Source organism: Brevibacterium sp. ZH18, assembly GCF_022748595.1.
Lineage (GTDB): Bacteria > Actinomycetota > Actinomycetes > Actinomycetales > Brevibacteriaceae > Brevibacterium.
The window spans coordinates 57672-114326 of record NZ_JALDSX010000006.1; the positions used below are offsets into that span (position 1 = coordinate 57672).

Genomic DNA, 56655 nt, shown 5'->3' on the forward strand with positions numbered 1-56655 from the left:
ATGGTCGTGTTCAGTGAAACGGAGGAATCGTCGCTCGCGGTGACTTGCCAGTCAGTCTGTGCCACCAGGCCGTGCAGAGCAGTGTTCCGAGCAGGTTCGGTGATGGGCAGCTGATGTCGGTGCCCGTTGAACTCGAAGCGGCCATCGGCGATTCGGTTGGGCCACGGTGCCAACACGGCTCCGTCGAAGGCGTTCATGGAGACGACTACGGGGCGATCACCGACCGTGTATTCCATGAGTGCCGCCCCGGTGGGGGAGACGACCGCTGTGTCCTCGCCGAGGGTGAGTCGGATGTTGGCGGCCATGCTGCTCCTGCGGGATCGGTGTGCGGTGAATCCGCCTCAGCAGAATTCTACGCGCAACCTGTGACCAAAACCCATCTGATGTTAGCATTATGATCGAAAATGATCGTTTTTGGAGGTTTGATGAGTCGGTGTCGTTGCCCTCGATTCCACAGCCGCGCCGCCGCGATTGCGGACGCGTGATGAGCACACGGATCCAGCGGAGAGTGCTCGCCGACGGCAGGGAGATCCTGTTCTTCCAGGACGCGGATTCGCCCGTGCAGACGATCGCCGAGGATCCTCGACCCGCTGAGCAGCGTCCTGTCGGTGGGCAGCTGCGCTTCGACCTGCTCACCGGCGAGTGGGTGGCTGTGGCCACGCACCGTCAGTCGCGGACGCATCTGCCCGCTGCCGCCGAATGCCCGCTGTGCCCCTCGACGCCGGAGCGACCCACCGAGGTCCCCGCGGAGGACTACGAGGTCGTCGTCTTCGAGAATCGATTCCCATCGCTGGGACCGAAGCAGGGTTCGGTGCCCGCCGATCCAGGGCCTGCCTTCGCCGAGGCGGCCGCTGAGTCCGCACTGACGGCGCCGGCACATGGGCGTTGCGAAGTCGTCGTCTTCTCCTCCGAACACAATGGCTCCTTCGCTGATCTCGACACGCGTCGGGCACGTACGGTCATCGATGCCTGGGCGAACAGAACTGCGGAGTTGTCTGAACTTCCTGGCATCGAACAGGTCTTCGTGTTCGAGAATCGCGGTGAGGAGATCGGCGTGACGATGAATCACCCCCATGGCCAGATCTATGCTTACCCCTATGTCACTCCGCACACCATGGTCACCTCGGCTCGTGCGGTGGCGCACCGACGTGAGACGGGCAGGCCATTGATGGGCGACATCCTCTCCTTCGAACGCACCTCAGGCGAGCGGATGGTCCTCGAATCAGCACACTTCTCCGCCTTCGTGCCCTATGCCGCGCGGTGGCCGATCGAAGTCCACATCGTCCCACATCGGCAGGTGCTCGGCATCGATGAGCTTGACGAGGCCGAACGCGACGACCTGGCCCGCATCTACCCGGAAGTGCTGCGACGAATCGACGGGCTCTACCCGAGTCCCACTCCCTACATCGCCGCCTGGCACCAGGCACCGGTGAACTGTGCGGACCGATCGGCCGAATGGATGCACCTGGAGATCACCAGTCCCAGGCGCGCCGAAGACAAACTGAAGTTCCTCGCCGGATCAGAAGCGGCCATGGGGGCCTTCGTCGGTGACGTCTCCGCCGAGGAGACGGCTGCGCGTCTGCGCGCAGTGTCGACAGTGCACGAAGACGGTGCCCGATGAGCGCGGCTCCCGCGCCGACGGGTCAGAGCCTGAACCGTGAGTTCGAGGCGCTCTTCGGATACGTGCCGTTGGGTTGCTTCCGAGCTCCCGGACGCGTCAATCTCATCGGTGAACACACCGACTACAACAACGGGTTGGTCCTGCCTATCGCCATCGACAGGGCCGTCCACGTGGCCATCGGCCGCCGTCCCCAGGGATGCTCGAACGGACACGAGAACCATTTGGACGGACACGAGAACCACACGGGTGGACACGAGAGCTCCACGGGCGGAACCGCGGCACCACCTCGGTGCGAGGAGAGCATCAGGATCGTCTCCGATCACCGGGATGCCTCGGGTGAGCGCCTTGCCGGCCAGTTCACGGCTGAGGAACTTGTGCCCGGCACCCTCCGAGGATGGCTCAGTCATCCTGCCGGTGTCGTCGACGAGATCGCCAGGACAACAGGCACGGTACTCGGCGGCATCGACCTCTATGTCGAATCGACTGTGCCCGTGGGTGCCGGACTCTCGTCCTCCCACGCGCTCGAAGTCGCGGTTCTCATCGCCCTTGACGAGGTTTTCGGCCTCGGCCTCGACGACCGTGAGAAGGTGCTGCTCACCCAGCGCGCCGAGAACGACTTCGTCGGTGCTCCCACAGGGATCGTCGATCAGGCCGCCTCAATCATGACCGAGGCCGGACACGCGCTCTTCCTCGACTGCCGAGATCTCTCGACTCGACAGATCCCTTTCGATCTCGAGGCTGAGGCTCTTAAGCTGCTCGTCATCGACACCCGAGTGTCCCACTCTCACAGTGAGAGCGGGTATGGAGACCGGCGGCGCAGCTGTGAGGAGGCCGCCGGAGTGCTGGGTGCTGAGAGTCTGCGCGAGCTTGATGACGCCGTCGACCTCGGAGGCCTCACGCTGGTGCAGAGGAAGCGGGTGCGGCACGTCTTCAGCGAGAATGCCCGGGTCCGGGCCACCGTCGAGCTCCTGGAGCGACACGACGAGAAGAGCAACCGAATCCGCGAGATCGGAGGGCTCCTGCTTGCCTCCCACGATTCCCTCGCCGGTGACTACGAGGTCTCGTGCGAGGAACTCGACGTTGCCGTCGCAGCGGCGATGTCGGCAGGAGCGATCGGGGCTCGGATGATCGGCGGCGGTTTCGGAGGATCGGCTATCGCGCTCGTCGACGCTGCGAATCTCGACAAGGTCGGCGACTCGGTCCGCGCCGCATTCGCCGAACACGGATACCGCGCGCCCGATATCTTCGATGTCAGTGCCGGGGACGGTGCCGGCAGAATCGAGTGACGGCGGTACGCACCGCCGGGACGGTGCCGGCAGAATAGAGTGACGGTGGAACGCGCCGCCGTGTCTGACACAGGAGCCCTGGAAAGTAGATGCCCTAGTCGCGGGTCTCGCTGGTTCCGCCGGGTCCCTCGCCCATCTCATGACCCTCGCCCGTCTCATTGTCGATGATGTGGATCGGGCGCAGCCAGGCCCAGACGAGGAAGATGATCGCGGCGAGGACAAGACCGATTCCGGTCCAGAGGTTGGCATCGATTCCTCCAGTCTGCTCCGCCTCATCGGCGCTGTAGCCGACAAGACCGACGATCACGAGGATGATCCCGAAGATCCCCAGCAGCACTCCGATGACGTTGCGGATGTCGAATGCACCCGCAGTCTTGGTCAATTCGTTCGATTTGCTCATTGTTCTCACTTGCTCTCTTACCCGAAGGTCACGTTGAGGATGATGACGAGGATCAGGGCGAGACCGGCGATGGGCACCGGGCGCTTCCAGATCGGTGGCTTCGTTTCGTTCGGGTCTTCGAAGTCGGCCTTAGGCGTCTCCGAATAGACAAGTCCTCGTAGTTCGTGGTCGGGTTTCGGTGCGGTCCTGAAGGTGACGATCACCGAGAGAATGATGTCGACGATGAAGGCCGTGCTGGCGGCGAGGAACGCCGCGCCCTGCCCGGGCAGATCGAAGACCCCGATCTCGCTGAGGACGAAGACTGCGACGGCCGAAAGGGTGCCGCCAGCCAAGCCGGCCCAGCCCGCAGTCGGGCTCATGCGCTTCCAGAACATGCCGAGGATGAACGTGGCGAACAGCGGTGCATTGAAGAAGCCGAACAGCGTCTGCAGGTAGTCCGTGAGGTTGGAGAAGTTGCCGGCGATGAGGGCGGTGAAGATCGCAACTACACAGGCGCCGATAGTCGCGTAGCGTCCGACCTTGAGGTAGTAGCTGTCCTCGCGGTCCTTGACCACGTACTGCTGCCACAGGTCATAGCTGAAGACCGTGTTGAAGGCGGAGATGTTGGCGGCCATTCCGGCCATGAACGCGGCGAACAGGCCGGCGATTGCGATGCCGAGGAGTCCGTTGGGCAGTACCTCACGCATGAGCAGCAGGAGTGCATCGTTGTAGGTCACGCCCGTCTGCGCCTGGGCGGCAGCTTCGCCCGCGGAGTTCGAGATTTGTTTGAACTGCGTCATCTGAGTCACAAGGACCGCAGAGATCATGCCGGGGATGATCACGATGAATGGGATGAGCATTTTCGGGAAGGCGCCGAGGATCGGAGTCAGGCGTGCAGCGTTGATGCTCTTGGACGCCATGGCCCGTTGGACCTCGACGAAGTTCGTCGTCCAATAGCCGAAGGAGAGCACGAAGCCGAGTCCGAAGACGATTCCGACCACTGAGAGGACAGGGTTGGAGAACCCGGAGAGCTGTTCGCCTGGCCAGCTGCTCAGCTGCTCAGCTGCTCGGCGCCGAGCATTCCGTCGTTGCTCACTTTCTCCACCAGCCCGTCCCAGCCGCCTACGCGGTTGAGGCCGATGATCGTCAGCGGAAGCAGGGCTGCGACGATGACGAAGAACTGAAGCACCTCGTTGTAGATCGCGGCAGTGAGCCCGCCGAGCGTGATGTAGGACAGGACGATAGCCGCAGCAGCGACCAGGGCGACCCAGAGCGGCCAGCCGAGGAGGCGATTGACGATCGTACCGAGGAGGAAGAGGTTGACGCCGGCGATGAGGATCTGCGCCACGGCGAATGACAGCGCATTGACGAGGTGGGCACCAGTGCCGAAGCGCCGTCGCATGAACTCCGGAACCGACCGGACCTTCGAGCCGTAGTAGAAGGGCATCATGACGACGCCGAGGAAGAGCATTGCCGGAACGGCGCCGATCCAGAAATAGTGCATCGTCGGCATACCGTATTGGGCGCCAGTGGCCGACATGCCCATGATCTCCACGGCACCGAGGTTCGCCGAGACGAAGGCCAGGGCCGTCACCCAGGCCGGAAGGCTGCGGCCGGAGAGGAGGAACTCGATGCTCGAGGAGATGCCGCGCTTGGCGAACCAGCCGATTCCGAGGACGAAAATGAAGTAGATCGCGATGAGCAGATAGTCGATCCACTGCGCGTCCAGACGGATGTCTTCCACGGTTCCTCCAACGTCTTCGGTGAACGGCTCCTTGTGATGAAAGCCACCTCAAACGGACACTCTAGAGGACGATTCGGCTGATCGCCGGTGAACGAACCTGAAAAGTTTTGATCGTTTATGATCGATCCTCGAGGGATCTCTGTGATCGTGCGGGCACAGGGCGCGACACGCCGACGGCACGTGGATTTGTGTGACACTCGATCGTCATTGGATCGTAAGCAGAATTCGTTCAGGGCCGAGCGGAGGACCGTGCGGAGGGCCGAACGTAGGGCCGTGCGGAGGGCCGAACGTAGGGCCCGACGTTCAGGCTGAGATGACCTCGACGTCGACCCCGGCCGTGCGCAGTGCCGTCAGCTCGGACTCGTCGCTGGCCGAATCGGTGATGAGGTGATGGATCTCGTCGGTGGGCACCGTGAGCACGGAGGAGCGCAGTCCGACCTTCGTGTGGTCGACGAGCGCCATGACCCGCTCAGCGCCGGCGGCCATCGCTCGGTCTGTGTCGGCCACAGGGAAAGCGGGAGTGGAGAGGCCGAAGTCCGCAGCCAGTCCATTGCCTGAGAGGAAGACGGTGTCCGCTCTCAGTCCGAGGAGCTGGGAGACGGTGCTGCCGCCGACGAACGCGCGGATCGAATGCCGCAGGATCCCTCCGACGACGATGACTTCGATGTCGGGGGAGGAGACCATCGCCTCGGCGACGAGGAGGGAGTTGGTGACGACCCTCAGCCCCGATCGCCCCGCGAGCTCCTTGGCCAGAAGCTCCGTCGTGGTGCCCGGGCCGAGGGCGACGACATCGCCGTTGCGCACGTGCTTGGCGGCCGCGCGCGCAATCGCTGATTTCTCCGGCAGCGCCTGTTCGAGCTTCTCGGCATAGCTTGACTCGCGGGCGCTCGAATATGCCACGGCACCGCCGTGGGTGCGGGTCAGCCGCCCCTCGTCGGCAAGCTGGTCGAGGTCGCGGCGAATCGTGACTGCGGACGTGTCCAGCAGCTCTGAGAGCGCGGAGATGGAGACTGCGCCGTCGCGTTCGATCGTCTCGACGATCACATTGCGTCTCTGTGCAGCGATCATGGAGTCATCCTACGCAGGTGAACGGAGAAGTCGGACGAGAAAAGGCGATGTGCACGCCTCAGCCCCGGATGAGCGCCTCGGTCAGAGTGCGGGCGGCGTCGATGACCGACTTCGCATGCAGCCGACCCGGCTGGCGGGTGAGACGGTCAACAGGGCCGGAAATCGACACAGCGGCCACGACGCGATTGCTCGGCCCGCGGACGGGGGCCGACACCGAGGCGACACCGCGTTCACGTTCGGCGATCGACTGGGCCCAGCCTCGGCGGCGGACTCCGGAGAGCATGGTCGCGGAGAAACGGGCACCGCGCAGTCCGGTGTGCAGACGGTCGGGCTCCTCCCAAGCCAAGAGGACCTGGGCGGCGGATCCGGCGCGCATGCTCAAGGTGGCACCGATCGGCACCGAGTCGCGCAGACCGACGGGGCGTTCGGCGGCGGCCACGCACAGGCGCAGGTCGCCCTGGCGGCGGAAGAGCTGAGCGGACTCACCGGTCTGGTCGCGCAGTTGACCAAGAACCGGTCCTGCGGCGGCGAGCAGGCGGTCCTCACCGGCTGCCGATGACAGCTCGGCGAGGCGGGGCCCGAGGACGAAGCGACCCTGCAGATCGCGGCCGACGATACGATGGAATTCGAGCGCGACGGCCAGGCGGTGCGCAGTGGGGCGAGCTAGTCCGGTCAGTGAGACCAGTTCGGCGAGTGAGGCTGGTCCGGCCTCGAGCGCGGAGAGAACCATTGCGGCCTTGTCGATGACCCCGACGCCGCTACCATTGCTTGTCATAGACTCTATTGTGCGTGTCTCAGTGGGCGAGATGCAAGTTCGAAATGCGATACGGGCGAGTAAATTTCCAATACGCGCTCGTTCAGTGCGCACTTCGATTGTCACAGACGCCCGAACACCGGTCGTCGAGCAGTACAGCAAGGACAGGAAACCCCTGTACCGGCGGGAGGAATCATGCCACGCACTTTGGCCGAGAAGGTCTGGGCCGATCACGTCGTATCCCTGGGTGAAGACGGTGCCCCCGACCTCATCTACATCGACCTCCACCTCGTCCACGAGGTCACGAGTCCGCAGGCATTCGACGGACTCCGACTTGCCGGGCGCCCTGTGCGCCGCCCCGACCTGACGATCGCCACGGAGGACCACAACACTCCGACCTGGGACATCGACAAGCCGATCGCCGAACCCACCTCGCGCACGCAGATTGAAACTCTGCGCAAGAACACCGAGGAATTCGGGATCCGGCTGCACAGCCTCGGCGACGCTGATCAGGGCATCGTCCACGTCGTCGGTCCGCAGCTGGGCCTGACTCAGCCGGGCACCACCGTGGTCTGCGGCGACTCGCACACTTCGACCCACGGCGCCTTCGGGGCACTCGCACTGGGCATCGGCACCTCAGAGGTCGAGCACGTGCTCGCCACTCAGACGCTGAGCCTCAAAGCGTTCAAGACGATGTCGATCACCGTCGACGGTGACCTGCCGGAGGGCTCGAGCGCGAAGGACATCATCCTCGCCATCATCGCGAAGATCGGCACCGGCGGCGGACAGGGCTACGTCCTCGAATACCGCGGCTCGGCTATCCGTCAGCTGTCGATGGAAGCCCGCATGACCATCTGCAACATGTCGATCGAAGCCGGTGCCCGCGCCGGCATGGTCGCCCCCGACGAGACGACCTTCGAGTATGTCAAGGGTCGCCCGCACGCGCCCGAAGGCGAAGACTGGGACGCCGCCGTCGAATACTGGAAGACCCTCTACACCGACGAGGACGCCACCTTCGACCGTGAGGTCGTGCTCAAGGCGGAAGACATCGAGCCGTTCGTCACCTGGGGGACCAACCCGGGCCAGGGACTGCCGCTGTCGGCCTCCGTGCCCTCGCCCGACGACTTCGCCGACGAGAACGACAAGGCTTCGGCCGCCAACGCCCTGGCCTACATGGGTCTGACACCGGGCACACCGCTGCGCGAGATCGAAGTGGATACCGTCTTCCTCGGTTCCTGCACGAACTCCCGCATCGAGGATCTGCGGGCCGCCGCCGAGGTGGTCCAAGGTCGGAAGAAAGCAGAGAACGTCCGCTTCATGGTCGTTCCCGGCTCCGCGAAGGTCCGCCTGCAGGCCGAGGCCGAGGGCCTCGACGCCATCTTCAAGGACTTCGGCGGAGAGTGGCGCTTCGCCGGCTGCTCGATGTGCCTGGGCATGAACCCGGACCAGCTGGCCGACGGCGAACGCTGCGCCTCGACCTCGAACCGCAACTTCGAGGGACGGCAGGGCAAGGGCGGTCGCACCCACCTGGTGTCCCCGCTCGTGGCCGCGGCCACGGCGGTGCGCGGAACCCTGTCCTCGCCCGGCGACGTCAAGGATCTCCCGCGTGACGCGGCGCCGGCTCCCTGGCCGGAAGAACGGGCCACGTTGCCACTGACACCCACCCCCACCTCGGCGAACGCGTAAGGAGACGGCCTGATGGAAGCTTTCAGCACACATACCGGAATCGGCGTTCCGCTGCGCCGGTCGAATATCGACACCGACCAGATCATCCCCGCGAAGTTCCTCAAGCGGGTCACCCGCACAGGGTTCGAAGATGCACTGTTCTACCGGTGGCGGACGAACGACGAGTTCGTCCTCAACGACCCGGACTTCGCCCAGGGGTCGGTCCTCGTGGCCGGACCCGACTTCGGCACAGGCTCCTCGCGCGAGCACGCGGTTTGGGCGCTCAAGGACTACGGCTTCCGCGTCGTCCTCTCCTCCCGCTTCGGAGACATCTTCCGCGGCAACTCGGGCAAGGAGGGTCTGCTGGCCGCTCAGCTCGAGCAGGACGACATCGAGCTCATCTGGAAGATCCTCGAGAACCATCCGGGCACCCCGATCACCGTCGACCTCAACGAGAAGACCGTGACCTGCGACTCGATCACCGTCTCGTTCCAGATCGACGACTACACGCGGTGGCGCCTGCTCGAAGGGTTCGATGACATCAGCCTGACCCTGGCCAAGGAAGCCGACATCGCCGAGTTCGAGACCAAGCGTCCCGGATTCAAGCCGACAACTCTGCCCGCAAAGGTCTGAACCGGTCCCGAGCCGAGCACGCTCCGGGACTGAGTGAAGTCTGAGTCCGGAGAGTGTCTGCGTTAGTCTTGGACGAGTCCGGACTAGTCTCGGACATGTCCGGATCGGACAACTTCGATCGGATCGTCAGTGTGACGCAGGGAGGAACATGCTCGAAGTTCGCGGCGGAAACCCATTAGGTGGAACCGTCCAGGTCAGAGGGGCCAAGAACCTGGTTCCGAAGGCCATGGTCGCCTCATTGCTGGGAGAGACCCCATCAGTGCTGCGCGGCGTCCCCGCGATCAGGGACGTCGAGATCGTCACCGGGCTCCTCGAGCTCCACGGCGTTCGAGTCACCGCTGCTGCAGACGGTGAGCTCAGCGACGGCGAACTCCGCCTTGACCCTTCCGACATGGCACAGGGGTCGATCGTCGACATCGACGCCCACGCCGGTTCCTCGCGCATCCCGATCCTCTTCTGCGGACCGCTCCTGCACAGTCTGGGGCAGGCATTCATCCCAGACCTCGGCGGCTGCCACATCGGCGACCGTCCCATCAATTTCCACCTCGACGTGCTCCGACAGTTCGGCGCCGAGGTCGACAAGACGTCCGGGGGCATCATGCTCCAGGCATCGAAGCGCCTCCAGGGCACGAAGGTCGAACTGCCCTTCCCCTCGGTCGGTGCCACCGAGCAGGTGCTGCTGACTGCGGTCAAGGCCGAAGGCGTCACCGAGCTGCGCAACGCCGCCATCGAGCCCGAGATCATGGACCTCATCGCTCTGCTGCAGAAGATGGGCGCGATCATCACGGTCGACACCGACCGCGTGGTGCGCATCGAAGGCGTCGAATCCCTGCGCGGGTTCATCCACCGGGCCCTGCCTGACCGCAACGAGACTGCGTCATGGGCCTCTGCCGCACTGGCCACCGGCGGCGACATCTTCGTCGAAGGTGCGTCCCAGCCGGAGCTCATCACCTTCCTCAACGTCTTCCGTCGCATCGGCGGCGAGTTCGAAGTCGAAGAGACCGGGATCCGCTTCCGTCATCCCGGCGGCAGGCTCACGTCCTTCGCCCTCGAGACCGATGTCCACCCGGGCTTCATGACCGACTGGCAGCAGCCGCTCGTCGTGGCGATGACCCAGGCTGAAGGTCTGTCGATCATCCACGAGACTGTGTATGAGAACCGGTTCGGCTTCACCCATGCGTTGGGGGAGATGGGCGCGCAGATCCAGCTCTACCGTGAATGCCTCGGCGGAACCCCCTGCCGCTTCGGCCGCCGGAACTACCAGCACTCAGCTGTGGTCTCCGGGCCCACCGAGCTCACAGGCACACGCATTGATGTGCCCGATCTGCGCGGCGGCTTCAGCCACCTCATCGCGGCACTGGCCGCTCGCGGAACTAGTCAGGTCCACGGCATCGAGCTCATCAACCGCGGCTACGAGAACTTCCTCGACAAGCTCATCGGCCTCGGCGCCGAGGTTGCCGCATGAGCAACGAGGACACACTGGTCTCGTTCGAACCCTCCGACGTCCGATCGCAGCGCCGCTGGGCCTATGCCGTCTCCACGGCCGCGGCAGGCCTCTACCGACTGACGTCGAAGATCAGGACCGAGAACATCGAGAAGGTTCCGCAGACTGGCGCCATCATCGCCGCCTACCACGCGAGCCACCTCGACCCGATCCTCGTCGGACTCGCTCTGTCCCGCAATGGTCACCTGCCGCACTTCATGGCCAAGTCGTCTCTGTTCTCCGGTGCCCTGGGCGTCATCCTCAGAGCGATCGGTCAGATCCCGGTTCTGCGGTCTTCGTCGCAGGCAGGTGACTCCCTCGAATACGCGAAGGCGGCGCTGGCCAGCGGCGAATGCGTGGTCATCTACCCCGAGGGAACGCTGACGAAGGACAAAGAGCTGTGGCCGCAGCACTTCAAGACGGGTGCGGCCCGACTGGCCCTTGAGACCGAGGCTCCGATCATCCCCGTCGCCCACTGGGGGTTGCAGGAAATCTTCCCGCAAGGGTCGAAGCTCCCGAAGTTCAAGCCGCTGACGCACACCTCGGTGGTTCGCTTCGGTGATCCGATCGACTACCGGGACCTGTGGGCCCACCGCGACGAGAAGAGGTCGAAGACGATCCTCACCCACCGACTGACCGACACCATCGCCGCGATGGTCGCCGACCTCTCGGGTCGGGATCTGCCAGAGAAATTCCGGAATCAGGAGGTAGGCGAGTGAGTGTGAAGAAGACCGCAGTGCTGGGCGCGGGATCGTGGGGCACCACCTATGCCGCAGTCATCGCCGATGCCGGCTTCCCCGTCACCCTGTGGGCGCGGCGGGCCGAAGTCGCCGAAGAGATCACGAGCGCGCACACGAATGAGCGCTACCTCGGCGATCGGGTCCTTCCCGATCTGCTCACGGCCACCGATGATGACATCGCAGCCGTCACCGACGCCGAGATCATCGTCCTCGCCGTGCCCGCGCAGACCCTGCGGGACAACCTCGGCCGGTGGAAGTCGCACCTGCGTCCTGGCGTCATCCTCGTGAGCCTGATGAAGGGCATCGAGGTCGAGACCGGCAAGCGAATGTCCGAAGTCATCGCCGACGTCGCCGAGGTGAGTCCCTCCCAGATTGCGGTCGTGTCCGGACCGAACCTGGCCCGGGAGATCGCCGATCGCCAGCCCACCGCCACGGTCGTGGCTTCGGAGAACATCGATACCGCCGAGGCGGTCGCCGAGATCAGCGCGAACGGGTACTTCCGGCCCTACACGAACACCGACGTCGTCGGCGTGGAGATGGGCGGTGCGGTCAAGAACATCATTGCCCTGGCCGTGGGCATCGCGGACGGGCAGAAGCTCGGAGACAACTCGAAGGCCTCGATCATCACCCGCGGACTCGCCGAGACCTCCCGTCTGGCCTCGGTCATGGGCGCCCAGCCGCACACACTGTCGGGCCTCGCCGGCCTCGGCGACCTGGTCGCCACGTGTGCCTCCCCGCTGTCGCGCAATCGCACCTTCGGGCGCCACCTCGGCGAGGGCATGAGCCTTGACGACGTCATCGCGCACACTTCGCAGACCGCGGAAGGTGTGAAGTCCGCACCGGCCGTGCTGGCACTCGGGCGCAGGTACGACGTCGACCTGCCGATCACCGAGGCGGTCTGTGCCGTCCTCGTAGGCAAACTGCAGGTTGACGAACTCGCCGGTTTGCTGTTGTCTCGGAAGCGTAAGCACGAGGGTCCGCAGGCCTAACCGCCTCGGCGAGCTCTTAGGTGTCGGAGCCGACAATCGGTCTTCGCTGCCGACAAACGAATCGAACCACAGTGCACGACCACGACAAGGAGACGTCATGAGTGTCAACTCACCGTTCTACAACCTGTCCGACGTACCGACCTTCACTCTGACGAGCACGGACATCGACAACGGGGGTGAGCTGACCGGACCGCAGCTCTCCGGGGCGATGGGCGTCGACGGCGGCGAGGACAAGTCCCCGCAGCTGTCCTGGTCGGGCTTCCCCGAGGAGACCAAAGCCTTCGCAGTGACCTGCTTCGATCCGGACGCTCCGACAGGATCGGGCTTCTGGCACTGGGTGGTCACGGACCTCGACGCCTCGACGACGAGCCTGCCGGCCAATGCCGGTGATCCCGCGGCGGACCTGCTTCCGGCCGGTGCGCTGACTCTGCGCAACGATGCGGGCGAACCCCGCTTCGTCGGTGCCGCCCCACCACAGGGCCACGGCCCGCACCGCTACTTCTTCATCGTCACGGCCCTGGCCGAGCCGCTGGGTCTCGATGAGTCGGCCTCGCCGGCCTTCGCCGGTTTCAACATGTTCTTCAAGGGCATCGCCCGCGCCTGGCTGGAATGCACGTTCGAGCTCAAGTGAGCTAGAGTTTTCCAGTCCGTGCAAACGGTCACGCACACCCACGACCGCACGCAAACTCCCAAGGATATCTATGCCTGACACCGATCACCGGCCACTCGTCGCAGTCCTCTTCGGCGGACGCTCCAGCGAACACTCCGTCAGCTGCGTCACCGCAGCCGGGGTGATCAATGCCATCGATGACGATGCGTACCGGGTTCTGCCGATCGGCATCACGAAGACCGGCGTGTGGCGCATCGTCGACGACTGGTCGAGCATGCACTTCGATCCGGAGCACATGCCCGAAGTCGTCGACGATGGAACTGAAGTCATCCCACCGATTTCGGCTCAGGGTTCGCCCCTGCTTCACCGCGACGCCGAGGGACGCTATTCGGAACTCGGGTCCGTCGATGTCTTCTTCCCGCTGCTGCACGGTCGGTATGGTGAGGACGGCACGCTGCAGGGTCTGTTCGAACTCAGCGATACGGCGTTCGTGGGTTCCGGGGTCTTCGCCTCGGCGGCGAGCATGGACAAGCACTACACGAAGTCGCTCATGGCTCACGCGGGAATCCCGACGTGTCCGTGGGAGCTCGTGACCGAATCCATGTGGGAGACGGACCGGGCCGATGCCGAAGCGCGCATCGCGGGTCTCGGTCTGCCCGTCTTCGTCAAACCGGCGAGGGCCGGATCGTCCATGGGCGTGAGCAGGGTCGAATCCGCTGACGGACTGGATGCCGCGTTGCGCGGGGCCTTCGAGCACGACACGAAGGTCATCGTCGAGCCGCAGGTCGTCGGCCGTGAGATCGAGTGCGCCGTACTCGGGTCCGTCCACGACAGCGAAGTCCGCACCTCGTTCCCGGGCGAGATCGAGGTCTCCGGCGGGCATGCGTTCTACGACTTCGAAGCCAAGTACCTCGACCTCGCCGACGCTGAGTTGACCTGTCCTGCCAGTGTCGGCGACGAGACGACGGCACGCATCCAGGAACTCTCCGCCAAGGTCTTCCGTCTCTTCGACTGCACCGGGCTCTCCCGCGTCGACACGTTCGTCACGGAGTCCGGCGAGGTTCTCATCAACGAGATCAACACCCTGCCAGGGTTCACCCCCACCTCGGCGTATCCGTTCATGTGGGCGAACTCGGGCATCGAATACCCGGCGCTCATCTCTGAACTCATCACGATCGCACTGGTGGATCACGCCAGAACTCACTGAGAAGCACGTTCCGCCCGTCGAGCGGACCAGTTGTCATCGAGTGGACCATGTGTAACTGGTCCGCTCGACGGTAAGTGGTCCGCTCGACGACGTTTGGGCTTGAGGGTAGCTTCAGCCGCTGATGTCGTCAGCTCCGACGCACTTGGCCTCCGGTTTGATGGCGCTGAGCGCGGGAGAGATGGCGGCGAGCACGTCGTTGCCCGACTCCGCCTTGCGGTCGACGAGTACTTCGACAGCGGGTGTGCGACCGTAGCTCGTGAAGGCCCATGTGTCGTCCTCGTCCGAGGCTTTCGAGATCCAGTCGACTCCGCTGACACTCACACACTGGTCGGTCGTGGGCCCGGGAGGAGTGACTCCGCAGCGCACGACGGCGATGCTGGGATCGCCCCAGGCCTTGGTGCCCTGAGATGAGGTCTTGCGGGCCTTCTGACCCGAAACTTCGTCGGGCAGACGAAGCATGATGTTAGCACATTTGGGGTTCTGAGCATCCTTGGCCGGGTCGACGATCACGGTCCGAGCGCAGCCGGACAGGCTCACTCCTGCAAGCACTGTGACAACTGCTGCGGCGGCGAGCGTGCGCCGGATCCGAGGCGACGGGCGGTGGAGGCGAGATCTCATACAACTACCGTATCTCCCGATAACCTTGAGGCATGACCCGACTGTCCGAACTTGGCGAATCACACGTGCTCCAACGCATCCTCACTCACAATCGCAGCGGATCGCAGGTGATCATCGGACCCGGCGACGACGCAGCAGTGACCGCGGTGGAGGGTAATCTCGTGTCGACTGCCGACATGCTCGTGGAGAACGAGGACTTCACCCGCGACTGGCTCGACTGGGGTCGCCTGGGCATCAAGGCCGCGGCACAGAATCTCTCCGACGTGTGCGTGATGGGAGCGAAGCCGCATGGGTTGCTCGTGTCCTTGGCAGTGCCGGACTCCACGGAGATCGACGACCTGGAAGCTCTCTTCGCAGGTATCGTCGCCGAGGCGGCACGTGCGGGTCAGGCGCTGAGCTGCGAGGTTCCGATCATCGGTGGCGACCTCTCATCCTCGGGGCTCATCGTCGTCGCGATCACGGCTTTGGGCACCGTCGGGGGTTCTGGGGTCACGTCTGCAGGGAGCGGTGCCGCGATCACCCGCTCGGGTGCGCAGCCGGGCGACTCGATCTACCTGGCCGGGACCATCGGCCGAGCCGCAGCTGGACTCGATCTGCTCTTCTCCGGTGCGCAGGCCACGCTGCCCGTGGAACTTTCCGCACTCATCGACACCCAGCTGGCCCCGCAGCCGGACTACGGGGCAGTCCTGAACATGAGAGGGGTGTCGGCGATGATCGATGTCTCTGATGGGCTGAGCACGGACCTCGACAGAGTCGCCTCGGCGTCGGGGGTCCACGCCCGCATCGAACGGGACTGCCTGGACGAGCTCATCGAACCCCTGCTGCCCGCCGCTCGGTACCTGCTGGAACATCGTCGCGGACTGGCCGGACAGAGCGAGCAGGCCGGACAGGCCGGACAGGCCGGACAGAGCGCGGGGACCGAGTCCGACAACTCTGCGAAGGCGGTCGAAGCTCTGGCACTGACATGGGTGCTGAACGGGGGAGAGGACCACGGCTTCGTCGCGTCGTCGGCTCAGTTCGACACCCCTCCGGTAGGCTGGCGGAGAATCGGAGAGATGAGAGCTGGCAACGGGGTCAGTCTCGACGGCGCACCGGTGCCGACGAGCGGCTTCAGCCATTTCGGGAAGTGACATGAGTACCGCCAATCACGCCATTGGACTCAATGGACGCCTGGCCGCCAGATGGGCCCGCCGGGCGGTCGATCGACTGCGCAGAGAACGCGAGGAGATCGACGAGCTCAACGTCTTTCCCGTCCCTGACGGCGACACCGGCACGAACATGTACCACACGCTGCGCAGCGCCTATCTGGCCGTCGAGGACCTCACCGGTCCCGTGACTCTGCCCCAGGTCGTGGCCGCCCTCGCCGACGGCGCTGGACGCGGTGCCCGAGGCAACTCCGGACTCATCCTCGCCGTCGCCCTCCAGGGCGTCGCCGATGCCCTCGACGGGGTCACCGTGGCGACGCCAGAGGCCATGGCTGCCGCGCTCGAACTCGCCTCCGCCCGGGCCCGCCAAGCGGTTGCCCGGCCCGTCGACGGCACGATGCTCACGGTCCTCGACGCGATGGCCACCGAGGCCCGGGAACAGGTCGAGGACGGTGCCGACCTCATCGATCTCATCACCGCAGTGCGGATGCGCTCGCGCTCGGCCCTGCGGGAGACGACCGGCCAGCTCCACGTGCTGCACGAGGCCCAGGTCGTCGACGCAGGATCGACCGGGATCGTCGAACTCTTCGACCTCCTCTACGCGACCGTGACCGGCAGGACCCCGCAGGATTCGATGCTCGGTGAAGTCTCCCGAGCCCCGAAGATCACGCATCAGGCCCGCGCCGAGGAACTTGAGATCGTCGCGCTCCTCGCCTCCGCCCCGGACTCCACCCTCGCCGAGGCGCTCGACGGCGTGGGCGGCATATCGATCGTCATCAACGGGGCCAAGGTCCACGTCCACGTGCCTGACGAAACGGTGGCAACGACCGTTCTCGACCGCCTCGGCGAATATGGCATCGTCCGCCTCGACATGGAGGACCTACGCCTGCACGAGGAAGAGGGGGAGACCCGTCTTGTCGCTCTCGTTCAGGGCACTGGACTGCTCATGCACTGCGCCCTCAACGGCGCCAGCGCCCTGAGTCCGGATCACGATGAGGTGCTTCGGGTCCTCGACGATCTCATCGCCGATGAGGAACGCGAGGTCATCGTCGTGCCCAGCTCGTCGACGGTGCTCAAATCGCTGCCGACGCGCGGCGGTGCGCAGGTGGTGCGTTCGCGCAACGTCGCAACTCTGCTCTCGGCCCTGGCAGTCTACGATCCCTTCGCCCCTGCTGACGAGATCTTCGCGGATATGACCGAGGCGGCGGCGGGCACCCGTGTGGGCACCATCGTGTCCGCCGAACAGCTCGAGCTCAACCCGCCCACGGGCGTGATGCCGATCATCGACGACGAGATGGTCGCTCGTGCACACCCGTCCCAGTTCTACCGCGTCTTCATCGAAGGCAAGGTGAAGACTCAGAGCACCGAGCTGACGACCCTGGTCGAGAAGCTCGCCGATCGCCTGCTGGGTGCGGGGGGAGAGCTCCTGACCGTCGTTCACGGTCCCGGCTGCGCTCCTGATGTGCTCTCGCACCTGCGGGACTGGATCCGCAAGTCCCACGCCCATGTGCGTTTCCAGGACATCGACTCGAGGGACCGGGCGACGCTGCTCATCATGGGAGTCGAATGAGCGCGCGCCTCGACGACTACTTCACCGCCCGGGACCGAGGGGCCCTGAAGAAGCGGGGGATCACCTCGGTGGGCGATCTGTTCCGGTTCTTCCCCCGTCGCTTCCTCGTCCCCGGGGAGAAGACGCCCTTGGGTGGACTGCCGCTGGGTGAGACTGCGATCCTGCAGGCTGAGGTCATCTCGGTCGACACCCGGCGCATGCAGAGACGGCGCGGGACCATCACCGACGTCATCGTCCATGACGGGCAGCAGTCGATGAAGATCGCCTTCTTCAATCAGAAGTGGCTGGACAGTCAGCTGCTGCCCGGACTTACTGTCGTATTCGCGGGCAAGGTCGAGGAGTACCGAGGGCAGCTGACACTGAACTCACCAACGTGGCTCAACCGCGACGAACACGATGTGAAATGGACCCCGGAGGATCTCAACTCCCCGTTCCCCGTCTACCCGCGGGTCAAAGGCATCGCGCAGGCACGGCTGTGGAAGGCCATCAAAATCCTCCTCGATGTGGCAGACCCTGAAGAGTTCGAAGATCCGCTGCCGAAGGTCATGCGCGAGAACCTCGACCTGCCCGATCTGCGCACCGCATTCGACGACATGCACCGACCTCGTACGGCTGCCGCGACGGAGAAAGCCAAGCAGCGGTGGAAATGGGAAGAGGCGCTCGCCCTGCAGGCGGAGTTCGTCTCCCGCAAAGCCGACTACGCGAAGCTGGAGGCGACACCCCTGCTCAACGTCGGTGCGAAGGCTCTGCGCTTTGACGAGAACCTGCCGTTCACTCTGACGTCGTCCCAGGTCACTGCCGGTGAGGAGATCTCTTCTGACCTCGGCCAGAAGACCGCGATGCACCGCCTCCTCCACGGCGACGTGGGCTCCGGAAAGACCGTTGTCGCCCTACGGGCGATGCTCACTGCCGTCGACTCGAAGGCGCAGGCGGCGATGCTGGCGCCCACTGAAGTCCTCGCATCTCAGCACTTCGCATCGATCGAGCGGCTCCTCGGCGAACAGATGGCGCTGAGTCCGCTGCTTTCGGATGAGAGTCAGGTCCGGGTGGCGCTGCTGACCGGGTCGATGCCGGCCAGGGAACGCAGACAGCTGGCCCTCGACCTGGCCACGGGTCAGATCGACATCGTCGTGGGCACCCATGCGCTGATGTCGGACTCGACGATGTTCGACAACCTCGGCCTCATCGTCGTCGACGAGCAGCACCGCTTCGGCGTTGAGCAGCGCGAGGCTCTGCGTGCGAAGGCCGGAACGAAGGTGCCGCACACCCTTGTCATGTCGGCTACGCCGATCCCGCGCACAGTGGCGATGACCGTCTTCGCCGACCTGGATGTCTCGACGCTCGACGATATGCCGGCGGGCACGAAGGACATTACGACTCACGCCGTGTCCTTGGCCGACCACCCGCAGTGGTTGGCGCGTGTCCATGAGCTGCTGGCACAGACTGCCGGTCGCGGCGAGGGCGGCTTCGTCGTTGCTCCGCGTATCGAATCGAGTGATATCGAGGATGCGGAGACGGAGAAGGTCGAACACCATCTTGGGGTCATCGACCTCAAGGAGAGGATGGAGAACGCTTCCGAGCTGGCAGGACTGACGTTCGGTCTGCTGCACGGAAAGCTCTCGACGCTCGAGAAGGACCGGGCGATGCGGGAGTTCGTCTCCGGCGACATCGACGTGCTCGTGGCCACAACCGTCATCGAGGTCGGCGTCGATGTTCCGCGAGCAACCATGATGATCATCCACGACGCCGATCGCTTCGGCGTTGCCCAGCTGCATCAGCTGCGCGGGCGCATCGGCCGTGACGGCAGACAGGCAATCTGCTTCCTGCTCAGCGGGCGTCCGGAGGTCGATGAGAGCTTCGACCGGCTGCGTGCGGTCGCTGAGACCCTCGACGGTTTCGTCCTCGCCGAATACGATCTCGACAATCGCGGCGAAGGCGACGTGCTCGGAGCCTCACAGTGGGGTGGATCGTCATTGCGCCATCTGTCTGTGCTTCGGGATGCCGCCATCGTCGAGGCCGCCAGGGCCTATGCGGAGAAGATCGTGTCCGTCGATCCGGAACTCAGCTCGATTCCGGCCCTTCGCGCCTTCATCAACCGTGTGCTGCCGGCGGAATCCGCGCACTTCATCGAGGCGAGCTGAGGAAGACAGGCTATGAGGATCATCGCAGGAGCACACAAGGGATCGCGGCTCGTCACGCCGAGCGGAGCGAATACTCGACCAACCTCGGACAGGGTCAAGGAATCACTGTTCTCCATGCTCGAAGGGTATGGGGTCATCAAAGCGGCCAATGTGCTCGACCTCTTCGCCGGCTCCGGCGGACTCGGCTTCGAAGCGATGTCCAGAGGCGCCGCCGAGGTGGATTTCGTCGACTCCGCAGGCACGTCGGCTCGTGCGATCGAGTCGAATGCGGAGAAGCTGGGCATTGACCATTCGACGAGGATCCACACGGCTGACGTCGTGGCGTACCTCGCCGGTCAGCGCGCCGGTGGAGTGCACGAGAGCTTCGACGAGGGCCGGATCTTCGATCTCGTCTTCATGGATCCGCCCTATCCGCTGGGGGAGGACGCTGTCACCCAGATCTTGGGGAAGCTCACCGGGTTCCTCGACCTCGAATCGATCGTCGTCGTCGAACGGTCGGCCCGGACTCCTGAGCCCACAATGCCTGCCGGTCTCGAAGTCTTCCGCTCGAAGACCTTCGGTGAGACGGCGGTCTACTTCATCCAGCTCGAAGGCGAGTCTGACGAGCCCGACAAGCTTGACGAGCCGGACAAGTCTGACACCGCCACGACGTGACTCGGCAGAGACCTGCGAAGAAGCGCTGGTACCGCACACCGTGGCTGTTCGCGGTGTGCGGAGTGGGGCTCCTGCTGCTGTGGCTAGTCCTCCGCTGGCTGGTGAACTCGCAGTCAGGTGATGCCGGCAGCCATACCGCAGACCTGCCGCAGCGGTCCGACGTCTGGTGGGCCGGCCCAGAAGACATCATCTTCTGGGTGGCCATGGTGCTCATCGCGATCGCTGTGATCGTTCGGGTCTGGCGACTCGTGCGCCGCATTCGACGCTGAGGGCCAGATGCTGAGGGCCAGACGCTGAGGCTCAGACGCTGAGGCTCAGCCCCCGAAGCTCAGAGCACGCTCGAGAGGAACGACTTCGTCCGCTCGTGCTGCGGGTTGTTGAAGATCTGGTCTGGCGGACCTTCCTCGAGCACCTGACCTCCGTCGAACATCATGACCCGGTGCGAGACATCGCGAGCGAACTGCATCTCGTGGGTGACCAGAAGCATGGTGATGTCGGTCGTCTCGGCAATGTCGCGCAGGACTCCGAGGACGTCCCCGACGAGTTCGGGGTCGAGCGCGGAGGTCACCTCGTCGAGGAGGAGGATTTCGGGACTCATCGCCAGCGCACGGGCGATCGCCACGCGCTGCTGCTGACCGCCGGAGAGCCTGGAGGGATGCTCATCGGCCTTCTCTGCAAGTCCGACCTTCTCCAGCAACGACTTCGCCTCAGCCACGGCATCGCTCTTGGACCTGCCGAGCACATGGATGGGCGCCTCGATGATGTTCTCGAGCACCGTCATGTTAGGGAACAGATTGAACTGCTGGAAGACCATGCCGATCCGGGTCGTCATGGCCCGGGTCGTCTTCGAGGGCAGTTCGACGCGCTTCCCGTTCTTCTCCGTATGCGTCAGCGGTTTGCCGTCGACGAAGATGTAGCCGCCGGTCAGCTCCTCCAAGGTCATGACCAGACGCAGGATCGTCGTCTTGCCGGAACCGCTGGGACCGATGAGGGTCACGCGCTCGCCAGGGGCCACAGAGAAGTTGAGGTCCTTGAGGACTGTGGTCTTCCCGAAGGACTTCTCCACGTCCTTGAACTCGATCGCCGGTGTCGCCGAGGTCGACGGAGTCGAGGACGTCGCTGGGGTGTTCTCAGTAGGTGGCAAGGCGCTTGTCCAATCGTTGGATGAGCAGGGATGTCGGGTAGCTGGCGGCGAGGAAGATGATGCCCGCCAGGGTGAAGGCTTCCGTGTAGGCGAACGTGGAACCGCCGAACTGCTTCGCCGAGGTGACGAGTTCGACGACCGAGATCGCGAACAGGAACGGGGTGTCCTTGAACATCGCCACGGCGTAGTTGCCCAATGACGGGATCGTGGCGCGCAGGGCCTGCGGGAGCACGACGGCGGTGAAGGTCCGCACCGGCGGCAGCGACAGAGCCGTCGCGGCCTCATGCTGGCCTGGCGGCACCGAGTCGATGCCCGCACGGTAGCTTTCGGACATGTACGTCGAATAATGGATTCCGATGACGATGCAGCCGACAGCCAGAGCCGGAATATTCACCAGCCCGGGGATGTCCGAGAACGCGAAGTAGACGAACAGCAGCTGCACGATCAGCGGCGTATTGCGGATGAAGGCGACCAGCAATCGCACCAGCCAGTTGATCCAGCGGGGCAGGGTGCGGATCGCCACAGCGATGAGGAGGCCCAGAATCGCGGCGATGATGGTGCCGACGACGGTGGCGATGAGCGTATTGACGAATCCACGGAGGAGGATCGGCAATGCCTCGGCGGCGAATTCCCAGTTCCAGATCACAGGCCACCTCCTTGACCGGCAGGACCTAGCTTGGAGGCCCCATCGTTGGCAGCAGCACGGGATTTGAGACGATCTAGGCGAAGTTCCTCGCGAGCGTCGCGTCGGGCATCACGTCGATCGGACCGGGAATTCGGGCGTCTGCGTCCGAGCCGTCTGGTGGCTTGGCGTTCGAGAAGGTTCATGAGCTCCTGGATCAGCCACGCCATGACGAAGTAGATGACGAGACCGACGGTGAATGCGAAGACGGTGTCGCCCGTTGACTGGCGCAGCTGTTGGATCTTGTCGGTGAGGTCGCTGAGCGTGATGAAGAAGACCACGGCCGTGCCCTTGAGGAGCTGGATGAGCAGGGTTGCCAGCGACGGGATCATCAGTGCCCAGGCCTGGGGGAAGATGACGCGGATCATGCGCCGGGTCGGGGAGAGGCTGAGCGCGATCGCCGCCTCCCACTGGCCGGGGTTGACGGTCTTGATCGACGAGCGGACCACCTCGGCGGAATACGCCCCGTAGTTGAGTGCCAGGGCTCCGATGCCGCACATCAGCGGGTCGAGGTCGACGCCGAGGAGGGGAAGGACGTAGAAGAGCCAGAACAGCTGCACGAGCAGGGATGTCCCGCGGAAGAACTCGACGATGATCCTGGCAGGGATGCGCAGCCAGGCATGAGGAGAGGTCATTGCGAGTCCGAGGATGACCGCAATGATGATGGTGCCGATCGAGCCCGCGATGGTGAGGATGAGCGTTGTCTGAATTCCCTCCCACAGCTGTGGGAGGAAATTCAGCAACGTTGTGAAATTGTCAGTCATGATCTGAAGTGCTCAGATCCCAGATCAGGACTTGGCTGTGGGAAGTTCGCCCTTGCACAGCTGATCGGTTGTGATCTCACCGTCGGGACGCTCTTCCTTCGTGAAGCCGAAGTCGCCGACGACATCGAGGTATTTCTTCTCATCGGTGACGATCTCGTCGAGCTTCTCATTCCACTTGTCCCGAAGATCCGTGTCATCGGTGCGGAAGACCGTGGCTCCGGCGCCGATCTGCGGGACTCCGTCGATGTCCTGGACGAAGGATTCGCTGACCTCGACTCCGGCGTCCTTGTTGTTCTGTGCCATCCAGTTGAGCGAGATGCCTGTCAGGGCGAAGACGTCAGCGCGGCCCGTGGTCACGGCGTCCATGCCGTCCTGGGGAGTGCCGACTTCCTGGGTCTTGATGCCCAGAGACTTCGCATAGTCCGACTCGACTGCTCCCGTCATGGTCGCGAGCTTGACGCCCTTCTTCTTGACGTCATCGAGGTTCTTCATGCCGTCCTGCTTGCCCTTCTTGGTCAGCAGGGCAGTGGTGTACATGAACTCGGGGTTGCCGAAGGCAGCCTGTTCACACCGATCAGGGAGGATGGACATGCCCGCTGAGATTGCACCGAAGCGATCGGCGTTGAGGCCGGGGATCAGCGAACCGAACTCGGTGTTGACGCCTTCGACGTCGTCGACGCCGAGTTCTTTGAAGACTGCTTTGGCCATGGCGACAGATGCTCCTTGGAGCTCGCCGTCCTTCTCGAAGCTGTACGGTGCCTCACCGGCGAAGCCGACGGTGATCTTGCCGTCGTCGATAGCCTTCTGGAGTGTGCTCTTATCGGAATCGCTTCCTCCGCAGGCGCCCAAGGTGAGCGTCAGAGCGATGATCGAGGTCGCGGCGGCAAGCCCCTTGATGGTTTTCATGGCTGTCCCTTTCGTTGAACGTCGACACATCTCCGTGACGTGCGTCTCAAGAACACTATTCAATACTTTTGTTGTCCGGATGTCACATTGTCAGACAACGTTATATGATCGTAATATGACCCAACCGCCGACCTCAGAGCTCCCTGTCCTGCGCAAGGTAGTGCGCTCGTCGACGATCGACCTCATCGCCGACCAGATTCGAAACGCGATCTACAGTGGCTCCCTGTCCCCAGGGCAGTCGATCAACGAGGTCCGCACGGCAGAGCTCCTCGTCGTCTCCCGACCCTCACTGCGGGAGGCTCTGCAGCGCCTCGTCAGTGAAGGGGTGATGACCCATGCGCCCGGCCGTGGTGTCTGGGTCAAGCGGATGAAGCCGGCCGACATCGGCGATGTCTATGCAGTCCGCGAGGCGATCGAGGTGCAGGCCGTGAAGATAGTCATCCGGTCAAAGAAGCCCACCGCGGGCATCCTGCAGGCACTCGACCGGCTCGAGCACGCCATCGAGGGCAACACCGCCCGACTCATCGGCGACGCGGACCTCGACTTCCATCATTCGATCGTCGCGTGCTCGGGCTCGGTTCGGCTCACCGACCTGATGAAGGTCTCGATGGTCCACACTCGGCTGCTGTCCCTGTCCGATCCGCGCGGCTATGAGGTCCGCTGCGACCTCATCGAGACCCACCGGGAACTCGCCGAGGCGGTCGCTGCCGGAGATGAGGCCGCTTCACTCGACATCGTGGGCAGAGTGATGGCCGGTGCCGCCGCACGTCTGCGCAATCCTGCCGCCGAACCCGATGCGGTCGTGGTCAAGGCCGACGATCGTGACGCACCCATCGACGATCAGTGGTCGGCGCTGCGGGATACGATGAAGCCATGAAGGTTGTCTGCCCCGGTTCCTATGACCCGATCACCATGGGTCATCTCGATGTCATCGCGCGCAGCGCGCGGCTGTTCGACGAAGTCGTCGTCGCCGTCGTCCACAATCCCTCGAAATCGGGTCGCTTCGACCCCGAGGCGCGTGCCGATCTGATCCGGCGTTCCCTGGCCGACGATGACCGGACCCGAGGGGCCGAGAACGTCACGATCGACCTCGTTCCCGGCGGCCTCCTCGTCGACTACTGCAGCAAGGTCGGCGCCCCGGCAGTGGTCAAGGGGCTGCGCTCGGGCACGGACTTCGCTTACGAACTGCCGATGGCGCTGATGAACAAGCATCTGAGCGAACTAGAGACGATCTTCGTGCCGGGCAATCCGGAATTCGAGCACGTCTCCTCCTCACTGATCAAGGAAGTCCACGCCGGTGGCGGCAACATCGAAGGACTGGTGCCGGCGGCCGTGCTCGAGGCACTGAACGCCGCTCACTGACGCATGCCCGGCTTCTCTTCCTCATCCCGGGTGTGGTTCCTGGGCCTGATCCTCCATACGGTCGTCGCACACGCGACGTACAACGGTGTGCGCGTCCTCATCTCCTATCGAACCCTGGAGCTGGGTGGGACCGGGGTCGTTCTCGGCCTCATGACGGCCTGCTATTCGCTCGTGCCGCTGCTCACAGCGCTCTTCGTCGGCCGACTCGTCGACCGCGGCTATGCCACAGCAGTGCTGTGGACCGGAACGATCCTCTCCGTCCTGCCCGTCGCGCTCGCGGCCGTGGCGCCCAACCTCGGCGTGCTGCTCGTGGCCACGATGAGTCTGGGCATCGGTCAGCTGCTGACCACGGTGGCGTCCCAGGCGCTCATTCCGCAGAGCTTCCCGGCCTCGGCGCTGACGGCGAAGTTCGGCCACCTCACGCTCGGCGTTTCGATCGGGCAGACGATCGGCCTGCCGGTCGCCGGCATGATCGCGGACTCGACCGGGGGATCCCCGCACATCGTCGGCGCCCTGTGGTTCATGACCGCGATCTCCGCGCTCACCCTGGTCGCGGCCGTCATCGTCATGCTCCGGGGCAGGACCCCGCACATCTCCCGCGCCGAGGCGGCCAAGGACTCCCGTACTCCCTGGTCCCTGCTCTCGATCCGAGGGATGAAGCCCGCGATCCTCGCGTCGATGACGACGCTGGCTGCGGTCGACCTGATGACGGCCTATCTGCCGCTCATCGGCCAGCAGAACGGACTGTCCGTCACGACTGTGACCTGGCTGCTCACCCTGCGCACGCTCGCCTCTGTCGTCTCCCGCCTGATCATCGGAATGCTCACTCGCAGGTGGAGCAATCTGGCGCTCCTGTGGACGGCGTCGGTGCTGGCCGGAACCTGCGTCCTGCTCATCCCCGTGCTCACCCAGACGTGGACGCTTGCGATCCTCCTGCTCGTTGCGGGATTCTGCTTCGGACTCACCCAGCCGCTGACGATGACGTGGGTCTCGACGCTGGCGGATCCGGCGAACCGCGCGGCGGTGCTCTCGATCCGCTTGGCAGGCAACAGGCTCAGCCAGGTCGCGATCCCCTCTGGGGCCTCGCTGCTGACCGTCTTCGCCGGCTCCGGGATCGTCTTCACGATCTCGGGAGCGCTGCTGATCGCGGCGGGCGGGGTGACTTGGCGCAACCATCACGAGAAATGGTGAGCAGGAACACCCGGAGCCTGGGCGGAGCGCAATTGGTAATGGCGGGCGATGATGATTAGAATGGTGAGTCGCGTGTGAACGCAGGAGTAAGCATCAGCAGTCACACCGGAAGGAGCGAGCATGAAGCGCAGATCTGAATTCGTCTATGATCTCAGATCGATGGGATTGCTCGGTCAGCCGGGTGAGTGGGAGAGGGTGAATACCACCCTGTCTGCTCCGGCGGATCTCAAGATCGAAGTGATCGGGGTTGCAGAAGGTTCACCACTGGCACTCGAGCTGATGTTCGAGAGCGTGTCAGAGGGAATCTACGTGTCGGGCACAGTCTCGGCAGTGGCCCGCGGCGAGGACGTAAGGACTCTCGACGAAATCGAGTTGCCTATAGATGTCGACATCAAAGAGATGTACGTCTATGAGCAGGCCGATGGCGACGAGGACTCCTATGTCATCGACCGGGATCAGCTCGACCTCGAACCCGCGATCAGAGATGCTGTCGTCATGGCTCTGCCTTTCAGCCCTTCACGGGACGGAAGCGAAGAGTTCAGCTACACCCTGGGTGAAGACCTCGAGGACGACGACAGCGAATCAGAATCGCCGTTCGCATCATTGAAGAGTTTGTTGGATGAGAAGAAAGAGAGCTAGACGTGGCTGTTCCGAAGCGTAAATTGTCGCGCAGCAACACCCGCCACCGTCGTTCGCAGTGGAAGGCTCAGGCTCCGAACCTGGTCAAGACTGTGGAGAACGGTCGCGTTGTGTACTCGCGCCCTCACCAGGCCAAAGTTGTCGAAGACGCAGCCGGCACCCCGCTGTTCCTTGAATACAAGGGACGCAAGGTCGCTGACGTCTGACCTGTGGAAACTGACACCACAGCAGCACTGAAGGAGAGTCTCGGGATCGATATCGATCCCGAGACTTTTCGTCTGGCACTGACACACCGCTCGTACGCCTTCGAGGCCGGCGGGATCCCGACGAACGAACGCCTGGAATTCCTGGGCGACTCCGTTCTGGGGCTCGTGGCCACCGAATCGCTGTACTACGACAATCCCGATCTGGCCGAAGGCTCACTGGCCAAGATGCGCTCCGCCGTGGTCAACACCAGGGCACTGGCATCGATCGCCCGCAAGTACGACATCGGGACCCATATCCTCCTGGGCAAGGGTGAGGAGCTCACCGGCGGTCGCAACAAGGACTCGATCCTCGCCGACACCGTCGAAGCGCTCATCGGCGCCACCTTCGTTTCGCGCGGACGGGAGGCGGCCTTCGCCTTCGTCCACCGACTCATCGATTCGATGCTCGTCGACGCGGTCAACCTCGGTGCCGGGATGGACTATAAAACGACCCTGCAGGAAGCTGCCGCCGACCTCGAACTGGGTCCCGTCAGCTACGAGATCGTGTCCTCGGGACCCGATCACGCCATGGTCTTCACCGCCACCGCCCATCTGGGAGACAACGGCTGGGGAAGCGGCGACGGGTCGTCGAAGAAGGCCGCTGAGGCCGCCGCTGCGGAAGTCGCCGTCAAGGCCATCCGCACCATCTACCCGGACTACAGGCGCTGAACATCGTCGGGACGGGACCACCGAGTCCCGCCCCGGCCGCGACGAGTCGAAGGGGCGTGTGATGCCTGAGCTTCCCGAAGTCGAGAGCGTCCGCCTCGGCGTCCAAGACTGGACCGCAGGGGCCACGATCACCGGCGCCGAGGTGCTCGACCCCCGAATCCTGGGTACGACGTCCCAGCGTCGCATCAATGCTGCCGCAGCCGAAGGGTTCGTCGCAGCCGTGACCGGTCGTCGGATCATCGGCGCCGAGCGCCGGGGAAAGTTCATGTGGCTGACGCTGGGGGAGGACTCCGCCCTGGGCCAGGTTGCTGACCTCGCCGAGCCTGAACTCAGCCTCCTCGTCCACCTGGGCATGAGCGGCCAACTGCGCGTGCATCAGGCCGGGGACGAGATCCACCGGCACACGCGAGCGATCCTGCGGCTCGAACGCGGAGGCGAAACCTACGATCTGCGGTTCGTCGACCAACGCATCTTCGGCCACTTGGGCGTGCAGCCCTTGGTGCATGCCTTCGGACGGTTGGTGCCTGCCTCGGCGAATCACATCGCCGCGGACCCTCTCGAGGCCGCATTCGAACCCGGTCTCGCTCTCGAACAGCTCTCTCGCAAGCGCACGGCGCTCAAGTCCGCGCTGCTCGATCAGACCCTGGTCAGCGGCATCGGGAACATCTACGCCGATGAGGCGCTCTTCCGGGCAGGCATCCACCCGTTGGCGAATCCGGCCCGTACACGCAAGTCCCGATTGGCTGCTGTCCTCGAGTCAGCGACGCAGGTGATGGGCGATGCTCTGGCCGTCGGCGGGACGAGCTTCGACGCGCTCTACGTCAATGTCAATGGTGAGTCGGGCTATTTCGACCGTGCTCTGCTTGTCTACGGCCGCGGCGGCCAGGAATGCGTGCGCTGCGGGACCGAGATCGAGAAGATGACCATCGGCGGCCGTGGCAGCCATTTCTGCGCGAACTGCCAGAAGCCGTCGCGCTACCGCTGAGCAACGACGACGGCCTACCGCTGAGGAACGACGAAGGCGCCGAACACCCGTGAAACGGTATGTTCGGCGCCTTCTGCATCAACAGCGTTGCTGCTGTGCTCTCATGTCAGCGCACTCACGCCTACTTGGTGGTGTCTGTGCCGTCTCCGGCTGTGTCGTCAACCTTCGACGATGACGTCGCAGTCGCCTCGGCGTCGGAGTCGTCCTCGATGTGATCCTCCGGCAGTTCGGAGGTCTCGAGTCCGAAGACCTCGCCATGGTATTCGTCGACGGCCGTGGCCACCGACTGCTCGAGGATGTGGTTGGCCAGCTGTCCCTGGATGATCAGCGGATCTCGGGACAGGTCCTTCCACACAGCCACACACAGCAGCAGCATGACGATGACGAACGGCAACGCCGCCACGATCGTGATGTTCTTCAGACCTTCGAGGGCCTCGGCGGGGTCGGAACCTCCTGCCAGCAGCATCACCGCAGCTACAGCACCGGTGGCCACACCCCAGAAGAGCACGAGGCCCTTGCCCGGCTCTTCGCGGCCGTTGGCCGACAATGTGCCCATAACGATCGAGGCGGAGTCGGCGCCGGTGACGAAGAAGATGGCGATGAGGATCACCGTGACGATCATTAGGATGATGGCGATGAGGTTCGGCAGCGGAAGCGCGCCGAGGAGGTCGAACAGGATCGTATCCATGTTGATGTCCGGCTGGCCGTCGACGACCTTCGCCAGTGCCTTGACCGTGCCCTCGCCGCGTTCGGCCCGTTCCTGGATGCCGATGGCTCCACCGCCGAAGATCGCGAACCAGATGGTCGAGACGACGGAGGGGACGATGAGGACGCCGAGAACGAACTGACGTACGGTGCGGCCGCGGGAGATGCGGGCGATGAAGAGGCCGACGAAAGGCGACCATGAGACCCACCATGCCCAGTAGAAGACGGTCCACGACGACAGCCATGCATTGACGTCCTGCCCGTTGGCCGCGGTCCGCGAGGCCATCTGCGGCAGATCCTCGATGAACGAACCGAGCGAGGACGGGATCACGTTGAGGATGAAGAGCGTCGGACCGCCGATGAACACGATGAGCGCGACGATGATCGCGAGCACCATGTTGATGTTCGACAGCCACTGGATGCCCTTCTCGACACCGGATACGGCCGAAGCGACGAAGGCTGCGGTGAGGATCGCGATGATGATGACGAGGATCGGCGAACTGACATCGGACATGATGCCTGCGGACTCGATGCCGCCGCCGATCTGGATCGCGCCGAGGCCCAGCGAGCAGGCGGAGCCGAAGAGCGTCGCGAGGATCGCGAGGATGTTGATGACCTTGCCGCCGATTCCGTTGACGGCGCGTTCGCCGAACAGCGGGGTGAACATCGAGGAGAAGAGCTGCGACCGTCCGAGGCGGAAGGAACCGTAGGCGATACCGAGGCCGACGATGGCGTACATCGCCCAGGGGTAGAGAGTCCAGTGGAAGAGCGTCGTGCCCATCGAGGTGCCCATCGCCTCGGCGGAGGAGCCGTCGACAGTGTTCGGCGGGGGAGACATGTAGAAGAAGAGCGGCTCACCGACGGCGGAGAACACCAGACCGATGCCCATGCCGGTGGCGAACATCATCGAGATCCACGATGACGTCTTGAACTGCGGCTTCTCATCGTCTCGGCCCAGCGGGATTCGTCCGAACTTGGACATGGCGACGACGATGACGAAGATCGTGAAGATGGTCGCGGCGATGACGAAGAGCCAGCCGAAGTTGTTCATGACGCCGGTCAGCAGGGTGCCTGCGACAGCCCCCAGGCTGTCCGGAGACACGAATCCCCAGACGACGAAGCCGATGGCCAGAACGCCGGCGGTGAAGAACACCACTTTGTCGACGCCCTGGCGGATGAGCGGCTTCTGCTTCGTGGTCGGATTCTTCAGGTGCTTGATCAGCTCCTGAGTCTTGGTGGTATCACTGCTCATTGGGGATGCTTGCCGGCCGGATCGACCGCAATGGCTCTGCGGGCATCTGAGACCGGCACTCCTTCCTGTTCGTGGACGGCATCGAATTGCATCGGACGGCGTGAAGCGCTGACTCCACTCATGCCCGAATTGACAGATTTCTGTCGGTTCACATTGATGATCTTCTCAGATGAGCCCAGGTTGAGGCGATCTGGCCGCTGCTGTCCGGCGCCGAGCAGCACGTCTGGGACTCATCGGAAGAACCGCATGGGGAAGGGCCCCGTCGTGAACGACGAGGCCCTTCTCATGCTCCCCCGGCTGGGCTCGAACCAGCGACCCTTCGATTAACAGTCGAATGCTCTGCCAACTGAGCTACGGAGGAACAGCGCCGATATCGGCGCACGAGGAGACATTCTATCAAAAGATTCGACGATTGCAGGTTCAGAGGTCGTGATCTCCTGCCCTTCGCCGGCTTCAGGTCCCGCAGTTCGGGCCCGGGGGCGGATATGCTGAGTGCACAATGCATCTCAAAAGCCTGACCCTGCGCGGATTCAAATCCTTTGCCTCGGCCACGACACTCAAGTTCGAGCCCGGCATCACGTGCGTCGTCGGACCCAACGGCTCCGGCAAGTCGAATGTCGTGGATGCGCTGTCCTGGGTCATGGGCGAGCAGGGCGCGAAGAACCTGCGCGGCGGCAAGATGGATGACGTCATCTTCGCCGGAACCTCGAAACGTCAGGCCCTCGGCCGCGCCGAGGTGACCCTGACCATCGACAACACCGACGGCGCCATCCCCGTCGACTACACCGAGGTTACGATCTCGCGGACTCTCTTCCGCACCGGCGGCAGCGAATACGCAGTCAACGGCACCCCGGCGCGATTGCTCGACATCCAGGAGCTGCTCAACGACTCCGGTCTGGGCAAAGAGATGCACGTCATCGTGGGGCAGGGGCGCCTGGATGCGATCCTCCACGCTGATCCCATCGAGCGCCGCAGCTTCATCGAAGAGGCGGCGGGAGTCCTTAAACACCGTCGGCGCAAAGACAAAGCGGTCAGGAAGCTCACGGGGCTGCAGACGAACCTCGACCGCCTCGGCGATCTGCGCACCGAACTCAACCGGCAGCTGGGACCGCTGGGTCGTCAGGCCGAGGCGGCGCAGAAAGCCGCGACCGTCCAGGCCAAACTGCGCGATGCCACGGCCAGGCTCCTCGCCGATGACGCCGTGCGCCTCCAGGCCTCCCTGGCGTCGACGACGACCGGCGACGGCGATCACGGGGACCGCATCTCCGACCTCGAGCATCGTCGAGCCCGAACCGAAGAGCGCCTGCAGGAGATCGAAGGCCGACTCACCGCGGTCGAGACCGAGCTCGAGGATCTGCGCACCGCGGAGTCGAAGACGCAGACGCAGATCGTGCGTGCCCGCGGACTCGCCCAACGCGCCGAGGACAAACGATCCCACCTCCTCTCCGAGGTCACCGGACTGGGACGCCGGGAGTCTAAGTCACCCGACGAACTCCGCGGACAGGCGAACCACTTCAAAGAGGAGCTCACCGAGGCGCAGGGCGCGGTCGAAGCGTCGGCAACGGCACTCGACCAGGCCCAGATGCGCAAGGAAGAGCTTGCTCTGGCGCTCAAACAGGCCGAGGACGAGGTCAAGGCAGCACAGCTGGCCATCACCGAAGCCGTCAAGAACCGTTCGACGCTGCAGTCGAAGCATTCACAGGCACTCGAGCGCATCACCGACCTCACAGCGCGCATCGCGGCGAACCGGACCGAGATCGACTCCGTCGAGAAACGCATCAGCGAGCGGGCCCAAGAGCTCGCGACGGCCGAAGCCGCCGTCGAGGTCGTCGAAGCCGGTGAAAGCGAACTCGACACCACGTACGAGGCGGCGCGGGAAACTCAGGCTGGCCTCGAGGCCGAATTCGAAAGACTCAAGGCCGCCAAATCGCAGACTGCCTCAGAACTTGCCTCCGCTCAGGCCCGGGCCGAGGCCCTCGCCCTGGGCACGGCGCTGGAAGCCGACCTCGAAGACCTCGTCAACGCGGACCTGCCGGGAGTCGGCAGTGCCGTGACCGAGCGTCTGAGCGTGTCCACCGGATTTGAGATGGCCGTCGCCGCGGCCCTGTCGACAACGGTCAGCGGGGTCCTCGTCGACTCCGGCCGGGTCGCGCTGACAGTGCTCGACCACCTCGGCGAGGAGACGAACGTCAACCTGACGATCCCTGCGGGCGCCGATCCGGGAACAGCCGCCTCGGGCGGCACTGGTGCGGCCGGTCGTGCCGCAGGCAAAGGCGGCACGACGTCCACAGGGTCGTCGACAGCGTCGGCGACCCCCACGCTGCCCGAAATCGCGGGAGTCGACGGTTCGGATGAGTCGGTGCGGTGGCTGCGCGACGTCGTCACGAGCGACATCCCCGAACTCGACGCTCTGCTGTCGTCGACGCTGCGGTCGGTCGTGTGCACCCAGGACGCCGAGTCCGCGCTGCAGATCGTCGAGAACCGTCCCGACCTCACAGCCGTCACCGTCCATGGCGAACTCGTCACAGCCACACGCATCAGCCGCGCCCGCACAGCCTCGGGCACCCGGCTGGCCTCACAGACTGCGCTTGAGGACACGCGCTCTGCGATCGCCGACCTGCAAACCGTGCTGGTCGGCATCGACACGGACATCGAACGTGTTGAACACCAGCTGAGCGCGGCACGCGCCGAATCCGCGCAGGCTCTGGAATCGCTGCACTCCTCCGATGCGAAGATCATGGCCGCCGCCGAAGAGGTCTCGCGGATCACCGGCGACATCAGCGTCGCGCAGACCCGCCTCAAGCGCGCGCAGGACAACGCCGCGGAGCTGACGAATCGACTCGAAGCAGCAGAACGGGATGCCCGCACGGCGGAAGCCGCGCTGGCAGGCTCCGATGATGTCGAAGAGGTTGTCGACACCACGGTCCGCGACCAGCTGAGCTCACAGGCGTCGCAATCGTCGGAAGAGGTCATCGAAACCCGCATCAGCCACAGAGCAGCCACGGACCGGGCCCGCTTCCTCACCGATCGCGTCGACTCCCTGCTGCGCGCAGCCGCCGCGGAGGAGTCCGCCCGCGAGCAGGCCCAGCGGGCGATCGCGCGGAAGAAGCGGGCAGCCGCCTCGGCGCAGCTCATCGCAGACACCGCCCACGAGGTCGGTACGGTCGCCGAATCCACAGTGGGCGAACTCGGCTCGCAGATCCAGGTCCTCGTCGACGAGCGTGGGGGACTGCGCAAGGAGAAGGGCAGCCTCGGCGAGGAATTGGGCACCACGCGCACGGAACTCCAGCGGCTCAAGGATGCGGCGGCCGAAGCCGAACTCGCGAAGGAGCGCTTCCGCCTCAAACTCGAGGAGATCGAGAATCGGGCGGGGGAGGAGACCGGACTCGGACTCGACCGGCTCGTCGAACTCTACGGTCCGCACACTCCGGTGCCCGGGTTCGACGAGGGCGAGGACGAACGGCCCTATGTGCGTTCCGAGGTCGAGAAGGCGCACAAACAGGCCAGCGCCGCGCTCAAACGCATCGGCACGGTCAATCCGCTGGCACTTGAGGAGTATGAGGCGCTCAAGGAGCGGCACCAGTTCCTCGAGAAGCAGATCGCTGACATCGAAGCCTCCAGGCGCGACCTGATGAAACTCGTCGAGGAGGTCGACAGACACGTCGAACGTGTCTTCGCCGAGGCTTATGCGGATACGGCGCGGGAGTTCGAGGACATCTTCTCCCGACTGTTCCCCGGCGGTGAGGGCTCGCTGAGTCTGACCGAACCCGATGACATGCTGACCACGGGCGTCGACGTGCATGCGCGTCCCGCGGGCAAGAAGGTCAAACGGCTGTCGCTGCTCTCCGGCGGCGAACGATCGCTGGTCGCCGTGGCCATGCTCGTTGCGATCTTCAAAGCCCGCCCCAGTCCGTTCTACGTCATGGACGAAGTCGAAGCGGCACTCGACGACCTCAACCTCTCGCGCCTGCTGACCGTGTTCGAAGAGCTGCAGGACTCGTCGCAGCTCATCGTCATCACCCACCAGAAGCGGACGATGGAGATCGCCGATGCACTCTACGGCGTCACGATGCACGGCGACGGTGTGTCGAAGGTCATCTCGCAGCGAATCCCGTGACCGTTCAGCGGAGTCCCAGGGAATTCTCCAACTGCCACACGGCCCCGGAGCACACATGTCGTTGCTCTGGCCTATAGACTTGAGGCGAAGAAGTGTTGTCGGAAACCCTGAGGAGCGAGACGTCCATGGCCGAGTCGGCTGAACCACGAGGTGGCTCGAGGGCATGAATGCAGTACTCGTCGTCATCGTCGGTCTCGCCGTCTCGTTCGCACTCGCTCTCGTCGTCGTCCTCCTCGTAGCGTTGCCCGGACTGCGCGCCGAAGGCCGACTCAAATACTCCTCCGATGTGCAGCGGTTCCGCCTGCCCGGACAGTGGACAGGCTATGACGACGAAGTCCATGAATTCTTCGGACACGACGACGGCACCTCCCATCTGGCCACTCGCGAGCAGGCAGCGGTCACGGCGATCCGCGACCACTCCTACGTCCTGCGACCGCAGCCGCGACGGCATGCCGCGCCATCGCTGCTGACCGTCAGGCCGCGCACCCGCCACTGGAAGATCCCCGAATCGGGCACCGGGTGGAGAACCACCGCGGGTCTGCTCTTCGGCAGCCGAGGTTCATGACCCGATCATTCACCGCACCCTGAGACCAGGGTGCACGGGGCGCGACCGGCCTGATCAGTTCGGGCGGCCAGCCCCACGCTCCATCGGCCTGCGTCCACAGTGCGAGTCGGCAGGCCGGCAGCCAATCCAAGGCCGATCGCCAAGCACAGGCCAGCAGCCAATCTAAGGAGGACGTACGCCAATGGATCAGCCGATCATATTGCTCGTCGTCGCAGCCATCGTCTTCATCCTGGTCGTCGGACTGGGCATCACTCTGCGTGTCAATGCCAAGAAGAAGGGCCTGCAGGACAAGCAGGGCATCGACGCCGACGTCACCGGCGAACTCAAGATCGATGACATCTCCGAGGCGGTCGCCAAGGAGAAGGAGTCGGCCCGCGGCTCCGAGGTTCCCACCGAGCCCGCGAACCGCCTGGTCCGACTGCGCGAACGACTCGCGAAGTCGAACTCCGGCCTGGGTCGGGGCCTGCTCAACCTGCTCTCGCGCGACAACCTCGACGAATCGACGTGGGAGGAGATCGAGGACACCCTCATCCTCGCCGACGTCGGAGTCGACCCGACCACGGAGCTCGTCGACCGTCTCCGTGAGCGCGTCAAGGTCCTCGGAACCCGCGACCCCGAAGAGGTCAGGGCCCTGCTGCGCGAAGAGCTCATCAGCCTCGTCGATCCGACGATGGACCGCGAGCTCGCGACGTCGCACGTCTCCGGGGAACCAGCGGTGATGCTCGTCGTCGGCGTCAACGGCGCCGGCAAGACGACGACGGTGGGCAAGATCGCCCGCGTCCTCGTCGCTGAGGACAAGACCGTGCTGCTGGGCGCTGCCGACACATTCCGCGCTGCGGCCTCGGAGCAGCTCGCGACGTGGGGCGGACGGGTCGGCGTCGAAACCGTGCGCGGCGAAGAAGGCGCCGATCCCGCCTCGGTGGCCTATTCTGCCGTCGAGCGCGGCAAGGCCGAAGGCACCGACGTCGTGCTCGTCGACACGGCCGGGCGTCTGCAGAACAAGATCGGTCTCATGGATGAGCTCGGCAAGGTCAAGCGTGTGGCCACGCGCCCGCTGGGCGAAGGTCACGAGATCGACGAGGTCCTCCTCGTCCTCGATGCCACAACCGGACAGAACGGGATGCAGCAGGCCAAGGTCTTCGCCGAGGCGGTCAACATCACCGGTATCGTCCTGACCAAACTCGACGGGACGGCTAAGGGCGGAATTGTTGTGGCTGTCCAGCGTGCGCTCGGAGTCCCGGTCAAACTCATCGGCCTCGGTGAGGGTGCCGACGACCTTGCGCCGTTCACCGCCGAGGGATTCGTCGACGCACTGCTCGACTGACAGGCGCCAGCTCGGCTGACAGGCGCCAACTCGACTGGCAGGCGCCAGCTCGACTGTTCGGCCCTGTTGGAATTCGGTCATGCCCGAGGGCTGTTTTTCCTGGTGAGAACTGCCGTGTCACATACTGGAAACATTGCTGACTCACTGCTGTGACATGCGTCATGGACACTGTCACTGTTCGGTTCGTTTCGGAACCGACAGAGACGTGAAAGAGACGACATGGAACTCGATGCAGTGAATGTGTGGATGATGGTCGCGGCGGGGCTGGTCCTGCTCATGACCCCCGGCGTGGCCTTCTTCTATGGCGGGATGACTCGAATCACTTCGAGCATCAACATGATGATGATGGTCTTCTCCGCGATGGCCGTGGGCGGACTTGTCTGGGTCCTCTACGGATACGGGCTGAGTTCGGGTGAATCGGTCGCCGGAATCTTCGGCGATCCTCTGTCGCAGATCGGTCTGACTGACGCGGTCACCAAACAGCCGGAGACCTTGATCTCGATCGGCTACGGCGCGACGTTCGCCATGATCGCGATCGCCCTCATCGCCGGTGCTGTCGCCGACCGCGCCAAATTCTCCACCTGGCTGGTCTTCTCTGCCGCGTGGGTCACGCTCGTCTACTGCCCGCTGGCGTTCATGGTGTGGGGCGACGGCCTGCTCAGCGCCTCGGGCGCGATCGGCAGCGTCTTCGGACCCGCCATCGACTTCGCTGGCGGCACTGTCGTCCACATCAACGCCGGCGTCTCAGCTCTCGTGCTCGTCATCGTCATGGGCCGCCGGGCACGCTACTCGACTCCGCACAAACCCCACAACATTCCGATCACGGTCGTCGGCGCCGCGCTGCTGTGGTTCGGGTGGTTCGGGTTCAATGGCGGGGCCGCCTCGACGGTCGAGCAGGCCGGGCTCATCTGGGTCAACACCTTGGCTGCACCGGCGGCCGGCATGATCACCTGGATCGTCGTCGAGAAGTTCCGTTCGCAGCGGCCCAGCAGCATCGGCGGAGTCTCCGGCGCAATCGCAGGCCTGGTGGCGATCACCCCTGCCTGTGCCAACGTCGACCCCTATGCCGCGATCATCATCGGCGTCGTCGCGGGTGCCGGAGCGGTCTTGGCCGTCGATCTGAAGCGGCGCCTGCGCTATGACGATGCGCTCGATGTCGTCGCCGTCCACCTCGTGGCGGGAATCATCGGAACTGTGATGATCGGACTCTTCGCCTTCCCGAGCGAGGAGACGCCAGGCGGACTCTTCTACGGCGGCGGATTCGGTCTCCTCACCGCGCAGATCGTCGCCACGCTCGTGGCCATCGTCTACGCAGGTGCCGTTACCCTGGTGATCTCTCTCGTGCTGCGCAAGACCATGGGACTGCGCATCGATCCCCGCGATGAGCTCAACGGCATCGACGCGTTCGAGCATGCGGAGCAGGCGTACTCGTTCCGGTGACCTCGGTGCGATCGTCTCGAGGATGTGGAAACGGCCGCATCGTCGAGGCGATCGCTCGTCTCTGCCTCGTCTTCTGTCTGGGCTCAACGCGGTTATGAGTGCATTCCCAGCTCAGTCGGTTTCAGTCGAGCACGGGTGAGTTGCTAGTCTAGAGAGTCGACCAATTCATCGTGAAGAAGGCTTGTACGTGTTCAATACTCTCTCCGACAGGCTCACCGCGACGTTCAAGAACTTGCGCGGTAAGGGCCGTCTGTCCGAAGCCGACGTGGATGCCACCATCCGTGAGATCCGGCGCGCCCTCCTCGACGCCGACGTCGCATTGCCTGTCGTCCGCGCTTTCACCGGGCGGATTCGTGAGAGAGCGCTGTCCGAAGAGGTCTCGGGCGCGCTCAACCCGGGCCAGCAGGTCGTTAAGGTCGTCAATGACGAACTCGTCGGCATCCTCGGCGGCGAGACCCGGCGACTGTCTCTGGCCAAACGACCACCGACGGTCATCATGCTCGCCGGCCTCCAGGGTGCGGGTAAGACCACTCTGGCCGGAAAGCTCGCATACTGGCTGAAGTCCGAGGGACACCGTCCGATGCTCGTCGCAGCGGACCTTCAGCGCCCGAACGCGGTCAACCAGCTTCAGATCGTCGGTGAGCGTGCGGGTGCGTTCGTCTATGCACCCGAACCCGGCAACGGCGTCGGCGACCCGGTGCAGGTGGCCACGGATTCGATCGAGGTCGCGAAGACGAAGCTGCACGACATCGTCATCGTCGACACGGCCGGTCGTCTCGGCATCGACGAAGAGCTCATGCAGCAGGCAGCGGACATCCGCACTGCTGTGAACCCTGACGAAGTCCTCTTCGTCATCGATGCGATGATCGGTCAGGACGCGGTCAAGACCGCCGAGGCGTTCCTCGAAGGCGTCGACTTCACCGGTGTCGTGCTCTCGAAGCTCGACGGTGACTCGCGCGGTGGTGCTGCCCTGTCCGTCGCCGAGGTGACAGGCAAGCCGATCATGTTCGCGTCGACCGGCGAGTCGATGAAGGAGTTCGAACAGTTCCATCCTGACCGGATGGCTGACCGGATCCTCGACATGGGTGACATCCTCACCCTCATCGAACAGGCCGAGAAGAACTTCGACGAAAAAGAGACCGAGAAGCTCAAGAAGAAGGTCGAAGCCGGAGAAGACTTCGACCTCAATGACTTCTTGACTCAGATGGCCGGCCTGAAGAAGATGGGCTCGATGAAGAAGATGCTGGGCATGATGCCCGGCATGAGCCAGTACAAGGACCAGCTGGAGAACTTCGACGAACGCGAAGTCGACCGCGTCGAGGCCATTGTGAGATCGATGACACCGGCGGAGCGCACGAATCCGAAGATCCTCAACGGGTCTCGTCGTGCACGCATCGCCAAGGGTGCAGGCACCACCGTGACTGCCGTCAACCAGCTGATGGAGCGGTTCACCCAGGCACAGAAGATGATGCGCGGAATGACCCGCGGCGGCGGCATGCCCGGCATGGGCGGCGGCGGAATGCCGGGGATGGGTGGTATGCCCGGTATGGGCGGAATGCCTGGTGGCGGTGCCAACCGGAAGAAGAAGGCCGTATCGAAGAAGAAGGGCCGCAAGGGCGGCCAGTCGGGCAACCCGGCCAAGCGCGCTCAGCAGGCGCAGGCTCAGGCCGACAAGAAGTCGGGAAAGGCACAGGATCCCGTCGGCTCCGCGTTCGGCGGTGTCGATCTCGGCAACGATGAGGACTTCGATCTCAACAATCTGCCGAAGGGATTCGGCGGAATGTTCCCAGGTGGCAAGAAGTAGGCCTTTCTGGCACAATTGACTCTTGTACTTTTGCTACCGTTGCGGGCCCTCTCTTCCGCGTCGGAGCGATAGTCCAGGTCACGGACACCGGCAGGTCAACCCCACGATTCTTCGGGTCGTCTGTGCAACAAAAACACAAAAGGAGACACCACTAAAGTGGCAGTCAAAATTCGTTTGACCCGCATGGGCAAGATCCGTGCACCGTTCTACCGCGTCGTCGTGGCCGATTCGCGCACCCGTCGCGATGGTAAGGCGATCGAGCAGATCGGCATCTACCACCCGACCCGCAACCCTTCGGTCATCGAGATCGATTCGGACCGCGCCCAGCACTGGCTGTCCGTCGGTGCGCAGCCGACCGATCAGGTTCGCACCCTGCTCAAGCTCACCGGTGACTGGCAGAAGTTCACCGGTGTCGGTGAAGCAGTCAACACTGTGAAGCCTCAGCCGGAGAAGACTCCGTTCGTTGCTCCCACCGCGGAATCCGTGATCAAGGAAGCAATCACCCCTAAGGGTTCGGACAAGGCTGCTGAAGCACCTGCCGAGGAAACTGCTCCGGCCGCTTCTGAAGAGAGCGCTGAAGCCTGAGATGTTGGCTGATTCGCTCGAACACCTGGTCCGCGGCATCGTCGATCATCCTGACGATGTGGCAGTTCGATCCCGTTCATCACAGCGCGGGACGACGCTCGAGGTCCGGGTTCACCCGGAAGACCTCGGCCGTGTCATCGGTCGTGCAGGGAGAACCGCTAAGGCCCTGCGCACTGTGATCAACTCTCTTGCCGGCCGTGAGTCGGTGCGAGTGGACCTCATCGAGGCGTAACACCTTCATCATGAGAGGGGCGCAGCACACCGCTGCGCCCCTCTTCTGCATTCACCCGGCACCGCCTCGGCACCGTGCACGGTTAGACTGCACACTGACATACCCTCAGTCGCCGAGGCTGCAGGAACACAGATACGACGCGCACAAGAGCACGAGGAGCAGCATGGACACGGTGATTGCCCGGTTGGGCAAGCCGCACGGCATCAAGGGAGAGTTCACCGTCGAGGTGCGCACTGACCGACCCGACGAACGCCTGATCCCGGGGCGGGCGTACTCCACCCAACCCGACATCGGAGAGCTCACACTGAAGTCCGCGAGGTGGCACCGGGACCGACTGCTGCTGGCCTTCGACGAGGTGGCCGACCGGAGCCGCGCCGAAGAGATCCGCAACACTCTCATCCTCACCGACGAAGTCGAAGACGAGGAAGAAGACGACGCCTGGTACCTCGAAGACCTCATCGGACTCGCCGTCTTCGACGGAGAGAACCGTGTCGGTGAGATCGTCGACGTGACGAATGGCACCGCGCAGGATCTCCTCCATATGAAGCACGAGACGGGACATGAGGTTCTCATCCCCTTCGTCACAGCAATCGTTCCGGAGGTCGACGTCGAAGCCGGCTGGATCAAGGTCACCCCTCCGGCCGGTCTTCTCGACGCGGAATGAGTGATTCGCGCATGAACCGTGCGATGTCGATCGATGTCGTCTCGATCTTCCCGGAGTACTTGGCCGGACTGAAGCTGTCCCTCATCGGCAAGGCCGTCGAGCAGGGACTGATCGACCTCGACGTCCATGACCTGCGGGACTTCACGTTCGACCGCCACAACACCGTCGACGACTCTCCCTACGGGGGAGGCGCCGGCATGGTGATGAAGGCCGAACCGTGGGCCTTGGCCCTCGAGCACATCCTGGGCCACGGTCCGGTTGTTGCCGACGACAGCCTCGGGGGAGGTGTGGGCATTGTTGACGACAGCCTCGGCGGGGATCCGGGCAGCGCGACCACGTCTAAGCCGATCCTCATCGTTCCCAGCCCTGCCGGCACCGTGTTCAAACAGCGCATCGCCGAGGAACTCGCGGGAGCCGACCACCTGGTGTTCGCCTGCGGGCGCTACGAAGGCATCGATCAGCGCGTCATCGACTGGGCGGGTGAGCACTTCGACCTGCGGCCGATGAGCATCGGCGACTATGTCCTCAACGGGGGAGAGGTCGCCTCGATGGTGATGATCGAGGCCATCAGCCGGCTCATCCCGGGGGTCATCGGCAATCCTGAGTCGCTGACCGAGGAGAGCCATGAGGACGGTCTCCTCGAGTACCCGATCTACACGAAGCCAGCCTCGTGGCGCGGACACGACGTGCCGGAGATCCTGCTCAGCGGAAATCACGGGGCGATCGCCCGCTGGCGACGGGACCGCCGGCTCGAGCGGACCGCCGAAGTTCGACCGGATCTGCTCGCCGAGCTGACGAATCTTGACAAGCACGATCGTGCGGTTCTCGACGAGTTGAGTCAAGAGCCGAAACCGTGACAGAATAAGTCGTCGCGGTTGTTGGCATCCACCTGCTTCAGGGGGATGGGTGCCCTAGCCGTCCGCCGATGTCATCATCAGCGGATTTCGGGGAGTGATCCCGGCAGACGATCCAATCACCGGTTCATCCGGTCCGATATGCGTGTCCTCGACCTGAAGCAGGGGATACAGGAGAAACACAATGCAGAAGCTCGATGTTGTCGATGCAGCCTCGCTGAAGTCCGACGTTCCCGCGTTCCGCCCCGGTGACACCCTCAACGTCCACGTTCGCGTGGTTGAAGGTTCCCGGTCGCGTATCCAGGTTTTCAAGGGAATCGTCATCCGTCGCCAGGGCGACGGTGTCCGCGAGACGTTCACCGCCCGTAAGATCAGCTTCGGCGTCGGAGTCGAGCGCACCTTCCCGGTGCACTCGCCCATCGTCGAGAAGATCGAGGTCCTCAGCCGCGGCGACGTTCGCCGCGCCAAGCTGTACTACCTGCGCAACCTGCGCGGCAAGGCTGCACGTATCCGCGAAAAGGCCTGATTCATTGCCTGGCACCGTGGGTGAAGATCACACAGTGCCGAAGAACACAGAGAACGCGACCTTCGGGTCGCGTTTTCTGTTCTCGGCGCGGTTTTGGAAGGTCGTCGCGATCGTCGCCGTCCTCATCATCGTCCTCGGAGGATCAGTCCGTGGCTTCGTCATTCAGAGATTCACGATCCCCAGTGCCTCCATGCAGCCGACGCTCACGGTCGGCGAAACCATCACCGTCTGGCGCCCTGATGCACTGCGCGGTGACATCCAGCGCGGTGACATCGTCGTCTTCGACGGCCGCGGCTCCTTCGTCAACGACGCCCCGCCATCTCCGCTGCAGAAGATGGGCTCGTGGGTGGGTCTCGGTGACCGTGACGTCTACTATGTCAAGCGCGTCATCGCCGTCGGCGGTGACACAGTCAAGTGCTGTGACGCCCAGGGTCGGCTTCTGCTCAACGACGAACCCCTCGCCGAACCGTACGCACCGAAGCCTGCCTCGGCCGTTGACTTCTCGATCGAAGTGCCGCCCGACACGATGTGGGTGATGGGCGACAACCGGAACAATTCTGCGGACTCACGAGCGCTGCTGGGCCGTCCGGGCGGCGGGTTCATTCCGCTCAACCGGGTCATCGGACCCGTGATCGGACACGGTTCCTCGGTCGACTGAGTTCTTGCCAGACACATTTTTAGTGTGCTTCGCGATGACGCGGGCGCTGGGTTCTTCGCCGCGATCGACATGGGACTTGCCTGAGCATTTCTGCTGGGTGGGGCTGGTACGCTCATTCCAGTCCAGATGCGGAACATGTGGTCCGATGCGAAAGCGAACGAATGCCAACCGAAGCAGCAGAAGCCTCCCCTCCTTCAGGCTCGAAGAAATTCCTCAACGGCCTGCTCGAGACGCTCGCGATCATCGTCGTCGCCATCCTCATCTCGACAGCACTGAAGACCTGGGTCGTCCGTTCGTTCTACATTCCTTCCGGGTCGATGATGCAGACCCTGCAGATCGATGACCGAGTCCTCGTCAACCAGCTGGCGCCCCGCTTCGGTCCTGCCAATCGCGGTGACATCATCGTCTTCGACGATCCCGACCACTGGCTCTCCGCGGCCGAGACCTCGACGTACAAGCCCAACCCGCTCCTCGAGTTCGTCGGCCTGGCTCCGTCGGATGCGGGAAGCCAGCTCATCAAGCGCGTCATCGGCGTCGGCGGTGACACCGTCGAGTGCTGCGACGCGCAGGGGCGTCTCCTCGTCAACGGCTCACCGATCGACGAAACGTATCTCGAGGACGGAATGGATCCGTCCGACATGAAGTTCAAGATCACCGTGCCTAAGGACCACTACTGGGTGATGGGCGACAATCGCAGCAACTCCGCAGACTCCCGCTACCATGTCGACACACAGCCGTACGTGTCCGAAGACGATGTGGTCGGAACGGTCTTCCTCATCAACTGGCCGCTCAAACACTTCAAATGGGTGAGCAACCCGGAGGATGTCTTCGCCGACGTTCCTGCGCCATCTGGAGTCACCGGCAGCTGATGGTGCGAACACTCACTGGACTGCACGACCTCAGCCTCGAACGCAGCCTGCTGGCCGAAGGATTCGACCATGTCATCGGCATCGATGAAGTCGGCCGGGGGGCGTTGGCCGGGCCGGTCAGCGTCGGCGTCGCTCTCTTCGATCTGAGACAGGTCACGGCCGCCGAGGTGCCTGCAGGCATCCACGACTCCAAACAGCTCAGCGCGCAGTCGCGTCAGGCCGCGACCACTCGAGTTCAGCAGTGGGCCACGACCACCGCGGTGGGTTCGACGAGCCCGAGTGAGCTCGATGAACTGGGCATGACGATGGCATTGAACCTCGCAGGCCGTCGGGCGCTGACCGAGGTGCTCGCGACCCATGGTGCCGGCACTGAGTTTCCACCGCGCACGATGATCCTCCTCGACGGCAAACATGACTGGCTGTCGGCGCCACTTACGCTCGACTGCCTGGGGATATTCGGGTCCGCCGCGGACCTCGAACTGCCTGCGGTGCGGACCGTCATCAAAGGCGACGGAAGCGTTCCGGTCATCGCTGCGGCGAGTATCGTTGCCAAAGTGGATCGGGACGAGCTGATGATCAACCTCGCCGAGGCGCATCCCCAGTATGGTTGGGAGTCGAACGTGGGATACGGGACCGTCAGACACCGGCAGGGCATCGTCGAGACCGGACCCAGCATTCATCACCGAAGAAGCTTCCGCCTGCAGGCGGCACACGACGCGAAGGAGGGATCGTCATGAGCACTGATGATCTGGACGACTACGAAGCCCAACTCGAACTTCAGCTCTACAAGGAATATCGCGATGTCGTGGGCCTGTTCGCGTATGTCGTGGAGACCGAACGCCGGTTCTACCTGGCCAATCATGTCGACCTCAAGGCACACAACGATGCCGGGGACGTCTACTTCGAGCTCACACTGCGTGATGCGTGGGTGTGGGACAGCTACCGTTCGGCGCGCTTCATCAAGACCGTGCACGTGCTGACGTTCAAAGACGTCAACATCGAGGAGATCGCCAAGAGCGACCTCGAACCGCCGACGTCGATCGGCGGCTGAGGCGGTTTCTCAGACATACAGGTGCGATCACAGAACCGCATTGAGCCCGCTGCGCTGCGCATCTGATTCGATGGCGATGTCGATGACTATGGCGATGTCGATGACTATGGCGAAGTCGATGACTTGAGAGCGACGGTCTGTGGATTCAGTTCCGACTCGCGCGCTGTGAGCCTGTGGATGACCGCGTGTCATCCACAGGCTCTTTCTCTGCCCTACCGCGATGGCCCGGTGCGGTGGTGGGGTAGTTCCCATGGGCAGGACAACTGGCAACCGAAACCCCACATCTCGGGGCATGCGACAGCGGGCTCTCGGCCGGACGGGCGAAGATCTCGCAGCGGCCTTCCTCGAAGGTGAGGGGATGATCGTCCTCGAGCGCAATTTCCGCTGTCAGCAGGGAGAGATCGACATCATCGCCCGAGACGGAGGGACAATCGTCTTCGTCGAAGTGAAGGCAAGGCGGACTCTGGCGCTCGGGTCTCCTCTGGAGGCTGTCACGCGGGCGAAGCTCAAGACCATCAGGATGGTCTCCGGTGTCTGGCTGCGGCAGCAGAACGAGTTCTATCCCTCGACCCGCATCGACGCCATCGGAATCGTGATGGAACCCGAGCCCGACTACTCACACCGACGCAACGTGCAGGTTGACTGGTGAGTGCCGAAGCGAAGCTCAATGTCATCGGGCGCTCCTCGGCAGTCGCCCTGTGGGGGCTGGCAGGCAAGATCGTCTCCATAGAAGCCTGCGTCAGCGCCGGCCTTCCGGGCATCGACATCGTCGGACTGCCGGATGCCTCGGTCAGCGAATCACGGAAACGGCTCCGAGCGGCCCTGGCCTATCTGGGAATTCCGGTCGCCACTCAGCACGTGACGATCAACCTCACCCCAGGGACGGTGCCGAAGATCGGCACGGGCTTCGATCTGGGAATCGCCGTGGCGGTGCTCAAAGCCCAAGGCGTCATCACAAGGGAGGACACCGAATCGATCATCCACTGCGGTGAGCTCGGGCTCGACGGTCGAATCCGCCCGGTCAACGGCGTGCTTCCAAGTCTCCACAGCGGACTGCAGGCGGGTTTCGACCGATTCGTCGTTCCAGCCGGAAACAGCCGCGAGGCATCACTGCTCGGCGGTGCCCGCGTGAAGGCGATCTCCTCCTTGGCCGAACTCGTCAATCTCTACGGCGGAGACCTCACCGTTCCAGAGCTGCCAGCCGTCATCGAAGCCGAGACCGCTGCCAGCGGTGCTCCGGAACTCCACGACCTGTCGGAGGTCCAAGGGCAGGCTGAAGCACGCTTCGGGCTCGAAGTCGCAGCAGCCGGTGGCCACAATCTGCTTATGCGAGGCACTCCGGGTGCCGGGAAGACACTTCTGGCACAGTGCCTGCCCGGCATCCTGCCGCCGCTCGACGACGCCCAGGCGGTCGAGGTCGCAGCAGTCCGTTCGCTGCGCGGCGAGCTCGAGGGTGGCGAGGGACTCGATCATCGGCCTCCGTTCGAAGCACCTCATCACCGCAGCACCGCCTCGGCGCTCATCGGCGGGCGGAAGCCCGGGACGATCGGAATACTGAGCAAGGCCCATCGAGGTGTGCTCTTCATGGACGAGGCTCCGGAGTTCTCGCGCGACGTGCTCGAAGCGCTGCGACAGCCGATGGAAGCACGACAGGTCCACATCCACCGAGCGTGGGGATCCATGGTGCTGCCGGCCTCGTTCCAACTGGTCATGGCCGCCAACCCGTGTCCCTGCGGGGCGGGAATGCAGGGGATCGAGACCACATGTCGGTGCACGCCGACGGACAAACGCCGCTACCGGAACAGGCTGTCAGGGCCCCTGCTCGACCGAGTCGACCTGCAGCTCGAGCTGTTCCCGGTCTCACCTGCCGACATCCGCCTCGGAGGAGGCCAGGAAGACAGTGCCACGGTGGCTGCGCGGATTCGACTAGCGCGGAAGAGGCAGGAGGACCGCTACACAGACTGCGCGTGGAGTCTGAACTCCGGCGCGCCAGGAGCTTGGCTGCGGGAGCACTTCGCGATGAGTCCGAGTGCCCTGCGCGATCTTGACCGTGCTCTCGAGACCGGAAGGATCACGATGCGCGGATACGACCGGGTGCTGAAGGTGGCGACCACGCTGGCGGACCTCGAGGGAGTGGAGGCACCGACGCCGGACAAGATCACGGCGGCATTGTCGCTGCGGACGCAGGACTCATGAGCAACGCAGGGGAGGACTTGAGATGAGCACGGACGATGGTGTGCGGGCAGCAGTTGCCGCACTGCTGAGAATCGGAGAACCAGGGGACGAGCTGCTCAAACGACTGGTCGATGAGATCGGGCCGAGCGCCGTCCTTGAGCTCGTGACGGCCGTGGGAGACGGACGCACTTCGGCGGCGGAGGCAGCCGCGAGCCTGGCGACGATCATCCATACGGATCCGGTCAGCGGACAAATCGGCGAGGCGTTCGACAGGTGGGCCGTTCGGGGTGAGAGCGCGGCCGGCGCTCGCGACCTCGACAGTGTCGCACGGCTAGGTGGTCGCCTGGTCATACCCAGTGATGACGAATGGCCCACGCCGCTGTCCGACCTGGGACCTGCGGCACCGCTGGGACTGTGGGTGCGCGGAAATGCTCGATTGGATGCTGCTCTGGCCCGCTCCGTTTCCATCGTCGGAGCGCGGGCTGCGAGTAACTACGGCACCAAATGCGCCTCAGATCTTGCTTGGGATCTGGCAGCTCGGGGCATCTCCGTCGTCTCCGGCGGAGCCTTCGGAATTGACGCAGCAGCTCACCGGGCCGCGATCGCGAGGGACGCGACCACCATTGCCTTCATGGCGGGGGGAGTCGATCGCTTCTACCCCGCGGCGAACAGCGAACTGTTCGAACAGGTGCTCGAACGCGGAGCCATCGTGTCCGAGACAGCTCCGGGTATGACACCCATGCGCCACCGCTTCTTGCTGCGTAACCGCCTCATCGCAGCTGCGTCTCTCGTCACCGTCATCGTCGAAGCCGGATGGCGCAGCGGGGCGCTGAACACCGCGCGGCACGCGCTCGAACTCTCGCGAGTGGTCGCAGCCTTCCCCGGGTCGGTCTACTCGGCGTCCTCGACGGGCACACACCGGCTGATCCGACTCCACGAGGCAGAGTTGGTGACCAGCTGTGATGACGTGCTCGAACTCATCGACGACGAAGAGCCGTCGCTCTTCGACACGCACAATCGTCACGCCGAGGACCCGATCGACGACCTCGACGAACGGGAGAAGATCTGCCTGAATGCCCTGTCTGCCACGAAGGCACTGGACGTCGGAACTGTGGCGGGCCGAGCCGGACTGACTGTTGCGAACACGCTCTCGGCGCTCGCCGTCCTCGAACTTGCAGGTCTCAGCATTCGCCGAGACTCCGGGTGGGTGAAGCTGCGCAGAAAATAGCGCTGCGGACGCGAACAGTCCGAAGAATGCTGCGGGAGACCACGTAGCCTGGGACTGTGACCTTATCGACGACAATCGCCGAGGTGGTGTCCGGCTATGCCGACCACCTCCGTTCGCGTGACGTCTCCGTGCATACCGCGAGGGCATACCTCTCCGATGTCACGGACTTCTTCGAACACGCGAAACACCTGCCTACTGTGAGCGATGCTCCAGTCGCAGGGGACGCTCCAGTTGCAGGCGAGGGTCCCGCGGCGGACGAGGCTCCCGCGAGGGACGAAGAACCAGCAGCCTACGGTCGTGGCATCAAAGACATCGGTCTCAACGATCTACGTTCATGGCTCATCGCCCTCGACGATGCCGGTGCGGCGAAGTCGACAGTGGCGCGGAAGATCGCCGCCCTCAAATCTTTCTTCACTTACTGCGTCCGACACCAGGGGCTGGAGAACAACCCTGCAGCCCGCCTGCGGACGCCGAAGAAGGACTCCCGCCTGCCCACTGTGCTCAAACCTCAGCAGGCCGCCGACCTCGTCTCGATCGCTCGAGCCCCGGTGCCCCAAGATGGCGGGACCGACCCTGCGGAGATCGCGAAATTCATTCGTGACACAGCCATTCTCGAGATGCTCTACGCCACGGCCGTGCGCGTCTCGGAGCTGACCGGGCTGAACCGCAGCAATGTCGATCAACAGCGATCGATGATCACAGTCTTGGGCAAGGGAAACAAAGAACGTCGAGTGCCATTCGGCAAACCGGCACAGCTGGCACTGGAGAAATGGCTGGCCGTGAGGACGACATTCGCTTCCGATTCCAGTGACGACGCGTTGTTCCTCGGGCTGCGTGGGGGACGTATCGGGGCCAGACAGGTCAGAGAGCTCGTCCACAGATACGGGTCGGACGATCCGAGCGCACCCGATATCGGTCCGCACGGTCTCCGGCACTCGGCTGCGACGCACATGCTCGACCGGGGCGCTGATCTGCGCCAGATCCAGGAGCTGCTGGGTCACTCGACAATGAGCAGCACCCAGATCTACACGCATGTCTCGATGCAGCGACTGCAGGAGACCTATCGCCAGGCCCATCCGAGGGCGTGACCGGAGCGCATTTCGTCTGGCACCGACCATGCCGAGTGCCGATCGTCTGTCACTTTCGGAACTCCCAATGCCACGGCTCGGGGAGCGAACCGCCCTGGCGAGCCCACCCCGGATGTATCCATCCGAACTTCGGTGCGTTCGCGCGCATCCACTGGTGCTCGGCGCTGCCGAAGGAATTGATCCCGCCGCCGAGGTCGACGGCCAGAGCCCAGCCGTGATTCGACGTTCCAGGAGTCGCCGCCATTCGGCCCTTGCGGCGCTTGAGGATGACCTGAGTGGCGTAGTCACGGTAGGCGTCCGTGACAGAGATCGGAGCATTGAATCGAGCTTCGTACGCATGAGAGAGCCGGTCGAATGACTTCTGCGCGTCACAGCGCAGCATCTGGCCGGGGGCTGATCCCAGTACGCACATCGCTGAGTCGGGAATCCGACCGTTCCGGTGACCGCCCCAGGCGCCGGCGCCTGAGGTCGTACTGTCCTTACCCGGTTCCTCAGCAGGTTCCCGCGCAGGTTTTCTGGCAAGGGGGAGCAGGATCGACTGTTCGTGTCCGAAGAACTTCGCCGGGTCGATGTAGACCTTGTTGCCGCCTGCCTTCCACACTCCGATGTGCAGGCATGACGTGTCGCAATGGGAACCGTCACCGACCTCGCCGATCTCCTCTCCGGCTGCGAATTCGTCGCCCTTCTTGAGATCAGACGTCGCTGCTTGGAAGGAGACGATGTATCCGGAGTCCGTTTCGATGCTGACAGTCTCGGCGCCTGCCACCGACCCTCTGAACCGCAGGACTCCGGCAGCAGGGGCATGCAGTGGCTCGCCGCTCATCGCATTTACATCGATACCGCGGTGCCCGGCCAACCAGGCCTCCTTCGGAGGGTCGAAGGCTTCTAGGATCTCCATCGCGGGAATAGGGGAGGCCCATGTGACACCGGGGGCAGCCCTCTCCGCAGCACTTGCCAAGGGCATTCCCACCTCGGTGATGGTGAACGCCGCGACCATCAGGCATGCGGTGATGACGGTGCAGATGCGGTGAGCGATCTGGGCACTCCGAATTGCCTGGACGGTCCGAGAGGGAACAGCGAAGGGATGCATAGGCTCATCGAAACGCAGCAGACCACGGAAGTCAGGGGTGCGAAAACCGGCTGTGGACAACGGTGCGCTCTCCACACCTCAGGGACGCATGAGTGGCAGATTCGTCCACAGCGCATCACTCTCGAGTGGGCGGAGGTCTGCACTGGTCAACGGGCTGCCTCGATCTCAGACGTGAATGGTCGTGCGAACGAATGCTCGGCCTTGCCCGCTCGTTGCTCCGTCTGTCCACCGCCCGGCACGCTCAAGTCAGCTGTCCAGCCGGAAGGCGTGCAGTCCACGGACGAAGTGCGGCGTGCAGGCCATGGACGAAGTGCGGCGTGCCGTCCACGGGCGAAGTGCGGCGTGCAGGCCATGGACGAAGTGCGGCGTGCAGGCCATGGACGAAGTGCGGCGTGGTCCACCGCTGTGACGGACGCCACGTGAGCGAGTGGTCTCCAAGTGGAAAAGGCTTGGGCAACGGGGATAGACTAGCCCCAGCAGAAGCGTGTCTTCTGACTACGCGTATCCGATTTCTTCTCCATCCCATGGTGCAAGTGGCCCGTCAGGGCGAACTTGTGGGGCGGACGAACCGGATACCAGGAATCAACCGAAAAGGTCTCTGTTGCCGTCAGCTTCATGCTGTCGTTGCGCAGTGACGTAAAAGCACCTCCGGGTGCAATAGAAAGGAGGGCGTCGGCATGGCCGTCGTCACCATCCGCCAGCTGCTCGACAGCGGCGTTCACTTTGGACACCAGACCCGTCGTTGGAACCCGAAGATGAAGCGTTTCATCTTCACCGAGCGCAACGGCATCTACATCATCGACCTGCAGAAGTCGCTGGGCTACATCGACACTGCATTCGAATTCGTCAAGGAAACCGTCACCCACGGTGGATCGATCCTCTTCGTCGGCACCAAGAAGCAGGCACAGGAATCGATCGCCGAGCAGGCCAAGCGCGTCGGCCAGCCCTTCGTCAACCAGCGTTGGCTCGGCGGTATGCTCACGAACTTCCAGACCATCTCGCTGCGTCTGCGCCGCCTGAAGGAACTCGAAGAGCTCGACTTCGACGACGTTGCGGGCTCCTCGCACACGAAGAAAGAACTGCTCATTCTCCGTCGTGAGAAGGACAAGCTGGAGAAGACCCTCGGTGGTATCCGCGACATGCAGCGGACCCCTTCGGCTGTCTGGATCGTTGACACGAAGAAGGAACACCTCGCCGTCAACGAAGCGAAGAAGCTGGGCATCCCGGTCATCGCGATCCTCGACACCAACTGCGACCCAGATGAAGTCACTTACCCGATTCCGGGCAACGACGACGCCATCCGCTCGGTGTCCCTGCTGACGCGCGTGATCGCCGACGCCGTGGCCGAAGGCCTCATTGCTCGCCACTCCTCGGACGATGACAGCGGAGAGAAGAACGTCTCTGCAGTCGAGCCGATGCCCGAGTGGGAACGCGAACTGCTCGAGGGCAACGAGCCGGCCTCGGAAGAAGCCGCTGCTCCTGCCGCTGACGCTGCTGAGAAGCCTGCTGAAGCCGCTCCTACCGCTGATGCTGCTGATGAGAAGCCAGCCGAGGCTGAAGCACCTACTGCCGAAGCGACGGAAGAGCCTGCCGCTGCAGACTCGACCGAGTCGACTGAGTCCTGATTTCCTTTACCTCCACCATCCTTAGGAGAAAGAATGGCAAACTACACTGCCGCTGACATCAAGGCATTGCGCGAGAAGACCGGCGCCGGAATGATGGACGTCAAGAAGGCTCTTGACGAAGCTGACGGCGATCAGTCGAAGGCTATCGAGCTTCTTCGCGTAAAGGGCCTCAAGGGCGCCACCAAGCGCGAAGGCCGTTCGACTTCCGACGGTCTCGTCGCCTCTCACGTGGACGGCGGAGTCGGAACGATGATCGAGCTCAACTCTGAGACCGACTTCGTTGCGAAGTCCGATCCCTTCATCGCCCTCGCCGACGAAGTCCTCGCACTGGCTGTGTCGAACAAGGCTGATTCGGCTGAGGCTCTCCTCGCCGCCGAAGCCGACGGCAAGCCCGTCTCGCAGTTCATCACCGAGAGCGGAGCGACCCTGGGCGAGAAGGTTGCCCTGCGTCGCGTCGGACGCATCGAGGGTGCCAAGGTCGAGTCCTACCTGCACCGCACGAACAAGGACCTGCCTCCGCAGGTCGGCGTGATGGTCGCGTACGAAGGTGACGACTCGACTGTCGCCCACGACGTCGCCGTGCACATCGCAGCGATGGCCCCGAAGTACTTCTCCCGCGAAGAGGTCCCCGCTGACCTCGTGGAGAACGAGCGTCGCATCGCCGAAGACACCGCGAAGAACGAAGGCAAGCCCGAAAAGGCTCTGCCCAAGATCATCGAAGGCCGCGTCAACGGCTTCTTCAAGGAGAACTGCCTGCTCGACCAGGGATTCGCCAAGGATCCCAAGCAGTCCGTGGGCAAGGTCCTCGAAGCTGCCGGAGTCAAGGCAACCGGCTTCCTGCGCTACCGCGTCGGAGCCTGAAACACCATTGACCGCTGAATTGGTCTTCACGGATCGGTTCAGCAGTCACTTCGCTTGAGAGGGAACTCTTCAGCGACTGACGGGGTCGGACCAATCGGTCCGACCCCGTTTTCGCTAAACTGACATCGACGACTCATCCGGGCTTCAACCTGCCCGTACGGAAGAAGGACTTTATGACATCCACCCCGGTTCACGAATCCAGTCATGCCAGCCGACCAGTCCGCACCCACCGGCGCCGCGTCCTCCTTAAACTCTCCGGTGAGGTATTCGGCGGAGGCAAGATCGGTGTCGACCCCGATGTCGTCGCAGCGGTGGCTCGTGAGGTCGCCCCGACAGTCGAAGACGTCGAAGTCAGCATCGTCGTCGGCGGAGGAAACTTCTTCCGCGGCGCCGAGCTCTCGCAGCGCGGTATGGACCGCACCCGTGCCGACTACATGGGCATGCTCGGAACCGTCATGAACTGCCTGGCTCTGCAAGACTTCCTCGAACAGTTGGGAGTCGACACCCGCGTGCAGACGGCCATCCCGATGTCCCAGGTCGCAGAGTCCTACATTCCTCGCCGTGCCATGCGCCACATGGAGAAGAACCGCGTGGTCATCTTCGGCGCCGGAGCCGGCCTGCCCTACTTCTCCACCGACACTGTCGCCGCACAGCGCGCCCTGGAGATCCACGCCGACGAAGTGCTCATCGCCAAGAACGGTGTCGACGGTGTCTACACCGCCGACCCGAAGATCGACCCCAACGCGAAGAAGATCACCGAGATCACCTATCAGGAGGCTCTGCAGAAGGGACTCAAAGTCGTCGATGCCACCGCCTTCTCGCTGTGCATGGACAACAAGCTGCCGATGCACGTCTTCGGCATGGAGGGTGAGGGCAACCTGCGCCGGGCGATCGTCGGAGACAAGATCGGCACACTGGTCAAGTAACGCTCGACGAGCATCCGGTCAGGGCGACGAGGCGGCCGAATGCGTGCCGGCGAACGCGGGCGATCGGCTGCTGAGAATCCGCCGCCGGTGGAGCCGGAGAACCACTCCGGGACTGCTGGGTGCGGCATTTGTGAACTATGGCCCATAGAATGAAACCAAAGATCCTATCGACGGAAAGAGTGAGTCGTGATTGAAGAAACACTGGCCGAGGCCAGGGAGAAGATGGACAAAGCTGTGGAATTCACACAGGATGACTTCTCTTCCATCCGCACTGGTCGTGCCAACCCCGCACTGTTCGCCAGCATCGAAATCGAATACTACGGTGCGCCGACGCCGCTGCAGCAGCTGGCTTCGTTCCAGACTCCTGAAGCTCGCACGATCCTCGTGACACCTTACGACCGTGGCGCACTGGGCGACATCGAGACTGCTCTGCGCAACTCGGACATCGGCGCCAATCCCGCCAATGACGGCAACGTCATCCGCGTCGTGCTCCCGGAGCTGACCGAAGAGCGTCGCAAGGAATACGTCAAGATCGTCAAGAGCAAGGCCGAAGACGGCAAGGTCTCGATCCGCAACATCCGTCGCCATGCGAAGGAGACGTTGGAGCGCATCAAGAAGGACGGCGACGCCGGTGAGGACGAAGTCACTCGCGGCATCTCCGAACTCGATGAACTGACCAAGAAGAAGGTCGATAGCATCGATTCGCTGCTGTCGAAGAAGGAAGCTGAGCTTCTCGAAGTCTGATGATCGCATTGACCGGGCCCGATTCTCCAGCGTCTGATCCGGCTTCCCTCGGGGAGCCGGATCAGACGCCGCGTGCCCAGAGCTCCGAGACACCCTTCCCCAAGCGCAGAGATCTGCGGAACTCGGGGAAGAGCTATTCGCCCGATGAGGCGGCAGCCGCCGCTGAGGCTGAAGGAACCGAGGACACCATCCCCGAGGTGGCGCCTAAGGACTACGGCAAGGCGGGTAGGAACTTGCCTGCCGCCATCGGCATCGGACTGCTCATCGGCGGAATCGTCTTGGCGTCCCTCATCTTCCTGCCTGTCTCATTCGTTGTTCTCGTGCTCGTCGCCATCGTCGCCGCGATGTGGGAGCTAGCCAACGCGCTGTCGCGCTCGGGCTCGCTCGTGTCCCGGGTCCCGACCATGGTGTCGGCTGCGTGCATGGTGATGGCTACCTACTTCGGTGGCCGTGAGGCCCTGTGGGTGACCTTCGCGGCCAGTGCCGGAGCAGTCATGCTCTTCACGATGATCGAGCGCCGTAAGAATGCAGTCAAAGACGTTTCACTCTCCTTGTTCGCCCTCACCTATGTGGGGCTGATGGCCTGCTTCGTGGTCTACATGATCACGCAGCCCGACGGCAATCTCTACGTGATCGTGTTCCTTGCCTCGGTCGTCGCATCGGACACCGGGGGATACGTATTCGGCGTCCTGTGGGGCAAGCATCCGATCGCGCCGCGGATCTCACCGAAGAAGTCCTGGGAAGGCTACGCGGGTTCGGTCGTCTTCGCGGCCACGGTGGCCACCATCCTCGCGGTCACCCTCGTCGGCGCCCCGTTCTGGACCGGGCTGGTCATCGGTGTCGTGATTCCCGCCTTCGCCACCCTCGGCGACTTCAGCGAATCGATGATCAAACGCGATCTCGAGCTCAAGGACATGGGAACACTGCTTCCAGGCCACGGCGGAGTCATGGATCGTCTCGATTCGATCCTGCCGACCGCGCCGGTCGCTCTCGTGATGTTCTCGATCCTGCCCGGCTACCTCTAAGCCGCAGCGGCTCCCGGATCCCGGCCATCTCCGGATCCCAGCAGTTCCCGGACCCCAGTCACTCCCGGATCCCGGTCACCGCGGGAGCTGACTCACCCGCGAGAGTCGGATCCACCGACGTGGCGGCACGCACACCCCATTGATTCGACCGCCGTGAGACAATGGTGACGTGAGTTCTCAAGCAGGCAGCAGGCAGACCAGACCCGTCGTCGAACATCCCGACGGCACGACATCGAAGACCCCGATGCGCGACGGTCGTCCCCTGCTCAACTTCAAATCGCCGCGAGCCAGCCAGCCGCAGCAGCATCTGGCGGACATGACCATGGACGAGCGCATCGCCGCCGTCAAGGAGA

Annotated in this window: 58 protein-coding genes, 1 tRNA gene and 1 pseudogene (2 of these 60 running past the window's edge); 45 read left to right on the top strand and 15 right to left on the bottom strand. The window is 63.8% G+C overall.

The features are described 5' to 3' along the window. A protein-coding gene (locus tag MPN20_RS03925) for an aldose 1-epimerase family protein (protein ID WP_242779744.1) crosses the window boundary here: on the bottom strand, positions 1-305 show its start. It extends 622 nt beyond the left edge of the window; 305 of the gene's 927 nt are visible here — the first part of the coding sequence; its start codon is at positions 303-305; its stop codon lies beyond the left edge, outside the window. A 179-nt stretch (positions 306-484) separates the two neighbouring features. Here MPN20_RS03925 and galT point away from each other — a divergent pair, with 179 nt between their 5' ends. Both galT and MPN20_RS03935 read left to right on the top strand, forming a co-directional pair. Further along, positions 485-1621 (top strand): galactose-1-phosphate uridylyltransferase, encoded by a 1137-nt coding sequence (gene galT / locus MPN20_RS03930; protein ID WP_242779746.1) that lies wholly within the window; start codon positions 485-487, stop codon positions 1619-1621. Then, on the top strand, positions 1618-2907 hold the full coding sequence (locus tag MPN20_RS03935) for a galactokinase family protein (protein ID WP_242779748.1): 1290 nt from the start codon (positions 1618-1620) through the stop codon (positions 2905-2907). Before galT ends, MPN20_RS03935 begins: the two co-directional genes overlap by 4 nt. A 94-nt stretch (positions 2908-3001) precedes the next feature. On the opposite strand, the gene MPN20_RS03940 is transcribed toward MPN20_RS03935, so the two are convergent. The 4 genes and pseudogenes from MPN20_RS03940 to MPN20_RS03955 all read right to left on the bottom strand — a co-directional run bounded on the left by MPN20_RS03940 (position 3002) and on the right by MPN20_RS03955 (position 6873). Next, positions 3002-3307: a hypothetical protein gene (locus MPN20_RS03940; RefSeq protein ID WP_242779750.1), complete on the bottom strand. Its 306-nt coding sequence runs from the start codon at positions 3305-3307 to the stop codon at positions 3002-3004. A gap of 17 nt (positions 3308-3324) precedes the next feature. After that, positions 3325-5030, bottom strand: a pseudogene (locus MPN20_RS03945) (sodium:solute symporter family protein). 303 nt (positions 5031-5333) lie between these two features. Next, positions 5334-6098, bottom strand: coding sequence for a DeoR/GlpR family DNA-binding transcription regulator (locus tag MPN20_RS03950; RefSeq protein ID WP_242779752.1), 765 nt, complete (start codon positions 6096-6098; stop codon positions 5334-5336). A 58-nt stretch (positions 6099-6156) separates the two neighbouring features. Then, complete coding sequence (locus tag MPN20_RS03955; protein ID WP_167950660.1) at positions 6157-6873, bottom strand: IclR family transcriptional regulator; 717 nt, start codon at positions 6871-6873, stop codon at positions 6157-6159. Positions 6874-7047: 174 nt separating this feature from the next. Between MPN20_RS03955 and leuC the strand changes: the two genes are divergently transcribed. The 7 genes from leuC to MPN20_RS03990 all read left to right on the top strand — a co-directional run bounded on the left by leuC (position 7048) and on the right by MPN20_RS03990 (position 14179). Next, positions 7048-8538, top strand: a complete 1491-nt coding sequence (gene leuC, locus MPN20_RS03960) for a 3-isopropylmalate dehydratase large subunit (RefSeq protein ID WP_242779754.1) — start codon at positions 7048-7050, stop codon at positions 8536-8538. A 12-nt stretch (positions 8539-8550) separates the two neighbouring features. After that, positions 8551-9150 carry a 3-isopropylmalate dehydratase small subunit gene (gene leuD / locus MPN20_RS03965; RefSeq protein WP_242779756.1) on the top strand — a complete coding sequence of 200 codons (600 nt, stop codon included), beginning with the start codon at positions 8551-8553 and terminating at the stop codon, positions 9148-9150. A 148-nt stretch (positions 9151-9298) separates the two neighbouring features. Further along, the gene (gene murA, locus MPN20_RS03970; protein ID WP_242779758.1) at positions 9299-10615 is read left to right on the top strand and encodes a UDP-N-acetylglucosamine 1-carboxyvinyltransferase; all 1317 of its coding nucleotides are present in this window, start codon (positions 9299-9301) and stop codon (positions 10613-10615) included. Then, a complete protein-coding gene (locus tag MPN20_RS03975) occupies positions 10612-11352 on the top strand; it encodes a lysophospholipid acyltransferase family protein (protein WP_242779760.1) in 741 nt (246 codons plus the stop codon). Before murA ends, MPN20_RS03975 begins: the two co-directional genes overlap by 4 nt. Next, positions 11349-12362 (top strand): NAD(P)H-dependent glycerol-3-phosphate dehydrogenase, encoded by a 1014-nt coding sequence (locus MPN20_RS03980; protein WP_242779762.1) that lies wholly within the window; start codon positions 11349-11351, stop codon positions 12360-12362. Before MPN20_RS03975 ends, MPN20_RS03980 begins: the two co-directional genes overlap by 4 nt. Positions 12363-12459: 97 nt before the next feature. Continuing rightward, positions 12460-12993: a YbhB/YbcL family Raf kinase inhibitor-like protein gene (locus MPN20_RS03985; RefSeq protein ID WP_242779764.1), complete on the top strand. Its 534-nt coding sequence runs from the start codon at positions 12460-12462 to the stop codon at positions 12991-12993. 70 nt (positions 12994-13063) lie between these two features. Continuing rightward, on the top strand, positions 13064-14179 hold the full coding sequence (locus MPN20_RS03990; protein WP_242779766.1) for a D-alanine--D-alanine ligase family protein: 1116 nt from the start codon (positions 13064-13066) through the stop codon (positions 14177-14179). Positions 14180-14290: 111 nt separating this feature from the next. On the opposite strand, the gene MPN20_RS03995 is transcribed toward MPN20_RS03990, so the two are convergent. After that, on the bottom strand, positions 14291-14797 hold the full coding sequence (locus MPN20_RS03995) for a DUF3515 domain-containing protein (protein WP_242779768.1): 507 nt from the start codon (positions 14795-14797) through the stop codon (positions 14291-14293). 32 nt (positions 14798-14829) lie between these two features. Here MPN20_RS03995 and MPN20_RS04000 point away from each other — a divergent pair, with 32 nt between their 5' ends. Genes MPN20_RS04000 through MPN20_RS04020 form a run of 5 tightly spaced genes read left to right on the top strand, consistent with a single transcriptional unit; the run spans position 14830 to position 20576 of the window. Then, positions 14830-15927, top strand: coding sequence for a thiamine-phosphate kinase (locus tag MPN20_RS04000; protein WP_242779770.1), 1098 nt, complete (start codon positions 14830-14832; stop codon positions 15925-15927). A 1-nt stretch (position 15928) separates the two neighbouring features. Then, positions 15929-17512, top strand: a complete 1584-nt coding sequence (locus MPN20_RS04005) for a DAK2 domain-containing protein (protein ID WP_242779772.1) — start codon at positions 15929-15931, stop codon at positions 17510-17512. After that, a complete protein-coding gene (locus MPN20_RS04010) occupies positions 17509-19653 on the top strand; it encodes an ATP-dependent DNA helicase RecG (RefSeq protein ID WP_242779773.1) in 2145 nt (714 codons plus the stop codon). Before MPN20_RS04005 ends, MPN20_RS04010 begins: the two co-directional genes overlap by 4 nt. A gap of 12 nt (positions 19654-19665) precedes the next feature. Then, a complete protein-coding gene (gene rsmD / locus MPN20_RS04015; RefSeq protein ID WP_242779775.1) occupies positions 19666-20307 on the top strand; it encodes a 16S rRNA (guanine(966)-N(2))-methyltransferase RsmD in 642 nt (213 codons plus the stop codon). Next, positions 20304-20576 (top strand): hypothetical protein, encoded by a 273-nt coding sequence (locus MPN20_RS04020; RefSeq protein WP_242779777.1) that lies wholly within the window; start codon positions 20304-20306, stop codon positions 20574-20576. Before rsmD ends, MPN20_RS04020 begins: the two co-directional genes overlap by 4 nt. A 59-nt stretch (positions 20577-20635) precedes the next feature. Here MPN20_RS04020 and ehuA read toward each other — a convergent pair whose 3' ends face one another. From ehuA to ehuB, 4 genes are read right to left on the bottom strand one after another with little or no spacing between them, the layout of a single operon-like run. Further along, on the bottom strand, positions 20636-21451 hold the full coding sequence (ehuA, locus tag MPN20_RS04025) for an ectoine/hydroxyectoine ABC transporter ATP-binding protein EhuA (RefSeq protein WP_278189638.1): 816 nt from the start codon (positions 21449-21451) through the stop codon (positions 20636-20638). Continuing rightward, positions 21438-22097, bottom strand: coding sequence for an ectoine/hydroxyectoine ABC transporter permease subunit EhuD (ehuD, locus tag MPN20_RS04030; RefSeq protein WP_242779779.1), 660 nt, complete (start codon positions 22095-22097; stop codon positions 21438-21440). Before ehuD ends, ehuA begins: the two co-directional genes overlap by 14 nt. Next, entirely contained in the window at positions 22094-22897 is an 804-nt protein-coding gene (gene ehuC, locus MPN20_RS04035; RefSeq protein ID WP_242779781.1) for an ectoine/hydroxyectoine ABC transporter permease subunit EhuC, read from the bottom strand. The genes ehuD and ehuC overlap by 4 nt, the downstream gene beginning before the upstream one ends. A 24-nt stretch (positions 22898-22921) precedes the next feature. Further along, the gene (gene ehuB / locus MPN20_RS04040) at positions 22922-23803 is read right to left on the bottom strand and encodes an ectoine/hydroxyectoine ABC transporter substrate-binding protein EhuB (protein WP_242779783.1); all 882 of its coding nucleotides are present in this window, start codon (positions 23801-23803) and stop codon (positions 22922-22924) included. Positions 23804-23918: 115 nt separating this feature from the next. On the opposite strand from ehuB, the gene MPN20_RS04045 reads away from it, so the two are divergent. The 7 genes from MPN20_RS04045 to mutM all read left to right on the top strand — a co-directional run bounded on the left by MPN20_RS04045 (position 23919) and on the right by mutM (position 28894). Continuing rightward, positions 23919-24680 carry a GntR family transcriptional regulator gene (locus MPN20_RS04045; RefSeq protein ID WP_242779784.1) on the top strand — a complete coding sequence of 254 codons (762 nt, stop codon included), beginning with the start codon at positions 23919-23921 and terminating at the stop codon, positions 24678-24680. Beyond that, on the top strand, positions 24677-25165 hold the full coding sequence (gene coaD / locus MPN20_RS04050; RefSeq protein WP_242779786.1) for a pantetheine-phosphate adenylyltransferase: 489 nt from the start codon (positions 24677-24679) through the stop codon (positions 25163-25165). The genes MPN20_RS04045 and coaD overlap by 4 nt, the downstream gene beginning before the upstream one ends. A gap of 3 nt (positions 25166-25168) precedes the next feature. Next, positions 25169-26356 carry an MFS transporter gene (locus tag MPN20_RS04055; protein ID WP_242779788.1) on the top strand — a complete coding sequence of 396 codons (1188 nt, stop codon included), beginning with the start codon at positions 25169-25171 and terminating at the stop codon, positions 26354-26356. 120 nt (positions 26357-26476) lie between these two features. After that, positions 26477-26995, top strand: a complete 519-nt coding sequence (locus MPN20_RS04060; RefSeq protein WP_242779790.1) for a DUF177 domain-containing protein — start codon at positions 26477-26479, stop codon at positions 26993-26995. A 2-nt stretch (positions 26996-26997) separates the two neighbouring features. Further along, complete coding sequence (gene rpmF, locus MPN20_RS04065) at positions 26998-27201, top strand: 50S ribosomal protein L32 (RefSeq protein ID WP_242779792.1); 204 nt, start codon at positions 26998-27000, stop codon at positions 27199-27201. A 3-nt stretch (positions 27202-27204) separates the two neighbouring features. After that, on the top strand, positions 27205-27909 hold the full coding sequence (gene rnc / locus MPN20_RS04070) for a ribonuclease III (protein WP_242779794.1): 705 nt from the start codon (positions 27205-27207) through the stop codon (positions 27907-27909). 61 nt (positions 27910-27970) lie between these two features. Next, positions 27971-28894 carry a bifunctional DNA-formamidopyrimidine glycosylase/DNA-(apurinic or apyrimidinic site) lyase gene (gene mutM / locus MPN20_RS04075; RefSeq protein ID WP_242779796.1) on the top strand — a complete coding sequence of 308 codons (924 nt, stop codon included), beginning with the start codon at positions 27971-27973 and terminating at the stop codon, positions 28892-28894. Positions 28895-29015: 121 nt separating this feature from the next. Here mutM and MPN20_RS04080 read toward each other — a convergent pair whose 3' ends face one another. From MPN20_RS04080 to MPN20_RS04090, 3 genes are all read right to left on the bottom strand, one after another. Continuing rightward, entirely contained in the window at positions 29016-30851 is a 1836-nt protein-coding gene (locus tag MPN20_RS04080) for a BCCT family transporter (RefSeq protein ID WP_242779798.1), read from the bottom strand. After that, positions 30848-31072, bottom strand: coding sequence for a hypothetical protein (locus MPN20_RS04085; RefSeq protein ID WP_242779800.1), 225 nt, complete (start codon positions 31070-31072; stop codon positions 30848-30850). Before MPN20_RS04085 ends, MPN20_RS04080 begins: the two co-directional genes overlap by 4 nt. 67 nt (positions 31073-31139) lie before the next feature. Next, positions 31140-31212: transfer RNA gene (locus MPN20_RS04090), tRNA-Asn, on the bottom strand. 138 nt (positions 31213-31350) lie between these two features. Here MPN20_RS04090 and MPN20_RS04095 point away from each other — a divergent pair. From MPN20_RS04095 to MPN20_RS04160, 14 genes are all read left to right on the top strand, one after another. After that, positions 31351-34968, top strand: a complete 3618-nt coding sequence (locus MPN20_RS04095) for an AAA family ATPase (RefSeq protein ID WP_242779802.1) — start codon at positions 31351-31353, stop codon at positions 34966-34968. Positions 34969-35131: 163 nt separating this feature from the next. Then, positions 35132-35533, top strand: coding sequence for a hypothetical protein (locus tag MPN20_RS04100; RefSeq protein WP_242779804.1), 402 nt, complete (start codon positions 35132-35134; stop codon positions 35531-35533). A 181-nt stretch (positions 35534-35714) separates the two neighbouring features. Continuing rightward, the gene (gene ftsY / locus MPN20_RS04105; protein ID WP_242779806.1) at positions 35715-36857 is read left to right on the top strand and encodes a signal recognition particle-docking protein FtsY; all 1143 of its coding nucleotides are present in this window, start codon (positions 35715-35717) and stop codon (positions 36855-36857) included. A 219-nt stretch (positions 36858-37076) separates the two neighbouring features. Further along, positions 37077-38297, top strand: coding sequence for an ammonium transporter (locus MPN20_RS04110; protein WP_242779808.1), 1221 nt, complete (start codon positions 37077-37079; stop codon positions 38295-38297). A 187-nt stretch (positions 38298-38484) separates the two neighbouring features. After that, the gene (gene ffh / locus MPN20_RS04115) at positions 38485-40101 is read left to right on the top strand and encodes a signal recognition particle protein (RefSeq protein WP_242779810.1); all 1617 of its coding nucleotides are present in this window, start codon (positions 38485-38487) and stop codon (positions 40099-40101) included. 156 nt (positions 40102-40257) lie between these two features. Further along, the gene (gene rpsP, locus MPN20_RS04120) at positions 40258-40686 is read left to right on the top strand and encodes a 30S ribosomal protein S16 (RefSeq protein ID WP_242779812.1); all 429 of its coding nucleotides are present in this window, start codon (positions 40258-40260) and stop codon (positions 40684-40686) included. Between the two features lies 1 nt (position 40687). Further along, positions 40688-40918, top strand: a complete 231-nt coding sequence (locus tag MPN20_RS04125; protein WP_009885102.1) for an RNA-binding protein — start codon at positions 40688-40690, stop codon at positions 40916-40918. Between the two features lie 163 nt (positions 40919-41081). Beyond that, positions 41082-41582 carry a ribosome maturation factor RimM gene (rimM, locus tag MPN20_RS04130; RefSeq protein ID WP_242779814.1) on the top strand — a complete coding sequence of 167 codons (501 nt, stop codon included), beginning with the start codon at positions 41082-41084 and terminating at the stop codon, positions 41580-41582. A 23-nt stretch (positions 41583-41605) separates the two neighbouring features. Continuing rightward, the gene (trmD, locus tag MPN20_RS04135) at positions 41606-42439 is read left to right on the top strand and encodes a tRNA (guanosine(37)-N1)-methyltransferase TrmD (RefSeq protein ID WP_242779870.1); all 834 of its coding nucleotides are present in this window, start codon (positions 41606-41608) and stop codon (positions 42437-42439) included. Between the two features lie 181 nt (positions 42440-42620). Beyond that, positions 42621-42962 (top strand): 50S ribosomal protein L19, encoded by a 342-nt coding sequence (gene rplS, locus MPN20_RS04140; RefSeq protein ID WP_242779816.1) that lies wholly within the window; start codon positions 42621-42623, stop codon positions 42960-42962. Positions 42963-42996: 34 nt separating this feature from the next. After that, the gene (lepB, locus tag MPN20_RS04145) at positions 42997-43620 is read left to right on the top strand and encodes a signal peptidase I (RefSeq protein ID WP_242779818.1); all 624 of its coding nucleotides are present in this window, start codon (positions 42997-42999) and stop codon (positions 43618-43620) included. A 161-nt stretch (positions 43621-43781) separates the two neighbouring features. After that, complete coding sequence (lepB, locus tag MPN20_RS04150; RefSeq protein WP_242779820.1) at positions 43782-44489, top strand: signal peptidase I; 708 nt, start codon at positions 43782-43784, stop codon at positions 44487-44489. Next, a complete protein-coding gene (locus MPN20_RS04155; RefSeq protein WP_242779821.1) occupies positions 44489-45226 on the top strand; it encodes a ribonuclease HII in 738 nt (245 codons plus the stop codon). Before lepB (MPN20_RS04150) ends, MPN20_RS04155 begins: the two co-directional genes overlap by 1 nt. Continuing rightward, positions 45223-45540: a DUF2469 domain-containing protein gene (locus tag MPN20_RS04160; RefSeq protein ID WP_167950694.1), complete on the top strand. Its 318-nt coding sequence runs from the start codon at positions 45223-45225 to the stop codon at positions 45538-45540. The genes MPN20_RS04155 and MPN20_RS04160 overlap by 4 nt, the downstream gene beginning before the upstream one ends. 27 nt (positions 45541-45567) lie before the next feature. Here the strand turns inward: MPN20_RS04160 and MPN20_RS04165 are convergent, their stop codons facing one another. Further along, on the bottom strand, positions 45568-45732 hold the full coding sequence (locus MPN20_RS04165) for a hypothetical protein (protein WP_242779824.1): 165 nt from the start codon (positions 45730-45732) through the stop codon (positions 45568-45570). 100 nt (positions 45733-45832) lie between these two features. Here MPN20_RS04165 and MPN20_RS04170 point away from each other — a divergent pair, with 100 nt between their 5' ends. The 4 genes from MPN20_RS04170 to MPN20_RS04185 are packed head-to-tail and all read left to right on the top strand — an operon-like array spanning position 45833 to position 50031. Then, positions 45833-46189 (top strand): YraN family protein, encoded by a 357-nt coding sequence (locus tag MPN20_RS04170; RefSeq protein WP_242779826.1) that lies wholly within the window; start codon positions 45833-45835, stop codon positions 46187-46189. Then, positions 46186-47736, top strand: coding sequence for a YifB family Mg chelatase-like AAA ATPase (locus MPN20_RS04175; RefSeq protein WP_242779828.1), 1551 nt, complete (start codon positions 46186-46188; stop codon positions 47734-47736). Before MPN20_RS04170 ends, MPN20_RS04175 begins: the two co-directional genes overlap by 4 nt. A 22-nt stretch (positions 47737-47758) precedes the next feature. Next, the gene (gene dprA, locus MPN20_RS04180) at positions 47759-48943 is read left to right on the top strand and encodes a DNA-processing protein DprA (protein WP_242779830.1); all 1185 of its coding nucleotides are present in this window, start codon (positions 47759-47761) and stop codon (positions 48941-48943) included. Between the two features lie 56 nt (positions 48944-48999). Beyond that, positions 49000-50031 (top strand): tyrosine recombinase XerC, encoded by a 1032-nt coding sequence (locus MPN20_RS04185; protein WP_242779832.1) that lies wholly within the window; start codon positions 49000-49002, stop codon positions 50029-50031. Between the two features lie 49 nt (positions 50032-50080). Here the strand turns inward: MPN20_RS04185 and MPN20_RS04190 are convergent, their stop codons facing one another. Next, positions 50081-51121 carry a peptidoglycan DD-metalloendopeptidase family protein gene (locus MPN20_RS04190; RefSeq protein WP_242779834.1) on the bottom strand — a complete coding sequence of 347 codons (1041 nt, stop codon included), beginning with the start codon at positions 51119-51121 and terminating at the stop codon, positions 50081-50083. A 677-nt stretch (positions 51122-51798) separates the two neighbouring features. Between MPN20_RS04190 and rpsB the strand changes: the two genes are divergently transcribed. The 6 genes from rpsB to rlmN form a co-directional block, all read left to right on the top strand. Further along, positions 51799-52746: a 30S ribosomal protein S2 gene (gene rpsB, locus MPN20_RS04195; protein WP_242779836.1), complete on the top strand. Its 948-nt coding sequence runs from the start codon at positions 51799-51801 to the stop codon at positions 52744-52746. 33 nt (positions 52747-52779) lie between these two features. Continuing rightward, positions 52780-53607 carry a translation elongation factor Ts gene (gene tsf / locus MPN20_RS04200; protein WP_242779838.1) on the top strand — a complete coding sequence of 276 codons (828 nt, stop codon included), beginning with the start codon at positions 52780-52782 and terminating at the stop codon, positions 53605-53607. Between the two features lie 173 nt (positions 53608-53780). Next, on the top strand, positions 53781-54533 hold the full coding sequence (gene pyrH, locus MPN20_RS04205; RefSeq protein ID WP_242779840.1) for a UMP kinase: 753 nt from the start codon (positions 53781-53783) through the stop codon (positions 54531-54533). Between the two features lie 186 nt (positions 54534-54719). Then, entirely contained in the window at positions 54720-55277 is a 558-nt protein-coding gene (gene frr / locus MPN20_RS04210; protein WP_242779842.1) for a ribosome recycling factor, read from the top strand. Further along, entirely contained in the window at positions 55277-56302 is a 1026-nt protein-coding gene (locus MPN20_RS04215) for a phosphatidate cytidylyltransferase (RefSeq protein ID WP_242779844.1), read from the top strand. The genes frr and MPN20_RS04215 overlap by 1 nt, the downstream gene beginning before the upstream one ends. Positions 56303-56471: 169 nt before the next feature. Continuing rightward, on the top strand, positions 56472-56655 hold the beginning of the coding sequence (rlmN, locus tag MPN20_RS04220; protein WP_242779846.1) for a 23S rRNA (adenine(2503)-C(2))-methyltransferase RlmN. It continues 1124 nt past the right edge of the window; the window shows 184 of its 1308 coding nt (coding positions 1-184); its start codon is at positions 56472-56474; the stop codon falls past the right edge of the window.

Bases quoted from the DNA above. Each gene is read 5' to 3' on its own strand.
- galT (WP_242779746.1), top strand. From the start codon at position 485: ATGAGCACACGGATCCAGCGGAGAGTGCTCGCCGACGGCAGGGAGATC.
- MPN20_RS03935 (WP_242779748.1), top strand. From the start codon at position 1,618: ATGAGCGCGGCTCCCGCGCCGACGGGTCAGAGCCTGAACCGTGAGTTC.
- MPN20_RS03940 (WP_242779750.1), bottom strand. From the start codon at position 3,307: ATGAGCAAATCGAACGAATTGACCAAGACTGCGGGTGCATTCGACATC.
- MPN20_RS03950 (WP_242779752.1), bottom strand. From the start codon at position 6,098: ATGATCGCTGCACAGAGACGCAATGTGATCGTCGAGACGATCGAACGC.
- MPN20_RS03955 (WP_167950660.1), bottom strand. From the start codon at position 6,873: ATGACAAGCAATGGTAGCGGCGTCGGGGTCATCGACAAGGCCGCAATG.
- leuC (WP_242779754.1), top strand. From the start codon at position 7,048: ATGCCACGCACTTTGGCCGAGAAGGTCTGGGCCGATCACGTCGTATCC.
- leuD (WP_242779756.1), top strand. From the start codon at position 8,551: ATGGAAGCTTTCAGCACACATACCGGAATCGGCGTTCCGCTGCGCCGG.
- murA (WP_242779758.1), top strand. From the start codon at position 9,299: ATGCTCGAAGTTCGCGGCGGAAACCCATTAGGTGGAACCGTCCAGGTC.
- MPN20_RS03975 (WP_242779760.1), top strand. From the start codon at position 10,612: ATGAGCAACGAGGACACACTGGTCTCGTTCGAACCCTCCGACGTCCGA.
- MPN20_RS03985 (WP_242779764.1), top strand. From the start codon at position 12,460: ATGAGTGTCAACTCACCGTTCTACAACCTGTCCGACGTACCGACCTTC.
- MPN20_RS03990 (WP_242779766.1), top strand. From the start codon at position 13,064: ATGCCTGACACCGATCACCGGCCACTCGTCGCAGTCCTCTTCGGCGGA.
- MPN20_RS03995 (WP_242779768.1), bottom strand. From the start codon at position 14,797: ATGAGATCTCGCCTCCACCGCCCGTCGCCTCGGATCCGGCGCACGCTC.
- MPN20_RS04000 (WP_242779770.1), top strand. From the start codon at position 14,830: ATGACCCGACTGTCCGAACTTGGCGAATCACACGTGCTCCAACGCATC.
- MPN20_RS04005 (WP_242779772.1), top strand. From the start codon at position 15,929: ATGAGTACCGCCAATCACGCCATTGGACTCAATGGACGCCTGGCCGCC.
- MPN20_RS04010 (WP_242779773.1), top strand. From the start codon at position 17,509: ATGAGCGCGCGCCTCGACGACTACTTCACCGCCCGGGACCGAGGGGCC.
- rsmD (WP_242779775.1), top strand. From the start codon at position 19,666: ATGAGGATCATCGCAGGAGCACACAAGGGATCGCGGCTCGTCACGCCG.
- ehuC (WP_242779781.1), bottom strand. From the start codon at position 22,897: ATGACTGACAATTTCACAACGTTGCTGAATTTCCTCCCACAGCTGTGG.
- ehuB (WP_242779783.1), bottom strand. From the start codon at position 23,803: ATGAAAACCATCAAGGGGCTTGCCGCCGCGACCTCGATCATCGCTCTG.
- MPN20_RS04045 (WP_242779784.1), top strand. From the start codon at position 23,919: ATGACCCAACCGCCGACCTCAGAGCTCCCTGTCCTGCGCAAGGTAGTG.
- coaD (WP_242779786.1), top strand. From the start codon at position 24,677: ATGAAGGTTGTCTGCCCCGGTTCCTATGACCCGATCACCATGGGTCAT.
- MPN20_RS04055 (WP_242779788.1), top strand. From the start codon at position 25,169: ATGCCCGGCTTCTCTTCCTCATCCCGGGTGTGGTTCCTGGGCCTGATC.
- MPN20_RS04060 (WP_242779790.1), top strand. From the start codon at position 26,477: ATGAAGCGCAGATCTGAATTCGTCTATGATCTCAGATCGATGGGATTG.
- mutM (WP_242779796.1), top strand. From the start codon at position 27,971: ATGCCTGAGCTTCCCGAAGTCGAGAGCGTCCGCCTCGGCGTCCAAGAC.
- MPN20_RS04080 (WP_242779798.1), bottom strand. From the start codon at position 30,851: ATGAGCAGTGATACCACCAAGACTCAGGAGCTGATCAAGCACCTGAAG.
- MPN20_RS04095 (WP_242779802.1), top strand. From the start codon at position 31,351: ATGCATCTCAAAAGCCTGACCCTGCGCGGATTCAAATCCTTTGCCTCG.
- MPN20_RS04100 (WP_242779804.1), top strand. From the start codon at position 35,132: ATGAATGCAGTACTCGTCGTCATCGTCGGTCTCGCCGTCTCGTTCGCA.
- ftsY (WP_242779806.1), top strand. From the start codon at position 35,715: ATGGATCAGCCGATCATATTGCTCGTCGTCGCAGCCATCGTCTTCATC.
- MPN20_RS04110 (WP_242779808.1), top strand. From the start codon at position 37,077: ATGGAACTCGATGCAGTGAATGTGTGGATGATGGTCGCGGCGGGGCTG.
- MPN20_RS04125 (WP_009885102.1), top strand. From the start codon at position 40,688: ATGTTGGCTGATTCGCTCGAACACCTGGTCCGCGGCATCGTCGATCAT.
- rimM (WP_242779814.1), top strand. From the start codon at position 41,082: ATGGACACGGTGATTGCCCGGTTGGGCAAGCCGCACGGCATCAAGGGA.
- trmD (WP_242779870.1), top strand. From the start codon at position 41,606: ATGTCGATCGATGTCGTCTCGATCTTCCCGGAGTACTTGGCCGGACTG.
- rplS (WP_242779816.1), top strand. From the start codon at position 42,621: ATGCAGAAGCTCGATGTTGTCGATGCAGCCTCGCTGAAGTCCGACGTT.
- lepB (WP_242779820.1), top strand. From the start codon at position 43,782: ATGCCAACCGAAGCAGCAGAAGCCTCCCCTCCTTCAGGCTCGAAGAAA.
- MPN20_RS04155 (WP_242779821.1), top strand. From the start codon at position 44,489: ATGGTGCGAACACTCACTGGACTGCACGACCTCAGCCTCGAACGCAGC.
- MPN20_RS04160 (WP_167950694.1), top strand. From the start codon at position 45,223: ATGAGCACTGATGATCTGGACGACTACGAAGCCCAACTCGAACTTCAG.
- MPN20_RS04165 (WP_242779824.1), bottom strand. From the start codon at position 45,732: ATGACACGCGGTCATCCACAGGCTCACAGCGCGCGAGTCGGAACTGAA.
- MPN20_RS04170 (WP_242779826.1), top strand. From the start codon at position 45,833: ATGCGACAGCGGGCTCTCGGCCGGACGGGCGAAGATCTCGCAGCGGCC.
- dprA (WP_242779830.1), top strand. From the start codon at position 47,759: ATGAGCACGGACGATGGTGTGCGGGCAGCAGTTGCCGCACTGCTGAGA.
- MPN20_RS04190 (WP_242779834.1), bottom strand. From the start codon at position 51,121: ATGCATCCCTTCGCTGTTCCCTCTCGGACCGTCCAGGCAATTCGGAGT.
- rpsB (WP_242779836.1), top strand. From the start codon at position 51,799: ATGGCCGTCGTCACCATCCGCCAGCTGCTCGACAGCGGCGTTCACTTT.
- tsf (WP_242779838.1), top strand. From the start codon at position 52,780: ATGGCAAACTACACTGCCGCTGACATCAAGGCATTGCGCGAGAAGACC.
- pyrH (WP_242779840.1), top strand. From the start codon at position 53,781: ATGACATCCACCCCGGTTCACGAATCCAGTCATGCCAGCCGACCAGTC.
- MPN20_RS04215 (WP_242779844.1), top strand. From the start codon at position 55,277: ATGATCGCATTGACCGGGCCCGATTCTCCAGCGTCTGATCCGGCTTCC.